The sequence below is a fragment of the Paenibacillus sp. MB22_1 genome, from assembly GCF_047200555.1.
In the GTDB taxonomy this organism is placed as follows: Bacteria; Bacillota; Bacilli; order Paenibacillales; family Paenibacillaceae; genus Fontibacillus; species Fontibacillus phoenicis.
Genome location: NZ_JBLADV010000002.1, coordinates 878,186 through 935,625, shown reverse-complemented (window position 1 = coordinate 935,625; position 57,440 = coordinate 878,186). Strand labels below are relative to the sequence as shown.

The 57,440-nt window shown below is 53.2% G+C and carries 55 protein-coding genes and 1 pseudogene (1 of these 56 cut by a window edge); 37 read left to right on the top strand and 19 right to left on the bottom strand.

Annotated features, from left to right (window positions below):
* Positions 1–403, bottom strand: partial view of a CidB/LrgB family autolysis modulator gene (locus tag ACL02P_RS16160; protein ID WP_412837711.1) — the 5' portion only. Its footprint begins 281 nt before the window's first position; only the first 403 of its 684 coding nucleotides appear in the window; its start codon is at positions 401–403; the stop codon falls past the left edge of the window.
* Positions 400–771: a CidA/LrgA family holin-like protein gene (locus ACL02P_RS16155; protein WP_036644313.1), complete on the bottom strand. Its 372-nt coding sequence runs from the start codon at positions 769–771 to the stop codon at positions 400–402. Before ACL02P_RS16155 ends, ACL02P_RS16160 begins: the two co-directional genes overlap by 4 nt.
* Positions 772–911: 140 nt before the next feature.
* On the opposite strand from ACL02P_RS16155, the gene cidR reads away from it, so the two are divergent.
* The 5 genes from cidR (at position 912) to ACL02P_RS16130 (ending at position 7,018) form a co-directional block, all read left to right on the top strand.
* A complete protein-coding gene (gene cidR / locus ACL02P_RS16150; RefSeq protein WP_009223661.1) occupies positions 912–1,805 on the top strand; it encodes a cidABC operon transcriptional activator CidR in 894 nt (297 codons plus the stop codon).
* 76 nt (positions 1,806–1,881) lie between these two features.
* Positions 1,882–2,718: a delta-lactam-biosynthetic de-N-acetylase gene (pdaA, locus tag ACL02P_RS16145; protein WP_412837710.1), complete on the top strand. Its 837-nt coding sequence runs from the start codon at positions 1,882–1,884 to the stop codon at positions 2,716–2,718.
* Between the two features lie 179 nt (positions 2,719–2,897).
* Entirely contained in the window at positions 2,898–3,368 is a 471-nt protein-coding gene (locus ACL02P_RS16140; protein WP_260070946.1) for a MarR family winged helix-turn-helix transcriptional regulator, read from the top strand.
* A gap of 30 nt (positions 3,369–3,398) precedes the next feature.
* A complete protein-coding gene (locus ACL02P_RS16135; RefSeq protein ID WP_009223664.1) occupies positions 3,399–5,126 on the top strand; it encodes an ABC transporter ATP-binding protein in 1,728 nt (575 codons plus the stop codon).
* Positions 5,123–7,018: an ABC transporter ATP-binding protein gene (locus tag ACL02P_RS16130; protein ID WP_412837709.1), complete on the top strand. Its 1,896-nt coding sequence runs from the start codon at positions 5,123–5,125 to the stop codon at positions 7,016–7,018. Before ACL02P_RS16135 ends, ACL02P_RS16130 begins: the two co-directional genes overlap by 4 nt.
* A gap of 354 nt (positions 7,019–7,372) precedes the next feature.
* Here the strand turns inward: ACL02P_RS16130 and ACL02P_RS16125 are convergent, their stop codons facing one another.
* A complete protein-coding gene (locus ACL02P_RS16125; protein ID WP_009223666.1) occupies positions 7,373–8,083 on the bottom strand; it encodes a Crp/Fnr family transcriptional regulator in 711 nt (236 codons plus the stop codon).
* A gap of 195 nt (positions 8,084–8,278) precedes the next feature.
* Here ACL02P_RS16125 and ACL02P_RS16120 point away from each other — a divergent pair, with 195 nt between their 5' ends.
* Entirely contained in the window at positions 8,279–8,731 is a 453-nt protein-coding gene (locus ACL02P_RS16120; protein WP_036644186.1) for a V4R domain-containing protein, read from the top strand.
* 16 nt (positions 8,732–8,747) lie between these two features.
* Here the strand turns inward: ACL02P_RS16120 and ACL02P_RS16115 are convergent, their stop codons facing one another.
* From ACL02P_RS16115 to ACL02P_RS16085, 7 genes are all read right to left on the bottom strand, one after another.
* Positions 8,748–9,095: an EamA family transporter gene (locus ACL02P_RS16115; RefSeq protein WP_036644188.1), complete on the bottom strand. Its 348-nt coding sequence runs from the start codon at positions 9,093–9,095 to the stop codon at positions 8,748–8,750.
* Entirely contained in the window at positions 9,079–9,432 is a 354-nt protein-coding gene (locus ACL02P_RS16110; RefSeq protein ID WP_009223669.1) for a DUF2304 domain-containing protein, read from the bottom strand. Before ACL02P_RS16110 ends, ACL02P_RS16115 begins: the two co-directional genes overlap by 17 nt.
* On the bottom strand, positions 9,433–10,158 hold the full coding sequence (locus tag ACL02P_RS16105; RefSeq protein WP_009223670.1) for a glycosyltransferase family 2 protein: 726 nt from the start codon (positions 10,156–10,158) through the stop codon (positions 9,433–9,435).
* A complete protein-coding gene (locus ACL02P_RS16100) occupies positions 10,155–11,453 on the bottom strand; it encodes an ArnT family glycosyltransferase (RefSeq protein WP_412837708.1) in 1,299 nt (432 codons plus the stop codon). The genes ACL02P_RS16105 and ACL02P_RS16100 overlap by 4 nt, the downstream gene beginning before the upstream one ends.
* Positions 11,454–11,549: 96 nt before the next feature.
* Positions 11,550–12,236 (bottom strand): DNA-3-methyladenine glycosylase family protein, encoded by a 687-nt coding sequence (locus ACL02P_RS16095; RefSeq protein ID WP_412837707.1) that lies wholly within the window; start codon positions 12,234–12,236, stop codon positions 11,550–11,552.
* A 15-nt stretch (positions 12,237–12,251) separates the two neighbouring features.
* Positions 12,252–12,581: a hypothetical protein gene (locus tag ACL02P_RS16090; protein ID WP_339300559.1), complete on the bottom strand. Its 330-nt coding sequence runs from the start codon at positions 12,579–12,581 to the stop codon at positions 12,252–12,254.
* 146 nt (positions 12,582–12,727) lie between these two features.
* Complete coding sequence (locus ACL02P_RS16085) at positions 12,728–12,925, bottom strand: RAxF-45 family protein (RefSeq protein WP_412837706.1); 198 nt, start codon at positions 12,923–12,925, stop codon at positions 12,728–12,730.
* Positions 12,926–13,086: 161 nt separating this feature from the next.
* On the opposite strand from ACL02P_RS16085, the gene ACL02P_RS16080 reads away from it, so the two are divergent.
* The 3 genes from ACL02P_RS16080 (at position 13,087) to ACL02P_RS16070 (ending at position 15,435) form a co-directional block, all read left to right on the top strand.
* Positions 13,087–13,932, top strand: a complete 846-nt coding sequence (locus ACL02P_RS16080; protein WP_009223674.1) for an amino acid ABC transporter substrate-binding protein — start codon at positions 13,087–13,089, stop codon at positions 13,930–13,932.
* Positions 13,933–13,995: 63 nt separating this feature from the next.
* Positions 13,996–14,664, top strand: coding sequence for an amino acid ABC transporter permease (locus ACL02P_RS16075; protein WP_009223675.1), 669 nt, complete (start codon positions 13,996–13,998; stop codon positions 14,662–14,664).
* Between the two features lie 15 nt (positions 14,665–14,679).
* Positions 14,680–15,435, top strand: coding sequence for an amino acid ABC transporter ATP-binding protein (locus ACL02P_RS16070; protein WP_009223676.1), 756 nt, complete (start codon positions 14,680–14,682; stop codon positions 15,433–15,435).
* Between the two features lie 49 nt (positions 15,436–15,484).
* Here the strand turns inward: ACL02P_RS16070 and ACL02P_RS16065 are convergent, their stop codons facing one another.
* From ACL02P_RS16065 to ACL02P_RS16050, 4 genes are all read right to left on the bottom strand, one after another.
* Positions 15,485–16,324, bottom strand: coding sequence for a DUF4097 family beta strand repeat-containing protein (locus ACL02P_RS16065; protein WP_009223677.1), 840 nt, complete (start codon positions 16,322–16,324; stop codon positions 15,485–15,487).
* Positions 16,321–16,725, bottom strand: coding sequence for a DUF1700 domain-containing protein (locus tag ACL02P_RS16060; protein ID WP_260070953.1), 405 nt, complete (start codon positions 16,723–16,725; stop codon positions 16,321–16,323). Before ACL02P_RS16060 ends, ACL02P_RS16065 begins: the two co-directional genes overlap by 4 nt.
* On the bottom strand, positions 16,722–17,048 hold the full coding sequence (locus ACL02P_RS16055) for a PadR family transcriptional regulator (RefSeq protein WP_009223679.1): 327 nt from the start codon (positions 17,046–17,048) through the stop codon (positions 16,722–16,724). Before ACL02P_RS16055 ends, ACL02P_RS16060 begins: the two co-directional genes overlap by 4 nt.
* A 240-nt stretch (positions 17,049–17,288) precedes the next feature.
* Positions 17,289–18,857, bottom strand: a complete 1,569-nt coding sequence (locus ACL02P_RS16050) for an FAD-dependent oxidoreductase (protein WP_412837705.1) — start codon at positions 18,855–18,857, stop codon at positions 17,289–17,291.
* A 188-nt stretch (positions 18,858–19,045) separates the two neighbouring features.
* On the opposite strand from ACL02P_RS16050, the gene ACL02P_RS16045 reads away from it, so the two are divergent.
* From ACL02P_RS16045 to ACL02P_RS16035, 3 genes are read left to right on the top strand one after another with little or no spacing between them, the layout of a single operon-like run.
* Positions 19,046–20,713 (top strand): spore germination protein, encoded by a 1,668-nt coding sequence (locus ACL02P_RS16045; RefSeq protein ID WP_412837704.1) that lies wholly within the window; start codon positions 19,046–19,048, stop codon positions 20,711–20,713.
* Positions 20,703–21,914: a Ger(x)C family spore germination protein gene (locus ACL02P_RS16040; protein WP_412837703.1), complete on the top strand. Its 1,212-nt coding sequence runs from the start codon at positions 20,703–20,705 to the stop codon at positions 21,912–21,914. The genes ACL02P_RS16045 and ACL02P_RS16040 overlap by 11 nt, the downstream gene beginning before the upstream one ends.
* Positions 21,915–21,928: 14 nt before the next feature.
* Positions 21,929–23,032 carry a GerAB/ArcD/ProY family transporter gene (locus ACL02P_RS16035; protein WP_260070956.1) on the top strand — a complete coding sequence of 368 codons (1,104 nt, stop codon included), beginning with the start codon at positions 21,929–21,931 and terminating at the stop codon, positions 23,030–23,032.
* Here the strand turns inward: ACL02P_RS16035 and ACL02P_RS16030 are convergent.
* The gene (locus ACL02P_RS16030; protein ID WP_009223684.1) at positions 22,949–23,347 is read right to left on the bottom strand and encodes a hypothetical protein; all 399 of its coding nucleotides are present in this window, start codon (positions 23,345–23,347) and stop codon (positions 22,949–22,951) included. The two genes, ACL02P_RS16035 and ACL02P_RS16030, sit on opposite strands and share 84 nt — an antisense overlap.
* A gap of 162 nt (positions 23,348–23,509) precedes the next feature.
* Between ACL02P_RS16030 and ACL02P_RS16025 the strand changes: the two genes are divergently transcribed.
* The 3 genes from ACL02P_RS16025 (at position 23,510) to ACL02P_RS16015 (ending at position 26,401) form a co-directional block, all read left to right on the top strand.
* Complete coding sequence (locus ACL02P_RS16025; protein ID WP_009223685.1) at positions 23,510–23,899, top strand: Fur family transcriptional regulator; 390 nt, start codon at positions 23,510–23,512, stop codon at positions 23,897–23,899.
* Entirely contained in the window at positions 23,881–24,696 is an 816-nt protein-coding gene (locus tag ACL02P_RS16020) for a response regulator transcription factor (RefSeq protein ID WP_232282228.1), read from the top strand. The genes ACL02P_RS16025 and ACL02P_RS16020 overlap by 19 nt, the downstream gene beginning before the upstream one ends.
* A 490-nt stretch (positions 24,697–25,186) precedes the next feature.
* Positions 25,187–26,401 (top strand): IS256 family transposase, encoded by a 1,215-nt coding sequence (locus ACL02P_RS16015; protein ID WP_174351738.1) that lies wholly within the window; start codon positions 25,187–25,189, stop codon positions 26,399–26,401.
* A 303-nt stretch (positions 26,402–26,704) separates the two neighbouring features.
* Here ACL02P_RS16015 and ACL02P_RS16010 read toward each other — a convergent pair whose 3' ends face one another.
* The gene (locus tag ACL02P_RS16010; RefSeq protein ID WP_412837702.1) at positions 26,705–27,604 is read right to left on the bottom strand and encodes a transposase; all 900 of its coding nucleotides are present in this window, start codon (positions 27,602–27,604) and stop codon (positions 26,705–26,707) included.
* 555 nt (positions 27,605–28,159) lie between these two features.
* Here ACL02P_RS16010 and ACL02P_RS16005 point away from each other — a divergent pair.
* The 20 genes and pseudogenes from ACL02P_RS16005 to ACL02P_RS15910 all read left to right on the top strand — a co-directional run bounded on the left by ACL02P_RS16005 (position 28,160) and on the right by ACL02P_RS15910 (position 52,126).
* Positions 28,160–29,413, top strand: a complete 1,254-nt coding sequence (locus ACL02P_RS16005; protein WP_412837701.1) for a methyl-accepting chemotaxis protein — start codon at positions 28,160–28,162, stop codon at positions 29,411–29,413.
* 123 nt (positions 29,414–29,536) lie between these two features.
* On the top strand, positions 29,537–31,060 hold the full coding sequence (locus ACL02P_RS16000) for a spore germination protein (protein WP_260071044.1): 1,524 nt from the start codon (positions 29,537–29,539) through the stop codon (positions 31,058–31,060).
* A gap of 6 nt (positions 31,061–31,066) precedes the next feature.
* Entirely contained in the window at positions 31,067–32,272 is a 1,206-nt protein-coding gene (locus tag ACL02P_RS15995; protein WP_260071043.1) for a Ger(x)C family spore germination protein, read from the top strand.
* On the top strand, positions 32,265–32,492 hold the full coding sequence (locus ACL02P_RS15990) for a hypothetical protein (RefSeq protein WP_009223691.1): 228 nt from the start codon (positions 32,265–32,267) through the stop codon (positions 32,490–32,492). The genes ACL02P_RS15995 and ACL02P_RS15990 overlap by 8 nt, the downstream gene beginning before the upstream one ends.
* A 33-nt stretch (positions 32,493–32,525) precedes the next feature.
* The gene (locus tag ACL02P_RS15985; RefSeq protein ID WP_260071042.1) at positions 32,526–33,602 is read left to right on the top strand and encodes a GerAB/ArcD/ProY family transporter; all 1,077 of its coding nucleotides are present in this window, start codon (positions 32,526–32,528) and stop codon (positions 33,600–33,602) included.
* An 87-nt stretch (positions 33,603–33,689) separates the two neighbouring features.
* On the top strand, positions 33,690–34,547 hold the full coding sequence (locus ACL02P_RS15980) for a uroporphyrinogen-III synthase (protein WP_009223693.1): 858 nt from the start codon (positions 33,690–33,692) through the stop codon (positions 34,545–34,547).
* A gap of 55 nt (positions 34,548–34,602) precedes the next feature.
* On the top strand, positions 34,603–34,911 hold the full coding sequence (locus tag ACL02P_RS15975; protein WP_009223694.1) for a phasin family protein: 309 nt from the start codon (positions 34,603–34,605) through the stop codon (positions 34,909–34,911).
* A 4-nt stretch (positions 34,912–34,915) separates the two neighbouring features.
* The gene (locus ACL02P_RS15970; protein WP_412837700.1) at positions 34,916–36,586 is read left to right on the top strand and encodes an ABC1 kinase family protein; all 1,671 of its coding nucleotides are present in this window, start codon (positions 34,916–34,918) and stop codon (positions 36,584–36,586) included.
* Between the two features lie 45 nt (positions 36,587–36,631).
* Positions 36,632–37,852, top strand: a pseudogene (locus tag ACL02P_RS15965) (DEAD/DEAH box helicase); the annotation flags it as partial.
* A gap of 128 nt (positions 37,853–37,980) precedes the next feature.
* Positions 37,981–38,877 carry a D-alanyl-D-alanine carboxypeptidase family protein gene (locus ACL02P_RS15960; RefSeq protein ID WP_009223697.1) on the top strand — a complete coding sequence of 299 codons (897 nt, stop codon included), beginning with the start codon at positions 37,981–37,983 and terminating at the stop codon, positions 38,875–38,877.
* Between the two features lie 239 nt (positions 38,878–39,116).
* Complete coding sequence (locus ACL02P_RS15955; protein ID WP_009223698.1) at positions 39,117–39,980, top strand: ABC transporter ATP-binding protein; 864 nt, start codon at positions 39,117–39,119, stop codon at positions 39,978–39,980.
* 14 nt (positions 39,981–39,994) lie between these two features.
* Entirely contained in the window at positions 39,995–40,798 is an 804-nt protein-coding gene (locus ACL02P_RS15950) for a hypothetical protein (protein ID WP_009223699.1), read from the top strand.
* Positions 40,799–41,233: 435 nt separating this feature from the next.
* Positions 41,234–42,595 (top strand): FAD-dependent oxidoreductase, encoded by a 1,362-nt coding sequence (locus tag ACL02P_RS15945; protein ID WP_009223700.1) that lies wholly within the window; start codon positions 41,234–41,236, stop codon positions 42,593–42,595.
* 9 nt (positions 42,596–42,604) lie between these two features.
* On the top strand, positions 42,605–42,796 hold the full coding sequence (locus tag ACL02P_RS15940) for a hypothetical protein (RefSeq protein ID WP_198136162.1): 192 nt from the start codon (positions 42,605–42,607) through the stop codon (positions 42,794–42,796).
* Positions 42,797–42,923: 127 nt separating this feature from the next.
* Positions 42,924–43,757 (top strand): formate/nitrite transporter family protein, encoded by an 834-nt coding sequence (locus ACL02P_RS15935; RefSeq protein WP_260071038.1) that lies wholly within the window; start codon positions 42,924–42,926, stop codon positions 43,755–43,757.
* A gap of 591 nt (positions 43,758–44,348) precedes the next feature.
* Complete coding sequence (locus tag ACL02P_RS15930; protein WP_260071037.1) at positions 44,349–46,418, top strand: molybdopterin-dependent oxidoreductase; 2,070 nt, start codon at positions 44,349–44,351, stop codon at positions 46,416–46,418.
* Positions 46,419–47,078: 660 nt separating this feature from the next.
* Positions 47,079–48,371 (top strand): group II intron reverse transcriptase/maturase, encoded by a 1,293-nt coding sequence (ltrA, locus tag ACL02P_RS15925; RefSeq protein ID WP_020815955.1) that lies wholly within the window; start codon positions 47,079–47,081, stop codon positions 48,369–48,371.
* A 133-nt stretch (positions 48,372–48,504) separates the two neighbouring features.
* On the top strand, positions 48,505–49,728 hold the full coding sequence (locus tag ACL02P_RS15920; RefSeq protein WP_260071036.1) for an MFS transporter: 1,224 nt from the start codon (positions 48,505–48,507) through the stop codon (positions 49,726–49,728).
* 21 nt (positions 49,729–49,749) lie between these two features.
* Positions 49,750–50,241, top strand: coding sequence for an N-acetyltransferase family protein (locus ACL02P_RS15915; protein WP_412837699.1), 492 nt, complete (start codon positions 49,750–49,752; stop codon positions 50,239–50,241).
* A 115-nt stretch (positions 50,242–50,356) separates the two neighbouring features.
* On the top strand, positions 50,357–52,126 hold the full coding sequence (locus ACL02P_RS15910; protein WP_412837698.1) for a glutamine--tRNA ligase/YqeY domain fusion protein: 1,770 nt from the start codon (positions 50,357–50,359) through the stop codon (positions 52,124–52,126).
* A gap of 72 nt (positions 52,127–52,198) precedes the next feature.
* Here the strand turns inward: ACL02P_RS15910 and ACL02P_RS15905 are convergent, their stop codons facing one another.
* Positions 52,199–53,176, bottom strand: coding sequence for a LacI family DNA-binding transcriptional regulator (locus tag ACL02P_RS15905; RefSeq protein WP_085278141.1), 978 nt, complete (start codon positions 53,174–53,176; stop codon positions 52,199–52,201).
* 202 nt (positions 53,177–53,378) lie between these two features.
* Positions 53,379–54,602 (bottom strand): MFS transporter, encoded by a 1,224-nt coding sequence (locus ACL02P_RS15900; RefSeq protein WP_009223707.1) that lies wholly within the window; start codon positions 54,600–54,602, stop codon positions 53,379–53,381.
* Positions 54,603–54,734: 132 nt separating this feature from the next.
* Here ACL02P_RS15900 and ACL02P_RS15895 point away from each other — a divergent pair, with 132 nt between their 5' ends.
* Positions 54,735–55,415 carry a molybdenum cofactor guanylyltransferase gene (locus ACL02P_RS15895; protein WP_412837697.1) on the top strand — a complete coding sequence of 227 codons (681 nt, stop codon included), beginning with the start codon at positions 54,735–54,737 and terminating at the stop codon, positions 55,413–55,415.
* Here ACL02P_RS15895 and moaA read toward each other — a convergent pair.
* Positions 55,412–56,419 carry a GTP 3',8-cyclase MoaA gene (moaA, locus tag ACL02P_RS15890; protein ID WP_009223708.1) on the bottom strand — a complete coding sequence of 336 codons (1,008 nt, stop codon included), beginning with the start codon at positions 56,417–56,419 and terminating at the stop codon, positions 55,412–55,414. The genes ACL02P_RS15895 and moaA overlap by 4 nt on opposite strands.
* Before the next feature lie 315 nt (positions 56,420–56,734).
* On the opposite strand from moaA, the gene ACL02P_RS15885 reads away from it, so the two are divergent.
* Positions 56,735–57,430: a molecular chaperone gene (locus ACL02P_RS15885; RefSeq protein WP_260071030.1), complete on the top strand. Its 696-nt coding sequence runs from the start codon at positions 56,735–56,737 to the stop codon at positions 57,428–57,430.
* The last annotated feature ends 10 nt before the right edge of the window (positions 57,431–57,440 follow it).

The window sequence follows — 57,440 nt, the reverse complement described above, 5'->3', positions numbered from 1 at the left end:
CATTCATCGCGATCGGTGTCGTAATCGAACGTGGAATCAAGCTGTTAATCAATTGGGCGTCCAGGTGCAGCCACTCTGCGAGAACGGCGGAGGAGAACATCGCGACCACCGAGCCGCAAAGTACGCTAATGAGAATTTCTACAGCGTGTTTTTTCAGGACGTTGTAGTATTTGTACAGTGGAACAGCAAACGCAATCGTTGCCGGTTGCAACAGGTTGCTAAGCCATTTTCCGCCGGAATGGTAAGTTTCATAAGGAATTTGCGCCGAGAGTAAGCCGATCACCAGAATCAACGGGGTAATCAGCAACGGGGACAGATACACTCTTGGCCGTATCCGATACAGCCGTTTAGATAAAGCATAGATAATGAGGGTAGAAGCTAAACATAGTGCGCCAATGATCATGAGGTTCGGCCCTCCTTTCGTTTTTCGATGCGTGTGGCCACAAGCCCGGAGCAAACCATAACGATGACGGTGCTCAGGATGACCACAATCAAGATCCGTACGCCTTCACTTTCGAGTAAAGGAATGTATTGCATGACGCCGACGGCAGCAGGAACGAAGAACAGCAGCAGCTCGGCCAGCAGCCAATTGGCGCCCCGTTCAATCCATTTCAGCTTGACGACGCCTGTTTTTAACAAGATAAACAGCACGGCAATGCCAATAATGGAACCCGGTATCGGTAAATGGAGCAGCTCCGCGACCTTATTCAAGGCCATCGCGGCGAAGAACAGGATGGCGACTTGAACAATCCCGATGCCGATCTCTTTCATCTTGTTCATTTCAGCAGCTCCCTTCTTGTTTTGGTTAGTAATGAAATTTTACATCGATTATTTTCATGAGTAAAATGAATATACAGAATAAATACCATTCCAATCTGTTATAGAAAATCGAGTTAAAGGGGAGCAGGCGGTTGGATATCCGACAAATGCAGGTTTTAATCGAAGTCGCACGGCTGCGCAGCTTCACGAAGGCGGCTGAGGCGCTGTATATCACGCAACCTACCATCAGCAAAACGATCAAGGCGTTGGAGGAGGAGCTTGGGGTGGTGCTGTTTGACCGCGTTGGCAAAAAGATCGAGCTGACCGATGCGGGACGGATTATCGCTACGCAAGCCCAACAGATCGTGACCTCCTTCCAGAATCTGATGGCAGAGCTTGACGACTTACGAAATTTAAAGAAGGGACATCTTCGCATCGGGCTGCCGCCGATGGTGGGGGCGAGCTTTTTTCCGAGGGTGATTGGGGAGTTTCATCAACGTTATCCCGACATTACGATCCAATTATTTGAGGACGGCGCCAAAAAAGTAGAGCAAGACGTTGCCAAGGGATCATTGGATGTGGGCGTGGCCGTACTGCCGACGGTGGAGGCGGAGCTGAGCTATTTTCCGTTCGTTGAGGAGAAGCTGAATTTGGTCGTCCATCCCTCGCACCGGCTGGCAGAACGGGAATGCGTGGAATTGGCCGAGCTGGCCCCGGACGGGTTCGTGTTGTTCCGTGAGGACTTTACGCTGCATGACCGCATTATCGGGGCGTGCGCGAAGGTCGGGTTTCATCCGCATATCATCTACGAGAGCTCCCAATGGGATCTGATCAGTGAAATGGTGGCCGTCGGCCTCGGCATCACTTTACTGCCGGAAACGATTTGCCGCGAAATCGACGACGAGGGCGTGCGGATTATCCCGCTCGTCAACCCGGTGATTCCGTGGAAGCTTGGCATCATTTGGCGTGACGATCGGTATTTGTCTTTTGCCACCCGCGAATGGATCCGGTTTGCACAGGAAGTACTGACGCCCCATCCGGAATAAATTTGAATGAGTATGTGGTGAGCTGTTGCTTGAAAAGGTGCATATTTCCCGGGAATTTGACAGATAGTAAGGGCGCATGTCGAATTTCGATTACCTTGAAAACCATGAAGGAGAGACAGCTGTGAAGTTTGCTTTAATCTGTTCATTGCTGGTCGGTTTGCTGTTCGGGACAGGGGTCCCTGTTGCGGATGCTCAAGCGGACGTCGCTCATCATTTCGGATTCAAAAAAAGCGTCGGCGGTCAGCTCCCCTCCATTAATGAGGAAGGGTTCAAAGATATCATCGATAAGCACGGCGCGATTTTCTTCGGAGATCCCTCGCGCAAAGAACTATTCCTGACGTTTGACAACGGATACGAGAACGGTTATACCGCCCTGATCCTGGATACGTTGAAAGCGAAGAAGGTGCCGGCGATATTTTTTGTCACTGGCCACTACATCAAGGATCAGCCGGAGCTGCTAAAGCGCATGGTCGCCGAAGGTCATCTGATCGGCAACCACTCCTGGAGCCACCCGGATATGGCGACGATCTCCGACGCCCAAATTCGGGAAGAACTGGAGAAGGTAAAACAAGCCACGGCACAGGTCACCGGGCAGGCTAAGATGGACTTCTTGCGCCCGCCTCGCGGGATATTCAGCGATCGGACGCTTCGTGTAACGAAGGAGTTGGGGTATACGAATGTTTTCTGGTCCGTGGCCTATAAGGACTGGGATGTGAACGATCAACGCGGAGCGGATTATGCTTACCAGAAGGTGGTATCGCAGCTGCATCCCGGCGCCGTGATCCTCCTGCACTCCGTCTCCAAGGACAATGCAGCGGCTCTGGGAGCCATCATCGATGAAGCCCGCCGGCAAGGCTACGAGTTCAAGAGTCTGTATGAGCTGAAACCGGGGCAATCGCGTCCTTCACTCTGATTCCCATTTTAGACCGTAACAATCGGGCGTTTCGTCCGGTTGTGCGGTCTTTTTTTGTATCTATGTCTGAAATTTGACGGCGCTTGACTTCACTTCGGCAGGTTATTATAATTAGGCTTGCGAATTAATAGTATACCTAATTATTAAGTTATGAAAATAAATCGACGGGAGGGATTGATTTGTTCACCGGTGACAACTCGCAGGCGCATCGACTGCTGAAGACGTTTCACCGCTTTCGGAGAATGGATCTTAGCAAACTAACGCCATCGGAGTTTAAACCAAGCGAAGTCCGATTGATGTTTTATATTTTGCATGGCATGGAGAAGGATGAGCGCGGAGTAACGGTCTCGGAGCTGAGCGCGATGCTAGAGGTCGCTTCCCCGACGGTCACGCCGCTGGTTCGCAGCTTGGAAGAGCGCGGGATGGTATTGCGTTATAACGACAAGGAGGATCGCCGGGCGGTTCGCGTCAAACTGACGGAGCAAGGAATCGCACAGGTCAAGGAGATTGCCAAGAAAAGGTCGGCCCAAATCCAGGGATTGGTTGAGTACCTAGGCGAGGAGAAGAGCCAGCAGTTAATTGAACTGTTGGAGCAGGTTTACACGTATATGGAAATGAGGGCCAACCCGAATAGAAGCCAAGAGCAATGATACGAATCGAACATGTGGAGATGATGGAAATTGATCAAGCTTTTCCGCAATTTGAAACCATACCGCTGGCTTGTGGTGGCGGTGCTTGTATTTGTCTTCTTTCAGACCTTATCCGAGCTGTATTTGCCGACGCTGATGTCCGACATCGTTGATAATGGGGTCGTGAATGGAGACACACCGTATATTTGGAAAATCGGCGGTCTGATGCTGCTGGTTGCGCTTGGAGGAATGGCCTGTTCCATCGCCGCCAGCTACTATTCCGCTAAAGCGTCAACGGGGTTCGGGAAGCTGCTCCGGGGCAAGGTGTTCAAGCATGTGTCGAACTTTTCACTGGAGGAGTTTGATCGCATCGGTACCGCCTCACTGATCACCCGTACGACCAACGATATTACCCAAGTTCAGCAAGTGCTGATTATGATGCTGCGGATGATGGTCATGGCGCCGATGATGTGTCTGGGCGGCATTATTATGGCCGTCTCGAAGGACGCCACGCTGTCGCTGGTGCTGGTGGTGATTCTGCCGGTCTTGGCCGGAGCGATCTTCCTGATCGCACGGAAAGGGCTGCCTTTATTTAAAGCGATCCAGAAAAAAATCGATAAGCTGAATCTCGTCATGCGCGAAAGCCTGACCGGGATTCGCGTCATCCGTTCGTTTAATCGGACGGACTATGAGAGCAAACGGTTCGACGCGGCGAACCTCGATTTGACCGATACGTCGATCAAGGTCAACAAAATCATGGCTTTTATGATGCCGGTCATGATGCTGGTCATGAACCTGTCTTCCGTAGCGATCATCTGGTTTGGCGGGCTGCGGATCAACTCCGAGCATATGCAAGTCGGCGATTTGATGGCGTTTCTGCAATACGCGATGCAAATCATGTTCTCGCTGGTGATGGTATCGATGATGTTCGTGATGATTCCGCGGGCGTCGGCTTCGGCCATCCGGATCAATGAAGTGCTGGATATGGTTCCGGTGATCAAGGATTCCGCGAAGGGCAAATCGGCGACAGAAGCCCAAGGGCTGGTCGAATTCCAAAACGTGACCTTCAGCTATCCAGGCGCGGAGCAACCGGCGGTGCAGGATATTACGTTTACCGCCAAGCCGGGTCAGGTCACGGCGATCATCGGCGGGACGGGCTCCGGGAAATCAACGTTGATCAGCTTGATCCCGCGGTTTTACGATGTGCAGAAGGGAAGTGTCCGGGTGGACGGTGTGGATGTCCGCGATATGACCCAGGAGGAGCTGCGCAGCAAAATCGGGTTTGTCCCGCAAAAAGCGGTGTTGTTCACCGGAACGATCAGCGAAAACATCCGTTATGGCAAAGAGGATGCAAGCGACGAAGAAGTGCGGCGCGCCGCGGATATTGCCCAGGCGACCGACTTTATTTCCAAGATGGAGCAAGGTTTTGAATCCCCAATCGCTCAAGGCGGCACTAACGTGTCCGGCGGACAAAAGCAACGGCTGTCGATTGCGCGCGCTTTGGTTCGTCCGGCGGAGATTTATATTTTTGACGACAGCTTCTCAGCGCTGGACTTCAAGACCGATGCGAAGCTGAGGGCTGCTTTGAAGGAAGAGACGAAGGATGCCACAGTCATTATCGTCGCGCAGCGGGTGAGCACTGTGCTTGACGCTGACCAAATCATCGTCATGAACGAAAGTCAAATCGCGGGCATCGGCACGCACCAAGAATTGATGCAAACTTGCGATGTCTATAAAGAAATCGTGTATTCGCAGCTTTCGGAGGAGGAGATCGCATGAGTCGGGAGCAATCATCTGGTAAACGCGGATTCGGCGGTCCTCGTCCCGGGCATGGTCCGGGTCCTGGCGGCCCCGGCATGGGGATGCCGGTGGAGAAAGCGAAGGATTTCAAAGGAACCCTAAGACGGTTGATCCGGTACTTAAGACCGCATAAATATCAATTAGTGGCCGTATTCGTGATGGCCATCCTGAGCACCCTGTTCAGCATCTTTAGCCCGAAGGTGATGGGGAAGGCGACGACCAAGCTGTTTGAAGGAATCGTCGCGAAGGTTCAAGGGGTTCCCGGCGCGGAGATCGACTTTCAATATATATGGCACATCATCATGGTTTTGATCGGACTGTATGTGCTGAGTGCGTTGTTTAGCTATTTCCAGCAGTATTTGATGGCTGGCGTAGCCCAGAAGACGGTGTATGACCTGCGGAAGGACGTGAATGCCAAGCTCAACAAGCTGCCGCTAAAATACTTTGACGCCCGGACGCACGGGGAAATTCTCAGCCGGGTCACCAATGACGTAGACAACATTGCCGGTACGTTGCAGCAAAGCTTAACACAGCTGATTACCTCGATCCTGACGATCATCGGTGTCATCGTGATGATGCTGTCGATCAGCCCGCTGATGACCTTGATTGCGGTGCTGACGCTGCCGCTAAGCATTGTGGCAATCACCTCGATTGCCAAGCGCTCGCAGAAGCAGTTTGTTCGCCAGCAAAAAGAACTTGGCCAGCTGAACGGCCATGTAGAAGAAATGTACACCGGCCACAAGGTGATTAAGGCGTTTGGCCGCGAAACGAAATCGCTGGAGCAGTTCGATACCATTAACGAACGGCTGTATGAAGCCGGTTGGAAGGCACAATTTATCTCCGGCGTGATCATGCCGATCATGAGCTTTATTGGCAACATCGGATATGTGCTGGTGTCGGTGGTCGGCGGGATCCTTGTGACCAAGAGATCGATTGAAATCGGTGACGTGCAGGCGTTTATCCAGTACGCCCGTCAATTCACGATGCCGATTACACAAACGGCGAACATCGCTAACATCATTCAATCGACCGTCGCTTCGGCGGAACGGGTGTTTGAAATCCTGGATGAAGAAGAGCAGGTGCCGGAAGTGGCGAACCCGGTGGTTTTGGAGAAGCCTCGCGGCGACGTGGCGTTCAATCACGTTCAGTTCGGTTACGATCCGGAACAATTGCTCATCGAAGACATGAACATCGACGTGAAACAGGGACAAAAGATCGCCATCGTCGGGCCAACCGGCGCCGGCAAAACGACGCTGATCAACCTGTTGATGCGTTTCTACGAAGTCAATGGCGGTTCGATCACCGTGGACGGAGTAAATATCGCCGAGATGAGACGCGGCGACCTGCGCAGCCTGTTCGGCATGGTCCTGCAGGATACGTGGCTGTTTAATGGCACGATCCGCGACAATATCGCCTACGGCCGGGAAGGAGCCACCGATGAGGAAGTGGTTCGCGCCGCCAAAACGGCGTACGCCGACCACTTTATCCGCACGCTGCCCGGCGGTTACAATACCGTGCTGAACGAGGAAGCATCGAACATTTCGCAAGGGCAGAAGCAGCTCTTGACGATCGCCCGGGCCATCCTGGCTGATCCGGCGATCCTCATTCTCGACGAAGCCACAAGCAGCGTTGATACCCGGACCGAGGTGCAAATCCAAAAAGCGATGAAAGAGCTGATGAAAGGCAGAACAAGCTTCGTCATCGCCCATCGGCTATCCACGATCCGCGACGCCGATCTCATCCTCGTGATGAACCACGGCACCGTGATCGAGAAAGGTACACACGACGAATTGCTGGCACTGGGCGGCTTCTATGCCGACCTGTACAACAGCCAATTCATCAAAGGCAGCTTCGAGCCAGAGGCCGTGTAAGCGGCGGAAGCGCCCGCGTTCGTATAGACTTACCATTGTAGGTACGCCCCTGTTTGTCAGGGGCGTTTTTCTTTTGATAGGGGGCGGGGAGGTATCTCTGAGGGAGCCCTTTACACGATTATCCCTTTCCTTCAGATGGTGAGGAATTGTGCGCAGACGCTCTTCTCTGCTTCTGTAATCTGAGTCAACGGGATACTAGCCTCTCCAGCCGTTATAATTTGAAAACTGAGCAAACGGGATAATGGTGTAAAAGAGCTGGTCAAAAGGGATAATCGTGCAAAGCGTCAGGACAGACAATCAAAAGCTCACCCTGGCTTGCAGCCAGGGCCAGACCAGGGCTGTTCCTATCGCCGCCTAGCCCTCGCCGGCCAGGTGGCACAGTGCTGCTTCATCGCGGATGAGCAACTGCCGACGCGTTACGGTTAACACGCCCTCGTCGCTAAGCTGACGCAGCTTGCGGCTGAGCGTCTCTGGTGTGGCGCCGATGAGGGAGGCGAGGTCTTTTTTGGACACGGGCAAGGTGAATTCCCGGGAGTTTGGCGCAGCTTTGCGGCGGAAGTATAAGAGCATCTTGGCGAGACGCCGATCGGCCTCAAGCAAGGTCAGTACGGCTGCCCAGGCGTCGGCCTCCTCCAGTTGGGCGCTAAGCGCGGTCATAAACCGGGCCGCCGTATCGGGATCGCGCCGCAAAATATCAAGAAAATCGCTGCGGTGAATCCGGCAGATGCCGGTCGTGTCCGCCGCGATGGCACTAGCGTAATGGGGTTTTTCCTGTAACAGAGAAAACTGGCCGAAGAAGTCCCCTGGAAACAGCAGCCGGATGAGATGCTCTTTGCCGTTATCCTCCAGCTTCGTCAGCTTAATGATTCCGCGGCTCACCACAAACAGCGAATCGGAACGATCTCCTTCGCGGAAAATGATCTCGCCTTTATGGAACTGCGAGGTACGCATGACGGAATGGAGCAGCTCTACCTCCGTTTGGCGCAGCTGCGCAAAAACCGGAACACGTGCCAGACAGGAAGGAGCCGTGGCTGTATCTCGAATGTGGCAAGCACAGGACTTCATCTGTGATCTCTCCTTTCTTGGAAAGATGTATTCATCTACTTCTAACTTAACCGTTGCTAGGTGTTTGACTAGTGATTATTATCACAATATATCTGTCGAATTCTTGATGAAGATCAAGGTTTTCCGGACCTGAATATGGGAAATTAAACCTATCAACGGATAGAGTTCAGTTCTATGGTTAGGAGAGGAAGACAGATGAAAGAATTCACGTTTGATGAATTGCGACAAATCGACCGTACTGAGCTGGGGGATCAGGTGCCGCTGGAGTTGTTCCGGGCGATTCGCCTGATTGGGATGCGGCAGGGGCTGCCTCTGGAGGGGAAAGGAACCACCGCCTCCATCGGCCGTAAAATCGGCGAAAGCTTGCCCGTCACCACGTTGGACGAGCTGCTCCATTTATTTACTGAGCTGCAGATCGGATTGCCACAGGTTGTGGAGCAAAGTGAGCGATTGCTGCGGATTGCGATAGAGGATTGTTTTTGCAAGGGCTTGCCGGTGATGGAGGAGAAGAAGGTGTGCGATCTGGAGGGCGCCATTCTGGAAGGGGCGCTAGGAAAGCTGCTCGGTCGAAAAGTGAGCGTACGAGAAACAAAATGTAATGTAAGTGGCGACGAACACTGTGAGTATGAAGTCCGAATCTATAATTAATTGATTCTACTTGTGTCTATGATTTCGCCAACAAAAAAACGCCGAGTAAAATGACGATCACGCCAAGCAGCTTGTTCCAAGTGATCGTTTCGTGGAACAGGAAATAGGCCGGAAGAAGCGCCAGGACGTACGCCAGCGCTTGGAGCGGATAAGCGACGCTCAGCGGGAGGCGGGACAACACGGCAAACCATAGCAGGGTAGCTATCCCATACAAAGCGATGCCGCCGATCACTGCGGGTGAGGACGCCAGCTTGCTCCAGTGAAGCCCGCCGGTGCGGGCCAGGCCGATTTTAAACAGAACTTGTCCTGTCACAAGAAGCAGGATATTGCCGAATAGCAGCAGGTAACTAATGGTTTTGTCCATTTTCACGGACCGCCTCCCGTTCTTTAAGGATGACGATTTCTTGGGTTAAGCGCAGCACCTGGGCGGTTAGGCGAGTAATGACGATCGTCAGGTGCAGAATTAATGCGAAGCAGAAGAGCAGACCAAACAGAAACAATACTGCAGGTGCATACTTGACGCCCAGCTGATCAGCGATCCATTCGATGAGCCCGATATGCGTGGAGCAGATCAGCAGAACGACACTGAACAAAATCCAGAGCAGGGAGTATTGTTCTCTTAGTTTTTGGCGGCGGACCAATTCCAGGACGAATAAGAGGAACACCGCGGCAACTAACACGGATAAAATGTAAATCGACATTTATTCTGTCACCGCCTTCTGGTGAAGCGGGCGCCGCAATGCGCTCATGAGCACGGATAATGTCACCTTCACCATATAGTAAACCGAACGCCAAGGGGTAATCGACGATCTTCCGGTGGTGCGGGCGCGCATTTGCACCGGGATTTCGACGATCCGGCAGCCATGGCGCTTCAAATACACGATCGATTCCACTTCGGGATAATCGGTTGGATAATACCGGGCGTACAGCTCGATGACCTTACGGCTGGCGGCGCGAAAGCCGCTGGTCGTGTCGGTGAAGCGTTCGCCGGTAACCCAAGAGACGAGCTTGGAGAAGAAGACGATTCCTGCCCGTCTCGCCGTGGACGACCGGAAGGAAGCGGTCCCTAGGAACCGGGAGCCGATTACAAGATCCTGGTCTGCGATTCCGGCGATCAGCTTATGCAATTCTTCTGCCGGATGCTGGCCGTCGGCGTCCATTTGTATGGCAATGTCATAGCCTTTTTGTTTGGCGTAGAGATAACCGGTCTGCATTCCCCCGCCGATCCCGACATTGTAAGGCAGCGTCAGCACCTTGGCTCCGGCTTCCCGGGCACAGTTCTCCGTCCGGTCGGAGGAACCGTCGTTAATGACGAGGATATCAGCCTCCGGCGCGTGCTTACGGATATCCCGAATGACCGAGCCGATGCTGGCTTCCTCGTTATAAGCCGGTATGATGATCAGTATACGCGGTGGTTTTGGCATCATGAGTCACAGGCCCCCTTTCGCGCGGACCGGTGATGGGAGCGGCGCAGAACTCGGGCGACCAGGTCGCCAATCAGATAAGACCCGAACAGGATCAGCAGCGTCATATTGGGATAACCGTATCGGTTAAACGCTACGAACGGAATATAAATCACCGTGAAATAAGCCAGCGCCAACAAGAGGGGGAGCAGGCGGTCCAGCTTCAGACGGTTCTTCGTTACGGCCCATAAAATGCCGGCCATATTGACGTACATTATCACGACTTGGATAATGTCCATTACCGGGCGGCTGATCGGCCAAAACGAGCGCGAATAAAACGGATGGAAATACAGCTCCACCCATCTTCCCAACGTATACCAATACAAATATTTCATCGGCTCATGCGTAAATCCGTACCGGAGGATATCCAGCCCCTTGCGGATCGCCGCGGAATCGGCGCCTTGGAATATCGTTTGCGGATCGTATTGAGGATAAGCCTCAAAGAAGCCAGCCGGCGGCAGTTGCCAACGGATGCGCGTGCCGAGCAAGAACGGACTTCCGCCAGAATTGGTGAACAGGATAAACTCATGAAACGTGACCCAGTTGCGGATCCACCAAGGGGTCAACAGCAGAGCATAAGTAACCCCTATGAGAAGGGTGTATTTCAACATCGTCCGCCAAGGAAGCTTCATGCGCAGCCAAATGATCAGAAAAACGGCGGGGTACAAGGAAGCATGTGGCTTTAAGTAAGCTGCCGCAGCCGTCAGGACGCCGATGAGGACGTATAAAGCGGATCCGCCTCGGTCCATGGCCAGGATGGTGCAACAGACGAGAAGCAGAAGCAACGTGCGAAAAGTCGTTTCTGAAAGAATGACTCCGGAGGAAAAGTAATCGGGCGGGTAGAAAGCGGACACGGTGCAGGCGATCAGCGCCGCCCGGGTGTTGAAAGTGCGTCGACCGATCCAAAAGATAAGATAAATGCACAACGCTTGCAGAAGGCACTGGAACAGGCGAAAGGCGACGATGCCGCCCTGTTCCTGGCCGAAAACCGCCATAAACCCGGACAGCATCAGCGGCAGCCCGGGCATGATGAAGGCGGAAGGTGCCTCCTTGGTATTATAGGCAAGTACGCCTTCATTCAGGAGAAGGCGTGCGGATTGAATATACTTCACGTCATCATTGTTCGGGTGAACCGGGTCGCCCAAGAGGAAATAATCGTTGTAGATCAGGACGATAAGACTCGATACAATGCCCACAAATGCGATCAGACCGAACAAATACCACTTGACCGGTCGACGGACTTCCGATAACGAGAACACAGTGATTCAACCCCACTTTTTTTATAATTTATCTCTAAAAACTAGAAAATATCACCTTCCATATTATAATATATCCAAAATATTCCTTCGACAAGCTTAATCTGTCTGAATGCCGAAACTGGTCAGCTGCTCGCTGAAGGTTTCTCCCGAATCCACATGTCCCCGGTTGATGGCTTCCCATAAATAAAGCGAGGCGATGGAGCCGTAGGATGGCCACTGCGCGGCTGCTTGCTGCAAATATTTGCGGTCCGGGCGCTCTTCCATGTCATACACCCATTTTGCCGCCCGCTGCAGACCGGCATCCCCATAGGAAACGACATGATCCCGGCCCAAGGCAAAGATGAGGAACATCTCGGCCGACCAACGGCCGATGCCTTTCACGGAAACCAGCTGCTTGATGACTTCCTCATCATCAAGCTCCTGCAGCCGGTCCAGGTCAAGCTGACCGGATTGGACTTTGTCGCTTAAATCTTTGAGGTAAGCGACTTTGGAAGCGGACAGCCCGGCGGCGCGCAGGTCGGCGTCGCTTTGGGCCAAGAGGGCGGCCGGGGACAGTTCCCCGGCCAACTCGATGACACGGCCGCGAATGGTGGAGGCGGCCTTGACCGAGATTTGCTGGCTGATGATTGAGCGAGCCAGCTCGGTGAACAAAGGGCCTTGCGGTTTGGTCGCAAGGCCTCCAATCAGGGCGATCAGCCGGCCCATCCGGGGATCGGCGCTGGCCAGCGCCTTGACCCGGGGGTCATCGGGGTGGAGCTCAAATACCGGTTTCCCATGGTTCATGGGGACAAACCTCCTTTAGTTTGGATGCTCCTCCAGCAGGGTGACATACTGCTGGAGGAGCTCGTCGGCGCGGAGCTGCAGGGCGTCACGCCGCTCCTGCAGCCGGACATATTGCTGAAGCAGCGAATCCAGCGCGTTGGAATCCTCAGCTTCCGCCATTTCCGCTTCCAAGTGACGCATCTCCGTTTCCAGACTCCGCACGTCGGCGAAGGTGCCCAGCAGGACGTCGTAAACCGTTTCTTCCCGGTTATAGTCAGGAATTTGCGCTAGACTGCCGATTCGGGCGCCTTTTGGAATAGACAGCAGTCCCTGGTCCGGACGCTCGATGCCGGCCAACAGCTTCATCAGGTGGTCTTGCCCGCGCCGTAATACTTCTGTATATTTTGGCCTTGGATCATCATGGTTTCGTTCTCCTTTAATCCCATGCCGATCCTACAAAAAAGAAGGCAGCAGGAAATCCTGCTGCCTTTAAAGCTCACGCGTAAGTGAGGTTAAGGTAGGAGCGGCATTTCGCAATTTGGTTTGGATATCGAGTTTCCAAAAATGGACAGACTTCTCCCGTTGTTGGCTGCTGCATGAATAATGCCAAACATTGCCACCGGCAGTTGGCCCACTCGATTCCACGCAAATTTGCGATCCACTCTACCCACCTCCTTCACAAAATAGTTACTAGCATTATATTCGTTCATTTATAGGAAATCAAGGTTCAATCAGTTGGACATACTAAGGGCAACAATCAGGCAACAAAAAACATTTGACGATTCATGGCGAAGTGTGTAATATTCAATTAAACCCAGTGGTTTTATAGGGAATTTAAATTAAAAACATGGATAGACGGGGGATGGATTCAATGAAAAAATGGAGTTTACTGCTGTTGACACTGGTGCTGACCGTGCTGGTTGCAGCTTGCGGTAATAACAATACGAAAAATCAAGCGGCAGGTGCGAACCAAGGCAGCGCAGGTAATGCGGCCAACGAGCAGCCGGCGGAGCAAAATTTGCTGGAAGCCGTGAAAGCCAGCGGTAAGCTGCGGATCGGTACGGAGGGAACTTATGCGCCTTTCACCTTCCATGACAAGGACGGCAAGCTGACCGGCTTCGACGTAGAGATCGCAGAAGAGGTTGCCAAACGTCTGGGCGTGGAAGCTGAATTTATCGAGACACCGTGGGACGGTATTTTTGCCGGACTGGATGCAAAACGGTTTGACGCGGTATTCAACGAAGTAACAATTCGTGATGACCGAAAGGAAAAATACGACTTTTCCGACCCGTACATCGTTTCCCGTGCCGTGCTGATCGTGCCGGAAGACAACGAGGACATCAAAACCTTCGCCGATTTGAAAGGGAAGAAGGCCGGACAATCGCTGACGAGTAACCTGACGGATATCGCCAGAGAGAACGGAGCGGAAATCGTTGCAACGGAAGGCTTTAACCAAGCGATCGACCTGTTGCTATCCAAACGGATCGACGCGACGGTCAACGACGGCTTGTCCTTCCTGGATCTGAAGAAGCAAAGACCGGACGTGAAGCTGAAAGTGGTTGACGAAATGCCGGAAGCGTCGGAGAGCGCAGCCTTGTTTAACAAGGGCAACGAGGAGCTGGTGCAAGCGGTGAACGAGGCACTGGCCGCGATGAAATCCGATGGAACCTACTTGAAAATCTCGGAGAAATACTTCGGAGAAGACGTTTCGAAATAAGCTATTTAAACAATTGGAGGCGGCCCGTGAGGGCCGCTTCCTTCGGAAAAGGATGCTTAAACGATGGATGAACGCATTTGGAATATTATCGTAGACTCTTTTTTTCCCCTGCTAAAAGCAGGGGTAGCCTTTACGGTTCCGCTAACGTTAATCACGTTTGCGCTGGGGCTGCTGGTAGCCGTCCTGACCGCGCTTGCGCGGTTATCGAGTTTCGGACCGCTGCGGCTGCTCGCCAGATTCTATGTTTGGATCATCCGCGGGACGCCGCTGCTGTTGCAGTTATTCATCATCTTTTACGGTCTTCCCTCCATCGGGATTGTTCTAGATCCGTTTCCGGCAGCGGTCATCGGCTTTACGCTTAGCGTCGGCGCGTACGGCTCGGAAATTGTACGGGCCGCGATCCTGTCGATTCACGAAGGCCAATGGGAAGCGGCTTATTCGCTGGGGATGACCCGGCTGCAGGCGCTGCGGCGGATCATCCTGCCGCAAGCTGCACGGGTTTCGGTGCCGCCGCTGGCCAACTCCTTTATCAGCTTGGTTAAGGATACGTCGTTGGCCGCTACCGTGACGTACACTGAGATGTTCCGTACCGCCCAACAAATCACGTCAACGACCTATGAACCGCTGGTTGTTTACTCGGAAGCGGGCTTGATCTATTTAATATTCAGCACCATCCTATCGGCGCTGCAAAATCGACTGGAGAAGCGGCTGGGCCGCTTCACCGCCCGGTAAGGAGGCCAACCATTCATGATTGAAATTCGCGATTTACACAAGTCGTTTGGTACCCAGGAAGTTCTCAAGGGAGTTAATCTCGAGGTCGAGCAGGGCAAGGTGCTGGTCATCATCGGGCCTTCCGGATCGGGGAAGACAACCTTGCTGCGTTGCCTGAACCTGCTGGAAACTCCAACGCGAGGAACGCTTCGAATCAGCGACGTTCAGCTGGAATTCGGCGCTGGCCGGAAACCGAAGACAAGCGAAGTGCTGGCGCTGCGCAAGAAGACCGGCATGGTGTTCCAAGCGTATTATTTGTTCCCGCATATGACGGCGCTCCAGAACGTGATGGAAGCCCAGGTTCAGGTGCTGAAAAAGAGCAAAGAGGAAGCCCGCCGGGTTGCCTTGGAGCTGCTAAATAAGGTAGGGCTCGGTGACCGAGCGGATTTCTATCCGCATCAGCTGTCAGGCGGGCAACAGCAGCGGGTGGGGATTGCGCGGGCGATGGCCATGAGCCCGGACGTGCTGCTCTTTGACGAGCCCACCTCGGCGCTAGATCCCGAGCTGGTTGGCGAGGTGCTGAAGGTCATGAAGGAGCTGGCCCTTGAGGGGCGGACGATGGTCGTCGTTACCCATGAGATGAAGTTCGCCGCCGAGGTCGCCGACCGGGTTGTACTGATGGACGAGGGGAACATTATCGAATCGGGGACGCCGGACCAAGTGCTGAATCATCCGTCCAGCGATCGAGCCCGTTCTTTCCTGAACCGAATTACGCAGCGGGAAATCGAATAAAGAAGAGAGGTCGGAGTTTGATATGAACTCTGGCCTCTCTTTTGTGTTTCTAGCGGATGCGAATATTACCGGAATTCGCCCGGACTTTAATCAGGTCCTGCGTCTGCCGTGGTGAATCCGGCGCGGTAGTGTTGCCGGAGCCGGATTGCAGGTCATAATAGCCTTTGAACTCGGCATCGGCGGACAGTGTTGCATTGCCTGAGCCTACGGAGATGTCCAAATTGTCTGAGCGTTGCTCCGACAACGTAATATTCCCCGAATTCGACTTAAAGCTGCCATCGCCTGTAAATCGATTAAACCGGATGTCCCCGGAGTTGGACGTAGCTTTGACGGTCCCTTTTACCTGGTTGGCGGTGATGTTGCCGGAGCTCGACTTCGCGGTCAGCGTACCTTCAAACTGATCGACACGAATATTCCCTGAGTCGATCGACAGATCGATATCATCGGCGCGAAGACCGCGGAACGTCCCGTTGCTGGAGTCCGACTTGAAGCCGATCCGATTCAATTCGCCCTTGTCGCCCAGCGCCACGGTAATTCGCTGCTTGGTGGACTGGAAGTTGATCGAGAAGAAGGTCCAGTCAAACTTATCTTTTAGATCCAGCTTTAGTGTCCCCTCTGAGATTTGAGCAGCTTTCACCGCATCGATTGTCTTCTGATTCATATTCCCGTTGATTTCCACGTAGTTCGTCCCGTCAAGGCTGTCGATAAACTCCAGCTCGACGTCATAATCACTGTCAATGAGCAGTGTCTGTAAGCCGCCCTGATCAAACGTCCACTTCTGCTGGTGGGACGGCAGTTCATCCCCAAATTCGAAATGCTGGTAAGCCATGCCGGCCAACCCGATCAAAATCAGCAACAACCCTATGAGTGACCATTTCTTCGTATTCATGCTTGGTGATCCCCTTTCGCGATCCGAACATTCCAACGCAGGTAAGCGATGCTGAGCCAGAGCATGCCTTTATAAGCGTATCGTGTGACAACGGCGAGCAGCATGCCCAACCCGACGTAAGCGACTGATGGCGTGGTGCTGACTGCTGCGCCCGGTGTGGCAGCGGGCTCTGCTCCGCCAAACCAGTACACATGCTCCTGGGGCACGTAGCGGTTGCCAATGGCCTCTTTGGCCAGCTCCGCCGGGTCTCCTAGCTCCAGCACGATCTCTTGCTCCGTCCGTCCGCTTTCCAAACCAAAAGCGAAGTGGGCCTCATAATCCTCCAGCAATTCGTTTTGTTCCTCCGGCGGGAGAACCGATAAATGCGCCCGAAGATTCGCCAAAAACTCGCTTTTATTCATAAACGGCTTCCTTTCTCAATTAAGGTTGAAACATTGTGTACGAACTGCTTCCACTCGACGACCAGTTTCTGGGTGTACGCTTCGCCCTCGGGAGTTAGTTTGTAGTATTTGCGCGGGGGACCGCCTGTGGATTCCTTAAGGTAGGTGGTGCAATAACCTTCATTGACCAGTCTGCGCAGCAGGGGGTACAAGGCCCCTTCGGCTACCTCGATATGCTTGGATACCGATTGGGCGAGCTCGTAACCGTACCGGTCGCGGCCTTGGATCAATACCAGCACGCATAACTCCAAGGCGCCTTTCTTAAATTGGATGCTGATATCCAAACCTGCTTCGCCTCGTTTCTTCTAAATTGGGTGTACGTTACGTGTTGAAATTTCATCAGTACTGAACATTGATTAGTATCGCCGAAAAGTATAATATCACACAGTACTGATTAAAGCAAGGTAGTGAATGAAAAAAGGCATCTGTTCCTTTTTGCCCTTTGTTTTCAAAGGAATAGGACGAACAGATGCGCTTTGATTTGTGCTATTCCCCTAAGTCAGATTGCGGAGTGTCGGGGGAACTCAGCTTTTGGCTTGCTCAGGTTGGCGGTGAAGGCGAGGGAGCGCCTCTGTTGCCGGCCCTTCGATCACTTCGCCTTTGTAATCGAACCTGGAGCCGTGGCAAGGGCAGTCCCAGGATCGTTCCGCCTCATTCCATTTGACCTCGCAGCCCATATGGGTGCAGGTCGTATCCACAAGATAGAGCAGGCCGTCTTGGTCGCGGTAGGCTCCGGCACGCTTACCATGGTGCTTGACGACGCCGCCTTGGCCCGGAACGAGATCCTCTGGCTTTAGGTGGACGAGTTCGATTTTGCCGGTGACGAACTCTTTGGCTACGTCCGCATTTTGGGTGATGAAATGCTTGATCGAGGGGTCGGCCTTGAACCGAGAAGGCGTAAACAGCTCGGCATAGCGGTTCTCCTTCTCCAGAATGAGGTCGCGGATTAGCATTGCGGACAGCGTGCTGGTGGTCATTCCCCATTTGTAGAAGCCGGTGGCGACGTAGATATTCGGATGGTTTGATGTAATCCGCCCGATGTAGGGGACGCCATCGAGAGTCACCAGATCCTGCGCCGACCAGCGGAAGGGGATCGACTTGATCCCGAGCGTCTGCCGTCCGAATTTCTCCAGGGTTTCGTAGGACTGAATCGTGCAGTCGTTTTTGCCAGTCTTATGCGACTCGCCGCCGACCAGAACCACCTGCTTCCCGTTCAGCTCTGCGGATCGGAGCGAGCGCGTAGGGGAGCCGCAATTAATGTACATGCCGCCAGGGTAGGCTTTCTCCGGTTCGATGGCCACGACATAGGAACGCACGGCATGCAGCCGGGTGAAGTACCAGCCTTTTCCGTCAAAGAACGGATAATGGGAGGCCGATACCGCATGGCGGCAAACGATGTGATGGCCGTTTTCCGTGGTCAGGCGAAGCCGTCCATCCGACTGCGGTTCGGCGACATCCTCCAGCGTTGTATTTTCATACACCACACCTCCATGGGAGGTGACATACGCCAGCAATTCGTTTAAGTATTGAAGCGGATGGAATTGGGCCTGATTTTTCATCACGACGGCCCCTCTGGCTTGCAGCGGCAACTCGATCGTATCCCGCCATTCACCAGGCAGACCTAAGCGTTCATAAGCCCGCCATTCCGATTCCAGCTTGTGGAGCTGCTCGTCCGAATCCGCATACAAATAAGCATCCTCCTGGCGGAACTTACACTCTATCTTCCGCTCCTTCACGGTTTCGCCGATCCAACGCAGCGCCTCCTCATTCGCTTCAAAATACAGCCGTGCGCCTTCCTCACCAAAATGGTTGATCAGCTTGTCGTAAATAAGGCCGTGCTGCGCCGTGATTTTTGCGGTTGTATACCCGGTTGTGCCGTCCAGGACCTTACCGGCCTCCAGGATGGTGACCTTTACACCGGCTTGAACCAGCAAATAAGCAGTGGTGATTCCAGTAATCCCGGCGCCAACCACGGCAACGTCGGTATCGATGTCCTCGGTCAGCTTGCTAAAGTCCGGCAACGGAGTTGTTTTGCGCCACAGCGATTCAGGGAATCGCGGAAGTCCGCCGGACATAAATGGGGTGTCCTCCATTGAGGCTTCCTCCTGTCATATGGTTTTTCCTTAAAAATGGGAGCCGTTTCGGATACATTATTTCCCGCTTAGGGACAGAAAAACCGCTTGAGATTCTCGGAAGGCCCTGTCGATCTCTGTCGCATGAAAAAGGAATGAAAAGCAAATAATGGAGAGAAGAGATGCAGACAGAATAGGAGTTGCTAATCATGCTGCGCCACTTATCCCGCGGCCGCTCCGGCCAGCAGAACAAAAGCAACAGACAACCTCGAATTACCGGGGATTTGCAGCAAATGCTGGACCGCATCATGGAGGAATCCGGAAACAGCCCGGATATTGTCATCCGTCATCTCAAGCTTGGCGGTCCAGTTCAGGCACCCGCGAAGGCGGCGATCGTCTATTTGAACGCCCTCAGCGACCAGCAAGCGATCAATAATTTCGTGATCAAGCCTTTAATGGAGCTGGATCCCGAGAAAGTTAACGTTTATCCCGCCGACCGACTCATCCAATACATTCTCGAGGATGCCTTGTCCTTGGGAGAGACCAAGGTAGTGAAGGAATGGAACGACATCATGCTGGCCGTTCTATCCGGTGACACCTTGCTGCTGGTGGACGGTAGTGATCAGGGAATCATTTCCGGCACGGCGGGCGGGGAATGGAGAGCGGTTAATGAGCCTTCCTCGCAGCTGGTTGTGCGCGGGCCCAAGGACAGCTTCGTGGAATCGATTGCGACCAACATCTCCTTGATCCGGCGGCGCATTAAGTCACCGGATCTATGGCTGGAGTCGTTGAAAATCGGCTCCGTGACCCACACCCACGTGGCGATGATGTATATGAAAAGCAGTGCCGACCCGAATGTAGTAGCCGAGATTCGCCGGCGGCTCCAGCAAATTCGCATCGATGGCATCCTGGAATCCGCTTATATCGAGGAGTTTATCCAGGATAAGACCATTACCGCGTTTCCGACGGTTTATAATACGGAACGCCCGGATGTCGCCGCAGGCAACTTGCTTGAAGGACGGGTGGTTATTCTCGTCGACGGTACGCCGTTTACGCTGATCCTGCCTACTGTCTTTGCCCAGTTCATGCAATCGCCGGAGGATTACGCTCAACGCTTTGACATCAGCATTCTGATGCGTGTCATCCGCTACATATGCTTTGTGATTTTGCTGCTAGGTCCGGCGGTTTATATTGCCTTGACGACCTTCCATTATGAGATGATTCCTACACTGCTGCTGGTCAGCTTAATGGCTCAGCGCGAGGGAGTGCCGTTTCCGGCTTTCGTAGAGGCCATCATCATGGAGGTCGTTTTTGAGATTTTACGTGAGGCAGGGGTACGGATGCCGCGGGCGATTGGGCAAACGGTGTCGATCGTAGGTGCGTTGATCCTGGGGCAGGCCGTCGTTGAGGCGGGGATCATCACGCCGATCATGGTTATTGTCGTAGCGCTGACGGGGATCGCGAGCTTCGCATTGCCCTCCTATAACCTATCTATTGCGGGCAGGCTGTTCCGGTTTTATTTTCTTGTGCTGGCCGGCTTTTTTGGGTTTTACGGGATCACGCTGGGGCTGATTATGCTGATCGCCCATATGAACAGCATCCGGTCGTTTGGCGTTCCTTATCTGACGCCGTTCAGCCCGTTTGTACCACAGGCTCAGAAGGATGCGATCCTGCGGCTGCCGATTTGGATGCACGGGTGGGAACCATTAATGACCTCAAGCCAGCAAGATATGAAGAAGATAGGGGAAATCAAACCGCTGTCTCCCGACAACTCCAGCGGGTCGGCGAATTCTGGAGAGGAGGCGAGTCAGGGCGGTCCGCAGCAAGGCGGACAAGAAACGGAATCAAGGAAGCAGGAGGACCAAAATGAGAATTAGAGCGATGTGGTTACTTGTGATCCTGTGCGTCATGCTGCCCCTGTCCGGTTGCTGGGATGCAGAAGAGTTAAACCGGCGGGCGGTGGTGTCCGGGATTGGTATCGATCGCGGCCCCGGAAATAAGAATTATCTGGTGTCCTTTCAAGTGATTATCGCCGACGAAATTTCCGGAAAAATCGGCAGAGGCGGTACCCCAACGACGGTTTATACCGCCGAAGGACGATCCATTATGGAGGCCGTTCGCAAGGCTTCTCTTCAGGTACCACGGCTGATGTCGACCGCTCATGTTCGTATCGTGGTCATCTCGGAGGAGCTGGCCCGGCAGGGAATATCGGATATCCTCGATTTTCTCGACCGGGATTCAGATATTCGCCTAACCGCAAAAATTTTTATAGCGAAAAAAGGCATCCGAGCGCTCGACGTTATTGCCGGGCTGTCCCCCATGGGGAAAATCACCGCGTATACGCTTGCTCAAAAAGCCGAAATGACCTCCCGAGAGTACGGTGCCAATTATCCCGTTGAGGTTGATGATCTGATACGCGAGGTCCTCGTGCCCAATTCGGGGCCAGTAATCAACGGCGTTGATATTGTAGGGAGTGTCCGAGAAGTACGAAAGAAAAACAATCTGGAGGAAACAGATAACCTCGGGCTTCTGGTCATGTCCAATTTGGCGGTGTTTAAAGGAGATCAGTTGAAGGGATGGCTTAATGAGAATGAAAGCCGGGGATTAATCTGGCTTAGAGATAAGCTGCACAACACTTCGATTGTGATCACGCCGGACGACCAGGGGACTATCACGCTGGATGTTCGCAGAAGTAAAACTTCGATTCGGGCGATTCTTAAGGATGGGGAGGACCCTATCTTCGTTGTGAAGGTGATGGCCCAGCTGTCGGTTCGGGAAATGGACAGCCCCATCGATTTCCGTGACCTGGCAACTCTGGATGCATTGGAAAAGGATGTGAATCAGGAAATATTAAAGGACATCAAGGCTGCCGTTCAAACGGCACAATCCCTGAACAGCGATGTTTTATGCTTCGGACGGACGCTCGAGCTCCAGCATCCAAAGGTCTGGAAGCAATTGAAGGGACAATGGTCCGACATCTTTCCTAAGGTCGCGGTCGAATATCATATTGATTCGATCGTCCGCAATTCCCAAATGAGAGATCGTTCCTTCCAATATAATTTGAAAAAGAAAGAATAGGAGGCGGGATACGCTTGGAAGACACGAAGCTAAGTCCTATGCAACTTTTCGCCCTGCTTGTCTTGTTTCAACTCGGGACGGCCCTGGTTGTGAATTTGGGCATGGCAGCCCGCGAGGATGCCTGGATCGCCGTATTGTGCGGCATGTTGGTCGGGTGTCTGCTCTTTCTGGGGTATGCATTTCTGTACACCGCTTTTCCTGATAAACTGCCCACCCAATATATGCGATTGCTGCTAGGCAAATACTTGGGCGGGCTAATCGGTTTTGCCTATATACTGTTTTATATGAACAAAGCTAGCCGCGATTTGATGGACGGCGGGTTATTGGTTTTCGCCTCCACGTTGAAAGAGACTCCGCTGTTCATTATCAATACGGTGATGATGCTAACGATCATTTATGTACTGCACAAGGGCATTGAGGTGCTGGCCCGCACGGCGTTTATTTTGCTTTGGGTTGTGTTTGTGATCGGGATCATCATTTTGTTTCTGCTGCTGTTCTCGGGAATTATAGATTTCACCCGGATTCTTCCGGTGCTAAGCGATGGGTTTGGGCCGGTGCTGGAGTCCGTTTATCGCCAAAATTACCAGTTCCCGTTTGGTGAGATTATTTGTTTCACCATGGTTTTGCCGTATTTGAACAATGTAAAAGCAGGGGTCCGGGCAGGATTGATGTCCGTGCTGCTATCAGGGATGATTTTGTCGGGGACGGTGGTGATTACGATCTCCATACTTGGCGTGGACATTGCTGAGCGATCGATATTCCCGCTTCTAACGATGGTTGGTAAAGCCTCCATTGCCGACTTTATTCAACGTCTGGATATTTTAGTGGTGATGGTGTTGATCATTGGCGACTTCTTCAAAATCGCTGTCTATTTCTATGCGGCCGTTATCGGAGCTTCCGACTTGTTCAAGATTCCCTATCGGAAGGTCCTCTATCCGCTGGCCCTGATTGTGTTGTTCACTTCGATAACGATCGCTCGAACGTATAGTGAGCACGTCAAGAAAGGCGGCGATGTCCTCTATATCATGGATCCATTATTTTATGTTATTGTGCCCGCCGCTCTGATTGTAGCCGCCTTGATTTACCGATTCCGGTTCCGGCGGCATTCCGGAACGTAAATCCTCCGATGGGTTGGAAGAGTCTTTGTTCGCCGAGGTGGACGAAGACTCTTCGTTTTGCTGCGAGCTAGTCGCATGGCCTGAGGTTTGTCCGCCTCCATTCCGTTTGCGGCTTACGAAATGATAGATGTCCGGGATGATCAGGAACAGGAACAGCATATAGGCACAAATCCGTTCGGCAGGATCGGTTAGCGAGTAGCTCCAGTTGATTAAGAAGTTATTCCATGGAAGTCCAATCAGTATGTCCGTCCAAATGATATAGCCCATTGAAAAAGCCGCTATGAGGAGAGTAGTCAGGTATTTTCGAATCAACATAAGGTGCAGCTCCTCTCGGTAAAATGGTTAATGTAGTCTAGCTTTCATCCTATAGTATTAGGAAAAGCGCGTTGGAACATGCAGGAAATGGGGAAAGGAATTGACGTTTCATAAAATAAGACTTATACTAAATCTAAAAACAACTACAGGGATTGATGATAAATGAAAGCCTTAAATTTAACGACCCAACGCCAAGCGGTATATGATGTCGTTCGCAACGCCAAGGACCATCCGACGGCCGCGGAAGTCATGAACCGTCTGGTTGAGCAAGGATATAATTTTGCATATGGTACGGTTTACAACTCACTGCGGTATTTAACCGAGAAGGAATTGATTCGCGAATTGAAGCTGGGCGAAGCAGCTAGCCGGTATGATGCGAAGCTGGACGATCATCAGCATATCTTGTGCGAGGTTTGCGGCCGCGTGGATGAAGTGATGTCTCATGTGCCGGAGGAATGGAACCGTACGGTGGCTGAGGAAACGGGATATGATGTTCATCATGCACATGTCGTATTTGGGGGGGTGTGTCCGAATTGTCAGCAGAAGAAGTGATGCAAAACGGAATTTCGGGTAATACGGTCCCCTTCCGCCGCCCTTCCGGTGTTGAAGTTGCCGAGCCGGAGGGCTTGGAACTAGGCAGAGTGGCGTGCCCGGTTACACAGCGCGTCATTTTGATTAGTCCATTTCCGAGCGAGGTTCATGAACTGGTGCGCGAGTTGTCGGAGAGCTGCTTTGATGTCCTTGTATTCCATCATTTGGAGCAAGGCATTCGTAACGCTTTGGCGGCCGACCTGCTGATCTTTGATCTGACCTCCTATCAAGAGAACATAGACACAGCAGTGATCCGTTCGCTGGTGGGACAGGAAACCGGCGGCACCCCCTCGCTGTTGCTCGTTAGAGAGTCGATGCTCGGATACCTTGACCCGGCCTTAAGGAACCAAGAGCTTCTGGTTTGGCCAGCCCGCCCGGTCGAAATCGTGTACCATGCCCAGCGGATTATTCGCAATAGCGGCCCGCGGCCGTTGTCGTCGCGGCTGCTTACCGGCACGTCCCCGGCGATCTTCAAGGATTTGTGGATCGATCGCAAGAAAATGACAGTGTACCGGGGCGGCATCAAAATTGAGCTGACCAAGACGGAGTTCGAACTGCTGATCAAGCTGCTGGAACATGAAGGTACAGTGCTGTCCCGAGAAGAGCTGCTGTCGGAGGTATGGGGAACAACATTTCTTGGCGGCAGCAACGTCGTCGACGTGCATATCAAGAGTCTGCGCAAGAAGCTCGGCGACAATGCCTCGCGTCCGACCTACATTACCACCGTCCGCGGCGTGGGTTATCGGCTGGCGGATTAAAGCACACTCAATTCAGAAGAAAACCGTTTGTCGTCGGACAGACGGTTTTTCTAGTCCCCGTTTCTCTTGGTTAATAGGGAGATAGGGGGAGCTAGTCTCTCCGCCGCCTTCTTTTGACGATTATCCCGTTGCATCAGGCAGTGGAGAAAGATAAAGTTGCAACATGCGAAGGAGCAGTAAGATGCTGCAAGAAAGTAGAAGTAAGATATTGCAAGAAAGTAGCAGTAAGATTTTACAAGAAAATCGATAGTTGCTGATAGTTTCGACAGGGGGAAGCTAGTCTCTTTGCCACCCTCTTTTGATGATTATCCCGTTGAGTCAGCTGGTGGAGTGAAGAAAGAGAAGGAAGTAGACATGTCAGTACTTCTATTAGTGCCATTAGTAACTCACTAGTATCTCATAAGTAGGGACTGTAAAATATTTTGTGTAAACTCTCAAACCTAAATCTATTACAATCGAGAGAGAACGAAAGGTTGAGGGAGAACACATCATGAAACTACTACCAAAAGATCAACTTCGTCAGTTCATCAAAGAGAACAACTTGAAGACCGTCGAAGATGTTCAGAAAACGCTAAAAGAACTGTTTGCTGAGACTCTTCAAGAAATGCTGGAAGCCGAACTGGAAACGGAACTCGGCTACGCCAAGCATGATGTAAAGAATAAGAAGACGAGTAACAGCCGTAACGGGCATAGTTCTAAAACCGTAACATCGGAATACGGCGAAATCGAAATCGAGGTCCCGCGGGATCGGCTTGGCGAGTTTGAACCGATGATCGTCAAGAAGCACCAGACGCAGGTCACCGGCATCGAGGATCAGATCATATCGATGTATGCCAAAGGCATGAGCACGCGAGACATTCAGGATCATTTGAATCAGTTGTACGGCATTGACGTATCGCCGACCCTCATTTCGAACGTAACGGCGAAAATCATGCCACTGATCAAGGAATGGCAGCATCGCCCTCTGCAGCCGGTCTACTCTGTCATTTTCATGGACGCGATTCATTTCAAAGTCAAGCAGGACGGGCAAATTATCAATAAAGCCGCTTACATGGTCATCGGGATTGACCTGGAAGGCTATAAAGATGTACTCGGCATTTGGATTGGCGAGAATGAATCTGCAAAGTTCTGGTTGGGTGTTTTGACCGATTTGAGAAACCGCGGCGTCCAGGATATTCTGATCATCTGCGTGGATAATCTGAAAGGATTTAGCGATGCCATTGCGGCATGCTACCCGAAGACGGAGATTCAAAAGTGCATTATTCATCAAATACGCAATTCGATCAAATACGTATCCTACAAGGACCTAAAGAAGGTTACCGCCGCATTACGCCCGATTTACACCGCTCCAACGGAGGAAGCCGCTCTGCAGGAGCTGGATCAATTCGAGGCCGTATGGGGCAAGCAGTATCCGCTGATCGTACGTTCATGGCGGAACAATTGGGAAGAGCTCGCCACGTTTTTCAAATACTCGCCAGAACTACGCAAACTGATTTACACGACGAATATGATTGAAAGCTACCATCGCCAGCTCCGCAAAGTCACGAAGGGAAAAAGCATCTTCCCGAATGACGAAGCGTTGCTCAAAATGCTGTATCTTGCGACAATGGATGTGCTTCGAAAGTGGACAGGACGCGTTCAAAACTGGGGACAAATCCTGCTGCAACTCACGGTGCACTTCCCAGATCGTATACAAGTTCTCTAAAGGACTTGACATGGAGGGGGCGGGCATGATAGGCTGGCTAGCCTCGCGATGCCTTCTTTCCAGCATCGCCCAATCGCGAGAAGTCATGCCCGCCAGAGGCTCCATGTCAAGTCCAGCACCAAACTTTGTATAACCGAGTTTACACAAAATTCTTGACAGACTCCATAAGTATCTCATTAGCACCCTTAGCACCACATTAGCTACAGTACACATTAGCACCTCGCTAGCACCTCGCTAGCACCTCACTAGTATCTCATTAGTACCTCATTATTATCTCACTAGTATCTCGATAGCACTTTAATTTTAAGCCGCTGCTGCATAGAATGGCTTCTGATGGCGTGTGATTAATTGGCGGTAAGGGATCGCTGGAATGGATACGCACATCTGTAGCATATTATGACGCATTTCTTCCTCGGAAGGGGACATGCGCAGATGGCGGCGGACGGTGTATTCATTCAAATACGCCTGCAAATGTGTTAGCCCCAAGGCAATATATGTGCGCTTAAGCGAGTTCCATGTGGCTCTTACTTCTTTCCGCAAGGGCAAATACAGCCGATAAGCCAAATGGAACGACTGAACGGTGGAGGTATGGACGTCAATATGATCATGGATGAACGCGGCGAGATCATGCCGGTCGGCACGTTGTCCTCTTTTATGCGAAATCAGCTGGATCTTCACCCGCTCCGGCTCGCCATATTCCGTGACCGTGCAGCCGGCTACAACCGCGGTGGCATAAGGCTGAGCAGCCGGATGATAACGCGACGAATCATACGCATACTGATCGCAGTTTACCTTCACGTCTCCAGAGAGCAGTTCCCGGGCATCGCATTCGCCGAGGGTATGACGGATTTTGTGCAGCATGAGCCAAGCGGTCTTGTAGGTAACTTCAATGACCTGACTCAACCGCAGCGCCGAGATGCCGTCGGGAAGCAGGAACAATTCGAGGGCTCGAAACCACTTCACAAGGGGCAGATGGGTTCTTTCAAAAATCGTGCCGACCAAAGGCGATGCCTGATAGCCGCATCGTCCGCACTCAAACAAAGGAAGGCGTCGGGAGGACAGGCGGGTGCACTCGCTATAAGCGCAGCGCGGGCAAATAAATCCGTTTGGCCACTTCATAGCGATGATTGCCTCAATGCAGTCCGCCTCACTTTGAAAACGGCTGCTAATAGGTTGAAGATCCGTATTCATCCCTAATTCCATGTCCGATTCCTCCAATTCAAATCCTCTAACTCAATAAACACGAACGTATGTTCTTTTTTCTTCTATTATACCAAACACATGTTCTTTTTGTAAGCAAAAAATTCCAGATGGGCCATCTTATTTTCGTAAAAATAGGAATGATCAGCTACCGGGTAACCTCGTCTCATCCCGATCATAGAGTCCTCTATTCTGAACAAAAGGGATAATGGTACAAAGAGGTAGCAAGAAGATCCTCTTCCTAGCTCCACCAATTCTGAGCAAAAGGGATAATCATGCAAAGAGGTGCAGCGAGAGGACCCCTTTCTCGATCCCCATTCTGATTGAAAGGGATAATGGTGCAAAGGGGAGGCTAGAAGAGCCCCTTCCTAAACCTCCCTATTTCTGAACGAAAGGGATAATCATCAAAAGAGGCGCGCGAAAGACCATACGGGGCAGGAGAGTACCACCAACCAGGGGGGGGATTGATCTTTTTTTGCATCTATATTCAAGACTTGGAGCAACGAGTATAATCTAGTATAAAAGCTTATTCATTATGTAAGAGAAGGAAGGTCGTCAATGCAAAAACGCGTTAGGTTAGCTCTATTATTGATCCCCATTCTTTTGGCGGTGGTTCCCTGTATTCTAGCGTTGGTCGTAAACGGCGGGGTTGAACCAACCTGGTACCTGATTACGGGCATATCTGTTGTGCTGGCGGTCTTGGCAGCTATCGTATTGATTCGAATGATTGCTGTCCCGCTGGAACGTTTGACGGAAACAGCCAAGCGGATTAGTGAAGGGGATTTGACCCGGCGCTTGGACTATTTGAACCGGACAGATGAGATCGGCGCCATGGCAAACCAATATCAACGGATGGTAGACCATCTTCGGGGGATCATCACCAGCATTCGGGATACGACGAACCAGGTCGTTACCACGTCCGAACGGCTGTCAGCGGGTGCGAAGCAAACGGTGGACACGATCGGGCAAGTCAATGGTGCCCTCCAGGAGATTGCAGCTGGTAGCGAACGGCAGTTGTCGGAACTGGAAGGCGGAGCCCAAGGCATGGGAGAGATGTCCCGTCAGGCGAGCCAAATGTCGGAGCAAATCGTTAACCTTACCGAGACGATGGAGAAGACGACTGCAGCTGCAGAGGAAGGGAACTCATCCGTGCTAAGCGTAGTTGAGAAAATGGAACGAATTCAGCAAACCGTTGATGAGCTGGGAGAAGTCATCCAGACGTTAGGCGAGCATACGGCCAATATCGGCGGGATTATCGAAGTGATTACAGGTATTGCTCAGCAGACGAACTTGCTGGCGCTAAACGCATCGATCGAAGCGGCGCGAGCCGGTGAGGAAGGCCGGGGATTCGCCGTAGTTGCTTCGGAGGTGCGCAAGCTGGCGGAAGGGTCCGAGCAATCGGCCAAGCAAATTGCGGAGCTGATCGGCAGCGTGCAGGCGGAAGTCGAACGCGCGGTCGTCTCCATGGAGGAGGCCAAGCAGGGGGTTCACGAAGGGATTCTTGCCGTTGATACCTCCGGCCGCTCGTTCTCGCGGATTCGCAAAGCGGTTCGCAGCGCTGCGGACAAGATGGAAGGCCTCGTTGCGAGTGTCAAAGAGATGGCCATCGGCACGGAAGTGGCAAAAGATACCATTCAAGGGAATCGTCAGATATCCGAGGAACTCGCCAGCAAAACCCAGACGATTTCCGCCGCTGCGGAGGAACAGCTTGCTTCCGTTGAGGAAATTGCCTCCTCTGCCGCCCAACTGGCTCAAATTGCTGAACAATTAAAAGTAAAAGTGGACAAGTTCCAGATGGATCGGAAATCCTGATTCATCCACTGCATTGCTCTCCGGTTTACCGCCGGAGGGCTTTTTTTGTCTACATAGATTTTCCAAAATGGTACATTCTACATCATATCACCATGAATCGGCGGACCGGCAAGGAGTGTTCCCATGAAGACCAAGGAACGAAAACAAGAGAACAAAATCAGCCGAGATTTGGCGGAAAATATCAAGCAAGTGAAAAACGTATTCCAGGACTGTTCCGACGTCATCTACCGCGAGATTCAGCTCACCGAGGATATCCGCGGTTTGCTGGTATACATTGAAGGGATAGCTAAAGTTGAGGACGTTCAGCAGCATATGCTGCGTCCGTTGATCGAGGGATTGGCCAAGCACCCGCACGCAAACGGGGACATCTATCCGTTATCGTTCACGAGAATCTCGTTAAGCCAAACGCAGGCTGCTACCGACTGGCCGACGGTGATAAACGGAGTATTGACGGCAAACGTTGCTATTTTTGTTGAAGGCATGGACGAGGTGCTGCTGTTCAGCGTCAAGGGCGGTTCGCGCCGGAGCGTTCAGGAGCCGCAGACGGAAGCGGTGATCCGCGGTCCGCGTGAAGGCTTCACGGAGTCGCTAAGGATCAATACCGCCTTAATCCGGTTCAAAATCAAATCGGAAAAGCTGAAATTAATCGATATGGTGATCGGTTCGATGACAAAGACGGACGTCGCGATCGCCTATATCGAAGGTGTGGCCGAGGAATCGCTGATTGCTGATGTAAAGGACCGGCTCGAGAGCATCGATATCGATGGGATTCTGGAATCCGGATACATCGAGGAATGGATTGAGGATAATCCTTCCTCGCCGTTTCCGCAGATGCAATATTCCGAACGGCCAGACTCCGTTGCTGCGCAGCTGCTGGAGGGGAGGATCGCCATTTTTGTGGACGGCACGCCGTTTGTGCTGATTGCTCCTGTGACGTTATGGCAGCTTCTGCAGGCCAGCGAGGATTATTACGAACGCTTTTTCATCAGCAATATGATTCGCTGGATTCGCATCTTTTTCTTGTTTCTTGCCCTGTTTCTGCCCAGCTTGTATATCGCGGTCACGACCTTCCATCAGGATATGCTGCCTTCGACTTTAATCTTAAGCATCGCTGCTTCCCGGGAAGCGATTCCTTTCCCCGCGTTGGTGGAGGCCTTTATTATGGAAATCTCCTTTGAAGCGCTGCGGGAGGCCGGCATCCGTCTGCCCAAAACGGTTGGGCAAGCGGTCAGCATCCTGGGGGCGCTGGTGATTGGGCAAGCTGCAGTCCAGGCCGGCATCGTGTCCGCACCGATGGTTATCGTCGTCTCGCTGACCGGGATCGCTTCCTTCACGATTCCCCGTTTTAGTCTTGCGGTGACGGTTCGGATGCTGCGTTTTCCGATCATGCTGCTGGCCAGCGCCTTCGGATTATTTGGCATCGTGATCGGTGCGATTTGGATCGTCGTCCATCTAACGCAGTTAAAGTCGTTTGGCGTGCCTTACATGAAGGGGGTAGCCCCGTATGAGGCAAGAGATATGAAGGATATTTTCAGCAGGGTGCCGATCTGGAAGATGAAGGAGCGGCCTTCGGACGCAACCCGAGGGAACGTTCGTCGAATCGGAAAATCCCGTCCATTGGGGAGTGATTCCAATGAAGGATGGTGAACGTTCGTGAAAGCAAGCTTTGCCCGGGTTCGGGCGATTAGCGTGTTCGTCCTGCTTCCCTGCCTGCTGACGGGCTGCTGGGATCGCGTCGAAGTGAACGATGTTGCCTTTGTTCTGGCGACTTCAACGGATTTGGATGAAGGCCAAATTCGTTCGACCGCGCAAATCGCCTTGCCCAGTTCGCTCGGGGGTGCTGGCACCCAAGGGGGCGGGGGCGGAACGACCGGCAGCAAAACCTACCTGATGGTTTCCCAAACGGCGCCAACGCCATTCCAGGCGAATGAAAAGTTGCAAGACAGTTTATCGCGGGTGATCAACTTCTCTCACCGGAGGGTGACGATTATTGGAGAGGAGTTCGCCAAATCGGGAATTGCCGGGTCTATCGACGTCTTGGCTCGGTTTCCGCAAAATCGGCTAACGACCTACGTTGTGCTTAGCCGCGGGCCAGGATATAAATTGCTGGACGTTGAGGCCCCGATCGAGCAATCCCCTTCGGAAATGATCCGCGAGCTGGCCAAGTCGGCCATGCAGGACCCGATCTCTATCCAAAGCATGGCCAATGCGCTGCTAACCGAAGGAAGAGATTTCGCAATTCCGGTCATGGTGACGACGCCCAGTGTTCCCGAGAAGGTCGGGAATGGCCAAAGCCTGGTCAGGCTGGATGGATTAGGCGTATTTCACGACGACAGGCTGTCGGGTTATTTAACTGATAAGCAAGCGCCTATGGCGCTGATCGCGATGGGGCAGGCGCTGAATCCCAAATTCACGGTCGTGATGGGTGAACATCATCCGCAAGAATCGGCGACGATCGTATTAAATCAAATCCACAGGAAAATCCATCCTCATCTGGAGGATGGGAGCATCTCGTTTGACTTGGAGATCGAGGCGACCGGGTTGATCTTGGAAAATGTGACCCGGCAAAGTTTCGAACACACGATGATGTTATCGCTGGAGAAGCATGCCAATACGTTTCTGGATCAGGAGATCCAGTCGGTCATTAAAGAAACGTTTCAAAAGCATCGATCGGATATTTATGGATTTAGCACCGCCCTGAACAGCAAGTACCCTGCCGAATGGAACAAAATGAAACACCGCTGGCATGACCTGCTGCCGGAAGTCGAGGTCCGTGTCCGGACAAAGGTTCATCTGGAGAATAGCGGCGAATTAATCGACTCGCTGGGAATAAAGGAGGAGCTTCTCAAGAATGACTAGTTCCTACATTGGATTGTTGTTGTTGATTGCTTTCAACTGCTGGCGGGACCGGGAGGCACTCCGGGAAGGAGGGGCGCTGAGCCGCTGGGCGTTTTATTCGGTGATGGCCGCTTCCTTCGGGATCCTGATCTATGTGACATGGTCCTCCCAAGTCTTCTATCCCACAGAGTGGCTGGGACGGGTGTTACAGCCGCTGGTACCGTTTGATCATCATCATTGATAACCCTACCGAACATGGAGGAGTGTGCCTGTCATGAAAATTACCAAACGGCAAATCACTCTGCTTGGGGTCCTGTACATCGGATCGATATCGTATCTGCATACGTACACTTTAGCGACTCAAGCGGCTCACCAGCACGCCGTCATCAGCTATATAATGAGCGGGCTGATTTGCCTTGTGTCGTTGTGGTTGGTCTCCACGACGCTGAAGCGATTCTCTGATCGCAATTTGTTGCAGGCGATGGCCGGCAGGTTTCCTGTTTTCGGCAGGGCCCTGCTGGTCATCTACCTCTTGTTTCTGCTGTTTATATGTGCAAGAGACATCCGAATTATCTCGGATTTCACCAATACCGTGCTGCTCAATCGGACGCCGGTCCCGATTCTCGGATTGATGGTGACCGCAACGGCGGTTTACATCTGTCAGGGAGGCATTCGGGCCTTTTTGGGACTCAGCGAAATTTACATACCGATTTTTATCGCCTCCATGTTTATTGGTGTTTTGGTATTGATGCGTGATCTAAACTTCACATACTTAGTACCTTATTTCTCACCGGATTGGTCTGGGATTATGGAGGGAACCTGGTATGTCTTCCCCTATCAGGCTGAAATTCTGGTGCTTCCGCTCGTGATTTCCGGTAAATACTACAAGGCAATTGCAGGCTACGTCAGCTTGGTCATAGGCACCGTCTTGATGGTGGTACTGTTGCTGATAACGCAGATGGTTTTGGGGATCCCTTTGGTCGAAAGATTGATTCACCCCAGTTACGAGATGATCCGTCAAATTCAGATCACCGATTTTATCGACCGCTTCGATTTGCTGCTTTTGGGTTTCTGGTATCCGACGGCCTTGAGTAAGATCGCATTCGATCTCTATGTGCTGTGTTACACCTTGCAAATCGTCGTCCCCAAGCTGTCCGGCCGGCTGATGACAGCTCCCGCCGGCGCGCTGGCCTTTGCCTGCTCCGTCTGGTTCTTTAAAAATGCGCTGCAGCTCTTTCACTTTAACTTCGTGCTTCCGTTGATCGGCTTCATCTTTTACCTTGTCTTTCCGATCCTGTTCTTTGCGGTGCTGCGACCACGCCGAAATAAACCGGAACCGAAGGCAGGCTAACGGCCGATCGCCGAAATGGCAATTTACTTCGCTTTCTCCGTCGTATAAGCTGAAGGTAGTTAATAGGATAAACCTGGGAGGTATACGATGGCACGGAGACTGGAAGGGAAAAGAGTTGCGTTGACCGGGCCCCGTCGGGCAGAGGAACTAGGCAAGCTGGTTGAGAACATGGGAGGTATCCCGCTGTACCGTCCGGCACAGGGAACCGTGTTGCTCGACGATCAGGCGTTGCGAAGCGGTATTGTCGATTGGGTGGAGCATCCGCCGGATTGGTCGATTTTTACGACGGGGATGGGGTTGGATGCGCTGTTCGATATGGCCCAGGATATGGGCGTCGCCGATCAATTGTTGGAGCGCCTTCGAGAGGAGAACATTGCCGCTCGGGGCTACAAGACGGTTAACGCTCTGAAAAAACGGGGGCTAACCCCGATCGTCCGCGACGATGACGGCAGTACGGAAGGCCTCATTCGCGGGTTAGCGCAACATGAATTGCGCGGAGCGAGCGTGTTGTTGCAGCTGCACGGTGATCCGGCGCCCCGCCTGGTCGCTTGGTTAGAGGAGCAAGGGGCGAGCTGCCGCCAGTTGCTGCCCTACAAGCATATTGCGCCTCCCGAAGCGGAGTTAGAGAAGTTGTTGAGCGATATTTTGGCCGGGGAAATTGATGCTGTGACGTTTACAAGCGGACCGCAGGTGCGCTTTCTGATGGAGCACGCGGAGCGTCAAGGGCAACTTGACGCTTTGCTGGAGGTGCTGAAAGGCCCGGTATTAGCGGTGGCTGTGGGCAAAGTGACGGCAGCCGGTCTATACGAAGCCGGGGTGCCCCGGGTGCTGGCTCCCAAGGAAGAACGGATGGGCAGCATGATGGTTGAGTTGGCCCGTTATTATGCGGGTGAAGCCGAACCGCTCTTTGCAGCCCCAAGCGGCGGAGATGAACAACGAGCCTAAATTGGGTAATGATAGGTATAGGTACTACAAACCTCAAATGAAAGGATGATGGGCAATGAGCGATTTACTGAAAAAAGCGATTTCGCTGGGTTGGGGTTTGACGATCATGAGCAAGGAGAAGATCGAAAGCATCGTCGATGATTTGGTAAAACGCGGAGAGCTGGCCCCTTCCGAATCAAAACAGCTGGTGGAGAAGCTGATTGAACGCGGCAGCGAAGAGCAAAGCAAGTTCAAAGAGCTGGTGAATGAGCAGGTTCGGTCCGCGTTGCAGAACATGGGCTTGGCCACGGCAAAAGAGGTAGAGGAGTTGACACGGCGGGTAGCGGAGCTGGAAATTCAGCTCGCCGAGCTGCAGCAGCCTTAAAGCAATGAGCAGCTTCGTTCGACATACCGGCCGTTATCGTGAAATCGCCATGGCGCTTGGGCGCCATGGCTTTGGCTATTTGGCCGAGGAGATCGGCTTGGCCCGGCTGATCCGGTTGCCTTCGCGGCCGCAGCACACCGGCGAGCGCGGTTCGCGGACCTTGGCCGAGCGAATTCGGCTCGTGCTGGAGGAGCTGGGCCCGACTTTCGTGAAGGTCGGCCAATTGGCCAGCACGCGCTCGGATTTGCTGCCGGAGGCGATCATCCAAGAGCTCGTCAAGCTGCAGGACCAGGTGCCGCCGTTTCCGGCGGAGGAGGCTCGCGCCATTTTGGAAGCGGAGCTGGAACAGACGCTGGCAGGGCTGTTCCAGAGCTTCGACGAGACGCCGCTCGCGGCAGCTTCGATTGGCCAGGTGCATCGGGCCCGCCTCATAACAGGAGAGCCGGTCGCAATCAAAATCCAGCGGCCCGGCATCGCCCCGGTGATCGAGATGGATCTCGACATCCTGCAGCATCTGACGACGCTGGCGAACAAACGCTGGTCCTGGGTATCCCGGTATCAAATTCCCCAAATGGTCGAAGAGTTCGCCCGCTCGATCCGCGCGGAGCTGGATTACGGCTTCGAGGGCCGGAACATGGAGCGGATTCGCCGGCAATTCAAGGCGGATGAAGGAATATATATCCCGGCGGTCCATTGGCCACTCACGACCTCCCGCGTGTTAACGATGGAATTCGTGGAGGGGCAGCATCTCAACCGTCTGCTGGCGATTGATGCGCTGGGGTACGACCGTAGGGATCTGGCGGAGCGGCTGGTGAATGCGCTGCTTAGGCAAATCTTTGAGGGGGGCTTTTTCCATGCGGACCCCCATCCCGGCAACCTGCTGGTGACCAGCAAAGGGGAGCTCGCCTTCATCGACTTCGGTATGGTGGGGCGGCTTAGCGAGGAGATGAAGGATCATCTGTCCTCGCTGGTGATCGCCTTGATGCGGCGCAGCACGGAGGGGATGGTGCGGGCGATTCTGCGCATGGGCCTTGTCGGAGACGATGCCGATACGGCCGGACTGCGCATGGACCTGGATCGGCTTCGTGAGCGCTACTATGATATCCCGTTCGCAGAGATCCAGATCGGTCAGGCGTTACAGGATCTGTTTGCAACGGCCCAGAAGCATCACGTCGTGCTGCCCGCTGACCTCTTGCTGCTGGGCAAAGCGCTGCTCACCGTCGAAGGGGTGGCGTTGGCGCTCGACCCGGACCTTCGCATTCTGGATTTAGCGGAGCCTTTCGGGCGCAAGCTGATGCGTGAGAAATATGCCGCGCGCCGGCTTGGCAAGAAGCTGTTTGACGAAGCTTACGAGCTGGCGGATTCGCTTGTGGATCTTCCGCAGCAGATCCGCAATCTGTCGAGCGCACTAGCTCGCGGCAAGCTGAAGATGGATATGAACGTACCGGAGATGGAGCAGCTGCTCCGTAAGCTGGACCAGATCAGCAATCGCTTGTCGTTTAGCATCGTATTGCTGGCCTTCAGCATCATTATGGTTGGCCTCATCATCGGCTCTTCCCTTTCGCGGATGCCGACTTTGCTTTGGAACATTCCGGCAATCGAAATCGGCTTTGTGGTCGCGACGCTGATGTTCTTGTGGCTGCTTTACTCGATCTTCCGGTCGGGAAGGTTCTAAGGATGTGTTACAATAGGGAAGCTGAAGAAGATGAGGTGAAACCTGTTGACAACTTTTGAGAGTTTAAATGTATCGCCCCTCCTGGTTCGCAAGCTGCAGGGACAAGGCATCGTGAACCCGACGCCGGTGCAGGCGGCAGCGATCCCTGTGCTGCAGTCGGGCGAGGACGCGATCGTGCAGGCGCAGACCGGCACGGGCAAGACGCTGGCGTTTCTGCTGCCTATTTTGGAGAAGATCCGCCCGGAGCGCCCTGAGGCGCAGGCGCTGATCATTACCCCGACGCGGGAGCTGGCGATTCAAATTACTGCGGAGGCCCGCAAGCTGGCGGAGGCGATGGAAGGCCTCTCCGTCCTGGCTGCCTACGGCGGTCAGGACGTGGAGCGGCAGCTGCGCAAGCTGAAAAATGGTGCACAGCTGGTCATCGGCACGCCGGGCCGGCTGCTGGATCATTTGCGGCGGGGCTCGCTGACGCTGGGCGCCGTTCGCTACTTGGTGCTCGATGAAGCGGATCAGATGCTGCATATGGGCTTTTTGGCTGAGGTGGAGGAGATTCTGTCACTCGTTCCGCGCAGCCGCCAAACGATGTTGTTCTCGGCAACGATGCCGGGCAATGTGAAGCGCTTGGCAAAAACATATATGGACAAGCCGCGCGACATCCAGATCGCCGAAACCTCGCGCGTGACGCTGGACAGCATCCGGCAGATCCTGGTGGAATGCACGGACCGCACCAAGCAGAGCGCGCTGATCGAGTCGATCCGCAGCCAGCGTCCCTATCTGGCCGTGATCTTCTGCCGCACGAAGCGCCGGGCCAGCACGCTGAATGAAGCGCTGCAGGTCGCGGGCTTCCAGTCGGACGAACTGCACGGCGACTTATCGCAGGCGAAGCGCGAGCAGGTGATGCGCGCGTTCCGCAGCGCGAAGCTGGAGCTGCTGGTCGCGACGGACGTCGCGGCGCGCGGGATCGACGTGGAAGGGGTCACCCACGTCTTCAACTACGACATTCCGCACGATGTGGACAGCTACATCCACCGCATCGGGCGGACGGGCCGCGCCGGGGAGAAGGGCGTGGCCGTGACGTTCGCCGCGCCGAAGGATATGGAGGCGCTGCGCCTGATCGAGCGGGGCATCGGCCGCAAGCTGGAGCGGCAGCGATATGAGAAGAGCGGCGCCGCCGGGGGCGCCTCGCGCGCGCCAGGGCCGGGCCGCCGTGGGCCGGGCCGCCGCGGGCAGAGCGGCCGCGGCGGAGGGCGAGGGCGCCGGGGGCGGTAGCCGGCGCCCTCGAATTTCCATGTAACTTCTTACGCACTCCATCCGTTAACGTTAAAAGGATAGTAGAATACACAACAGGTGCCTGAGAAACGTCAATCCAGGCACCGCCACAGGGAGGAACCAGGATGAACAGCAAGAAAGGCGTGGTGACTGCGGCGATGGCGCTGTTGTTAACAGCGGTATTAATCGCAGGCTGCGGCAAACAAGCGGCCGACGCTCCGCAGACACCGGCACAGAACAGCACGAACACGGCCGCCGGCGCAAATAACGGTGCGGGGGACAATGCCGCCAACGACACCGACACCATGGACGACCAAGCTACGGAAGGCAATAACGCAGCAAACGGCGGCATTACCGGGAACGGGGATTCCAGCGATTCGGCACAGGCCCCTGACGGTTCCAGCGACAGCAGCGGAGGGGACCGCGCAGCGATGGGGGATCCGTACAGCGTGGCGGTGCTGATCAACAAGCAATTTGCTTTACCGGAGGATTACGAGCCGAAGGATCTGGTCTATCCCGACGTCCGGTTTACATTCAAAGAAAAAATCGAAAAACGCATGATGCGCAAAGAGGCGGCAAAGGCGCTCGAGGAGCTGTTCGCTGGAGCCGAGAAAGACGGTATCTATCTGGCCGGCGTGTCGGCGTACCGTTCACATAAGACCCAAACGGCGCTGTTTAACCGTTACGTGGAGAAGGACGGCGAGGAAGTCGCGAAGACGTACAGCGCGGTTCCGGGCCACAGCGAGCATGAGACGGGTCTGGCGATCGACGTATCAGGCAGCGATGGCAAATGCGCAGCGGAAAGCTGCTTCGGTGACACGAAGGAAGCGGCCTGGCTGGCGGATCATGCCACCGAATACGGCTTTATCATTCGTTATCCGAAAGGGAAGGAAGACATTACCGGCTACAAATATGAGCCATGGCACCTGCGTTATGTAGGGAAAGAAATCGCGGCCGACATCGGCAAACGCGGCATTACGTTGGAAGAATACTATGATGCCGTCCCGGTTTCGGGCCAGTGATTTCATGGGATTTTTCGAGATCATGAGCTCATCCAGGAAAGACGCCTGCGGGCGTCTTTTTTAGATTTTCCATCCAGCGAAGGAACCTAATAAAATTAACAGTTGACACCTGATAATGATTATCAGTATCTTTAAGAAGATGAAGTTTTTATGAATCTAAGATGAAGTCGTGATATAGACTCTTTTTACAATGATACATTGGTGGGTTTATTCAGTTGGACACGGAAAGGATGAGTGCCATGGTTTCCTTAAAAACTTCGCATCTAGACATTGCCTATGAGGATCGTCTGATTGTCGAAGACTTAAACATTTCGATTCCTGAGGGGAAAATCACGGCGTTGGTTGGCGCGAACGGCTCCGGTAAATCAACGGTCCTGAAAACGATGGCTCGGATCCTTCAGCCGAAGTCCGGCAGCGTGCTGCTGAACGGCAAATCGATCCATAAGCAGTCGACGCGGGAAGTAGCCAAGCAGCTGGCGATTCTTCCGCAAAACCCAACCGCCCCGGAAGGATTAACGGTCTATGAGCTTGTATCGTACGGGCGTTTTCCGCATCAGAAGGGGTTTGGAGGTCTGAAGGCCGAGGACCGGAAAATTGTGGAGTGGGCGATCGAAGCCACCCGCATGACCGAGTTCAGTGACCGGGCCTTAGAGCATCTGTCCGGCGGTCAACGGCAGCGGGCCTGGATCGCCATGGCGCTGGCGCAGGAGACGGATATCCTGTTCCTCGACGAACCTACGACGTTCCTGGATATGGCCCATCAGTTGGAAGTGCTTCAACTGCTTGAAGAGCTGAATGCCACATCCAACCGGACGATTGTAATGGTTGTCCATGATTTGAATCATGCCGCTCGTTACGCGCATTACATGATTGCGATCAAGCAAGGCCAGGCCGTCGCTTCCGGTACACCGGAAGAGGTTGTGACCTCCAAAGTGCTGCGCGACGTGTTTGGCATCGAGGCGGATATCGTGACCGATCCGCGGAGTGGCGTACCGCTGTGCCTCCCTTATGAGCTGTACCGGGCTGCAGCCGAAGGCAAAGTACGCAAGGGCAAAAATGATGGACCGGAAGAGGTTTCGCCCAAAGTCGTCTCGTTCCTGTAGTGGGGGAACCAAAGATGAACATCAATTATCAGCTGCTGGAGCAGCAATTGGCGATTGTAACAGAGCAGCGGACGGATGCCTTTTTCACGATGCCCGCTGAGATGCTGTTGGATCGCGGGCAGCTGGTGGCTTTTTTGGAAATCTACCAGGAGAAAATTAAGGGGCTTGATCTTCAAGTATCCGCAACCTATTTCGCTACGAGCTGGCGGGTGGTGTGTGCAGCGCTGCACTACATGGGGTCGGTGGCCTCGGGCAAGCTGCATTTTTCGCTCGAAAATCTCACCCTGCAACTCGTGATGGTCAACGGATTCCCTTGGGTTTATTTTGTGCTGAACGATAAGGCTGAACAGCCTTGGCCGACCGGTGACCGTCTGTCCTGGCAGACCCGCGAGCTGACCCGTTTTTATGGCGAAGTGCTGCGACCAGTCATGGAAAATATTGCTGCAGTCTCGAAGCTGCCGGTTGCGCAGCTGTGGGGGCAGCTGCCGTTAGGCGTGCAATATTACGTCCATGCCATCGCCGGGCGTCTGGAGGAGGAAACCTTGCGTTCTCGGCTTCTGGAGGAGTACGAGTTCGTGAAGGAGCTGCCAGCCGAGGTATTTGGCCTAAAGCGCAATCCGTATCGGATCAAGGAAGTGTTGCTGGATGATCCTTATCGGCCAGGCGAGAAATCGCCGATGAAACCAACTTGTTGCTTAGCCTATCGGACGGACACCGGCCATGGCTACTGTTACGGATGTCCCAAGCTCACCAAGCCGGAGCGGGAGGCCAAATACGCCGAGATCCGTCAGCAGCTTGCTGCGGCTCAAGCGCAATAAAGAGACGGCTATCGCAGGGGTAAGGATGCGCGCGGTTGTTGGTTTCTACATACGCAATATGAATAACGAGCACTTGGCGATCCTGAAGAGGCTTCAGGAGTTGTCTAAGTGCTTTTCTTTTTTTCGATCCCTCAACCTTCCAGCTTAATATCCCAAATCGAAGGGAAGTCTGATAAGGGTTCCCCAATTCTGAACCAAAGGGATAATCGTGCAAAGAGGCGCGCGAGAAGGAGCCATAGGGGCCTTTCGGATATTTTAAATTGAGAAATTTTACTTTCTTTTCCCTCTTGCAATGTGAAAAAAGTCACACTATAATAAGAACCATGAAGTGAAATATTTCACAACAACTCGAGTTTTATAAGTGACGATTTTCACAAGTTAAGAAATTAGCTATACACAATCAAACAGGTATTGATTATGGAGGAGGAAGAAATCATGAAAGTAGCAGTTATCGGATGTACCCATGCAGGCACGGCGGCGATCGTTAATACGGCCAAACTTTACCCGGATGCGGAAATTACCGTATATGAACGGAACGACAATATCTCGTTCTTGTCGTGCGGCATCGCTCTTTATGTCGGAGGGATGGTTAAGGATCCTCAGGGGCTGTTCTATTCCTCGCCGCAGCAATTGGCTGAGCTGGGTGTAAATACAAAGATGCGGCACGAAGTCGTATCGGTAGATACGGATGCGAAAGTCCTTCAAGCCCGGAACCTGGAGACGGGCGAAGTGTTTGAAGATCGCTTCGACAAGCTGATTGTCACGACGGGGTCGTGGCCGATCGTACCGAAATTTGAGGGCAGTGATCTGGAGAATATTTTGCTTTCGAAGAACTATAACCACTCCAACACCATCATCGAAAAAGCGCAGCAAGCCAAACATATCGTTGTTGTCGGCGCAGGCTACATCGGCGTGGAGCTGGTTGAAGCGTTCCAGCTTAATGGGAAGCAAGTTACGTTGATCGATGCGGAGGACCGTATTTTGAGCAAATACCTCGATCCGGAGTACACGGACAAGATCGAACAATCGCTCCGCGAACACGGCATCGAGCTGGCTTTAGGCCAAAAGGTCACGCGCTTTGAAGGCGAGAACGGCAAAGTAACGAAAGTCATCACCGATAAAGGCACATACGCTGCAGACCTGGTGATCATGTGCATCGGGTTCCGTCCTAACACGGAGCTGTTAAAAGGTCAGGTCGACATGCTGGACAACGGCGCGATCATTGTGGACGAATATATGCGCACCTCGAAGCCGGATGTGTATGCGGCAGGCGACAGCTGCGCCGTCTTCTATAACCCGACAGGCAAGCATGCCTATATCCCGCTGGCAACCAACGCCGTTCGCATGGGGACGTTGGTAGCGCGAAATTTGGTTGCGCCAACCGTGAAGTATATGGGTACCCAAGGCACTTCGGGGATTAAAATTTACGAGGATAACATCGCCGGGACCGGTTTAACTTTAGCAGCGGCCAAGGACGCCGGTTTGGATGCAGAGGCGGTACTCATCACCGACAACTACCGACCGGAATTTATGCCAACCCATGAGCCGGTCATGCTGAAGGTGGTCTATGAGAAAAATACTCGCCGGATCCTGGGTGCACAAATCATGTCGAAGGTGGATCTGACTCAGTCGATCAACACGATTTCGGTATGCATCCAAAACGGAATGAAAATGGAAGAGCTCGCTTTCGTTGATTTCTTCTTCCAACCTCATTACAACAAGCCGTGGAATTTCTTGAACAGCGCAGGCTTAGAGGTGCTGCCGGAAGTTCCGAAGCGGGAAACTGTTCACGCCTAAGAAAAAAATATCAGCGAGTTCATTCGTGCGGGAGAATTCAAAGCGCTGGAGCCGAAGGAAGCCGCAAGAGCCATCTTTCTGGCGTTCCTGCACTTTCATCATCCTGCGCACTTCCGCCAATGGACGAATGAACGGATTGATGCAGATTTCGATGCCGTATGGCAGTTAATATTGGACGGGATCGCCGCACCATCCAAGTAAATGCACGGTTAACGTGATCTATGTTATTTTTTCGAGGTAGACTCGCACGCTACAATAAACACGTCTTAATAACGACGAATGACCTGTGAAGTGTCGTTTAGAAGTGACATATAAAGGAGACAGGATCATGGCTTATTCAAAACCTGCGCAAATTGCCGAAGTATCCGTGGAATATGGCGTCAAAAAAGCACATTATCCGCTGCTTACCGTATTGATTCTTGGTTTTTTGGGCGGGGCGTTTATCGCGCTTGGCTTCCTTCTTGATATTCGCGTGATCAGCAGCGCTCCGGCGGAATGGGGCAGTATCGCCAATTTCATTGGGGCTGCGGTTTTCCCGATCGGGCTGATCCTCGTGCTGCTGGCGGGCGGTGAGCTGTTGACCGGCAATATGATGGCTGTGCCGTTAGCACGGATGGCGGGGCGGATTTCCACTGGTGACGTGTGCAAAAATCTCGTCCTCATCACTTTGAGCAATTTCGTTGGCGCTTTGTTCGTTGCTTATTTTTTCGGGCATGTGGTTGGCTTAACAGCCAGCGGACCTTATCTTGAGAAGCTGGTCGATATGGCCGGTCATAAGCTGGACGACAGCTTCCTGCAAGCGTTTGTGTCCGGGATCGGCTGCAACTGGCTGGTTGCTTTGGCGGTTTGGCTGTCTTATGGTGCAGACAATATGAGCGGTAAAATCTTGGGCATCTGGTTCCCAACGATGGCCTTTGTCGCGATCGGCTTCCAGCACGTTGTTGCGAATATGTTCCTGATTCCCGCAGCGATCTTTGAAGGGTATTACTCCTGGGGCGAATACTTGGGTAACTTTGTGCCGGTATGGCTGGGGAATTTGACCGGCGGGGCCATCTTCGTGGCTTCGGCGTATTGGACTGCTTTTCTGAAGGATAAAGGGTCCAAAGACGCACAGGTTACTGAGTTGACTACGTCATCTGTAGCGGCGAGAGAACACGGATAAACCGGTTTGGTTGGGCTGGGCTGGGTTTGCTGTCTGTCGGAGCGCTTTTTACACCATTATCCCGATGAATCAGAAAGAATTTGTAAGGATAAAAGTGAGCCTCGACTAGCAGCAAACCAGCTAACCAGCAAACCAGCCGATCAGCTATGGGCTAGAAAGTTACCCTCATCATCCTTCATATCTTTATTAACCTCATTAACTCTCATCAACCGCCCCTTCCTTCGAATCTCTACCTCCCGAAAAGATACCTGAAGAAAGCGGATACCTGATCAAAATGGATACCGACCTAAGATGGATATCTAATCAAATACGGATATCTGAACGAAAGGGATACTTGTAAAGATGGATTATTAATCAAAGTTATACACCTGAACGAAGGGGATAATCGTGTAAAGAGGTGTGCGGAACACCCCCACACTCCGGCATCGGCCCCCGGCCCTGCCAACCTGCCATCCGGCCATCCGTCATCTTGACCATCCTACCACCTCGCCATTTCGCATTACACCATCCCGCCATAAGGAAATTCCCGTCTTGGGGTTTACGGCGGGGACGTTTATTCTTACAATAGGCTACAGACAGGAGGGGTGGAACATGATCCATGAACCTAACGGGGTGTTTCCTGCGGTTTGTCCGCTGGATTGTCCCGATACGTGCAGCTTGCTGCTTCATAAAGAGAATGGAAAAATCGTCAAGGTGACCGGCAACCCCGATCACCCGATTACGCAAGGCGCGATCTGCAACAAGGTCCGCAATATGGCGGAGCGGGTCTACCATCCCGAACGGGTGCTGTATCCCCTGAAACGCGTTGGACGCAAGGGGGAAGGGAAGTTTGAACGCATCACCTGGGATGAAGCGATCCAAGAGATCGCGGATCGTTATAAGGGATTGATCCGGGAGTATGGGTCGGAGTCGATCCTGCCGTACAGTTTTTACGGCAATATGGGGATCTTGAGCGTCGATGGGATGGACCGGCGGTTCTTCAACCGTTTGGGCGCGACGCAGCTGCAACAAGGCATATGCAATTCCGCGGGCACTGCGGGATGGAGATATACGATGGGATTCGGCGGCGGGACGAGCCCGGAAGAGACGGTCAAGGCCAAGCTGATCATCGTGTGGGGCGGCAACCTCGTTAGCACCAACATGCACCAGATTGCCCTGATCGAAAAAGCCCGCAAACAGGGAGCACAGCTCGTCGTCATCGACGTGCACCGCAACCGGACAGGACAGCGGGCCGACTGGTTTATCCCGCTTTATCCGGGCACGGACGCAGCGTTGGCGCTTGGGATGATGCACGTGCTGTTCGAACGTGGCCTGGTGAACGAAGCGTTCTTGGAACGCTATACGGTTGGCCATGCCGAGCTGCGTGAGCACGTGAAGCAGTACACGCCGGAGCGTGTGGCGGCGATCACCGGCGTACCGGCCGAGTCGATCGTGAAGCTGGCCGTTCTGTATGGCGAAACTTCGCCCGCCTACATTCATATCGGCAACGGCCTGCAGCATCACGACAATGGCGGGATGACGGTCCGCACGATCAGCTGCCTGCCGGCATTAACCGGCCAGTGGCTCGTGCCGGGGGGCGGCGCCTACAAATCCAACGGCGCTTACAGCAAGATGAATGCGACCGCGCTCGAGCGCCCCGATCTGCGGCCCAACCCGGGCGCGCGTACGGTCAGCATGAACCAGCTGGGTGACGTCTTGTTGACGCTTGATCCGCCGATCCGCGCCTTGTATGTCTACTGCGCCAATCCGGCGGTTGTAGCCCCGGATACAGGGAAGGTGGAGCAAGGTCTTCTACGGGAGGACCTGTTCACCGTGGTGCATGATCTCTTTTTGACGGACACGACCAAATACGCGGATATTGTGTTGCCGGCGACGTCCTCTTTTGAAAATACGGACTTGTACGGTTCTTACTGGCATCATTATATCCAGCTTCAAGAGCCGGTGATCGCTCCCCGGGGCGAAAGCAAAAGCAACGTCGAAACGTTTAAGCTGTTGGCGGCCGTGATGGGGTTTGACGACGATGCGTTCCGCGACACGGAAGAGGATATGATCCGGCAGGCTTTGGATTTCAAGCATAATCCGTATCTGGAAGGCGTGACGCTGGAGAAGCTGAAGGAGCAGCGGTTCGTGAAGCTGAACATGGAACCGCAGCGAACCTGGCTCGACCATCTGCCGACCCCGTCGCGGAAGATCGAGCTGTATTCCGCCACGCTGGAGCGAGCAGGACTACCGCCGTTACCAACGTATGTGCCGCTGGTGGAAGGCTATGACGGTGAGCGCCGTCCCGGCAAGGACACGCCGTATCCGCTGATGTTTATCTCCCCGCCAAACCACAGCTTCCTCAACTCAACGTTTGGGAATGTGGAGAAGTTAAAGGCGCTGGAGAAAGGTCCGGTGCTGCAAATTCATCCGGACGATGCCGCTGCGCGCGGGATTGCGGATGGGGACGAAGTGACGGTGTGGAATGACCGCGGCAGCTACGACGTTACGGCGTCCGTCACCGACAAGATGCTGCCGGGCACGGTGGTCAGCCAAGGGTTATGGTGGCAGCAGGAGGACGGGAAGCGTACGCGCGCGAACGCCTTAACCCCAGACCGGTTGGCTGATATGGGCGGCGGAGCGGTATTCTTTTCCACCGTGGTGGATGTTAAGCGCCGATAGATATGTACTTGCCTGAGTTGCGTTTTTAGGCGATACTATTATAATCTGGGCGTTGTACAAGCAAAATTTGCCGAACCATCTGATTTGATCGTGGGGGGCCCTGGTGGCCCTCCTTTTTTGTATAGCGTGCCCAGCTAAGCACGCATCTTCTAACCGGTGAAAGTCCGGTCGCGGGAGGGGCCAAGCCCCCGCGTAGCTAGGATACCTGCGTATGGCGAAATCTGTGCGTAGAAGCGTATCGACGAAAGTATCTGTCAGAGACAGGGCGAGCGACATATCAGGCCGTAACATGAAGTGAATCCTGCCGCATCGTCAAAAAGGCCTCGCAAGAGGGAAAAGAGGAAGCCGAGTCTCGTGTATATGGACGAAGGCCATGGAAGCTGTTCAGAACTTGGAGCGACAGCGAAGAATCCTCCGGTGTAAAGGGAACGGCATGGTATGAAAGAGGATGCAGTGAACTGGGGAGACCCTCCCCTGCACGGTAATTTTTTTTTTTTTTGAAAACCGTAAAGAGTCGCTCTATAAACCCGAAAGGTGAAGTGAGCGTGCTGCAGGAAGGGAGTCCGAGGGGCTCATACTACCAAGGAACCGCAGGACAACACAACCTACGGGAGGGAAGGAGCCCTGCTTTGTTCAAGTTTCTGAAGGAGGTACGAGTCAGTGAATGCCAAACGGCTAACCACACCAAAGGAAAACGTTCAACAACTCCAAGAGAAACTAGGTCATGCGGCCAAGGAAAGCAAGAAGCGAAGGTTTCACGCGCTGTACGACAAGGTCTACCGGCTAGACATCCTTTGGGAGGCATGGCAAAGAGTGCGAGCCAATAAGGGGTCGGCAGGAATTGACGGAGAGACGCTGGCAGACATCGAGAAACAGGGAGAAGTACTGTTTGTGCACGAATGTCAACGTCTTCTAAAGGAAGGTAACTACCATCCGCAACCTGTAAGACGCCACTACATTCCGAAGAAAGATGGCAAACAGCGACCGCTGGGTATTCCCACGGTGAGAGACCGCGTCATTCAGATGGCAACTAAACTAGTCATTGAACCCATCTTCGAGGCAGACTTTCAAGAAACGTCATTCGGGTTTAGGCCAAAGAGAAGTGCGAAGCAAGCGCTAGATCGCATCCGGAAAGCATGCAACCGTAAAGGGAATTGGGTGGTCGACGTCGACATCCAAGGCTACTTCGACAACATCAATCAGGAGAAGCTTATGAAGCTGGTCGAAATGCGAATCAGTGACAGGCGAATCCTGAAACTGGTGAGGAAGTGGTTAGGCGCGGGAGTAATGGAGGAAGGAAAGATCAGACGTTCAGATTTAGGAACACCGCAAGGTGGGGTCATTTCACCGCTCTTGGCGAACATCTACCTGAATTACTTCGATCTCTTGTGGGAACGGCATGGCAGTAAGGTTGGGGAACTCACACGTTACGCGGACGATCTAGTGGTCATCTGCAAAACAAAGAAGGATGCGGACCGGGCGTATGAACTCATAAGAGCGATTATGGAACGCCTTGAACTAACCCTTCATCCAACGAAAACGCGCATTGTCGGACTATGGACAGGAGAAGATGGCTTCGACTTCTTAGGTATGCACCATCGAAAGACCAAAGCCGAAACTTCCAAGGGCCAAGTGTACTACACAACACAACAATGGTTGTGTCGCAAGGCCGAGGAGCGGATACGGGAAGTCGTGAAGGAGCGGTTAGCCCCACCGAGCATGCGCCACAAAACATTCCAGGAACACCTAGAATACCTGAACCCAAAAATACAAGGGTGGCGTAACTATTACTTCACAGCCTACAGCCAAAAGAAGATGGCAAAATTAGATTGGTACATCCTACAGCGGTTCGCAAAGTGGTATGCCAAGAAGCATCAACGTGCTCGTTGGTTGAGTTCACTACGCGAAGTGAAATCATTATCCATACAATATGGACTCAAGACGCTTTTGTAATCTGTACGCACATGAATGACGAACATCGGAAAGCCGTATGAGGGAAAACCTCACGTACGGTTTGATGAGGAGGGGCAGAAATATTCTGCCCTTTACTCTAGTATGTAACTGTTGCAGCAGAGGGGGAATAACGATGAGATGGCTGCAGTCTTATCCGCGGGAAGTCAAGGTGTTTTTAATCGCAAGCTTGATCAGCTCGGCCGGCGGTTCGTTGATGTGGCCTTTGGTCACGATGTTCGTGTTTAAAGTGCTGGGGCGGACAGTGACAGATGCCGGTCTGGTTATCCTCGTCATGTCCGTCGGCGGGATTGCAGGTCAGCTGCTGGGCGGAGCGCTGTACCATCGTTTAGGCGTCAAGCGCTTGATCGTTGGCGGTCTTGCTTTGACGGCACTATTCCTGATGCTGCTGCCCTACGGAAGCGGGAATTGGCATTTGTTTATGCTGCTGATGCTGCTGGTTGGTTTTTTTAATGCCACGACGATGCCGGCCATCCAAGCGTTTATCGGCTTTCGTTTTGCCGAGCAGCGCGGGGAACTGTTTAATGTCATTTACGTTGCCAACAATATTGGTGTGGCTTTGGGGACGGCGATCAGCGGTTTTTTGGCACAGATATCGTATGACCTCAGTTTTATTTTGAATGGACTCACATCGGCGGGGTTTGCCTTGTTTTTTTGGTTTTATTTGAACAAAGTTCAAAAAACTCAAGGCGAGCTGCAAGTGCAGAAGCGCAAAAAAACGGTGGAAGGACAAAGCGTCTGGACGCTGATACGCTGGTATCCTGTTTACCTGTTTATGGGCGTGGGGTCGTTTTTTCTCTGGCTCGGGAACTGTATTTGGAACAACGGCGTATCGCCGTATATCATCTCCCAAGGCATGCCGGAGTGGAATTATAGTATTCTCTGGACGCTGAACGGTTTATTGATTTTTGTGGGGCAACCTTTTACTTTATGGATAAAACGGACCTTTGCCGGCTCCCCGCAAGCCCAAATGACGGCGAGTGCCATATTCTACATGCTGGGTTACGCTACAATCTTAAGCTTTCATACGTACCCGAGCATGGTTGCGGCAATGGTGCTCACCACCTTCGGCGAAATGCTGATCTCTCCGGCGATTCCGTCGTTTATCTCTGACCGGACAGGGAAGGCGGCGCCGTTTTACCTCGGTTTGGTTGGCGGGATGGGAGCGGCTGGCCGCGTTGCTGGACCTTATGCGATGGGCATGCTGTTTGACTGGAACGGACTTACGCCGGTCGCTTGGCTGGCAGTGGGCATTGCGGCGCTATCGGTGGTATCCTTCTTGGTGCATGCCGCTGTGAACCGGGAGAGTGGCCCGCAGCTGTCGGGTTTGGCTGAGTGAGTAGTAGAAAGGATGAAGTTCATGAATCACCGTGAAATCTGGACGCGTTTATCGGAAATGCGTGATGCGGCCGCTTTAATAGAAATTGACAAGATCACCTGGGATTATAACAACACGCCAGCGGAAAAAATGGAATGGGAGTCGAGGGAGCAGTATTTGCAGAGCTGCCCGCCGGGAAGCCAGATCGTGGCTGGGATTGGCGAGGAGATCTGCGGCTATATCGGTTTTAAGCCGCCGACCCCGCTGCCCAGCAACCAACATGTGCTTGAGCTGAACATCGCGATCCATCCGAAGTACCAGCGGCAGGGCGTTGGGCGGGTGCTGATGGATGCCTTAGTGAAGTTGGCGGCCGAGCGGGGCGTGCGTAAGTTGTCGCTGCGCGTGCTCGCCAGCAATCCAGGGGCCATCGCTTTTTACAAAAACTGCGGGTTTGTGGAACAGGGCCGGCTTGTTGAAGAATTTTTGATTAACGGAACGTATGTTGACGATATATTAATGTGGAGAAAGGTTTAGCCGATGAAGTCCCGATTCAAGCGCGGCGCGTGAAGCGTCCGTTAGTACTTAAGGCATTGAACTCTTCGGAAGATATCGGTATATTTAGAAGAAGAAAATTCGGGGAAGAACTCGAATGGAAAGGTTGATACCCGTGGAAAACAACTTCACCCCTCCCAATTTTATTAAAAATATCATTTCGGAAGATTTGAAATCCGGCAAGGTGAAAACCGTAGTTACGCGGTTCCCGCCGGAACCAAACGGTTACCTACATATCGGACACGCCAAAGCGATCTGGATCAACTTCGCGTTGGCGGACGAGTTCGGCGGACGGACACACCTGCGGTTTGACGACACCAACCCGGTTAAAGAAGATGTAGAGTACGTCAACTCGATTAAGGAAGACGTGAAATGGCTGGGCTTCGAGTGGGAAGAGCTGCATTTTGCGTCGGATTATTTTGAAGAGATGTATAATCGTGCCGTGCTGCTGATCAAGAAAGGCAAAGCTTACGTTGATGATCTCAGTGCGGACCAAATTCGCGAGATGCGCGGAACGCTCACCGAGCCGGGGAAAAACAGCCCATATCGCGACCGATCGGTTGAGGAAAACCTTGACCTGTTCGAACGGATGCGGAACGGTGAGTTTAAGGATGGGGAAAAGGTGCTGCGTGCGAAAATCGATATGGCGTCGCCGAACATCAACCTGCGTGACCCTGTCATTTACCGGATCGTGCATGCAACCCATCATAACACCGGCGACAAATGGTGTATTTATCCGATGTACACGTTTGCTCATCCGTTGGAGGATGCGATCGAAGGCGTAACGCATTCCTTATGCTCGACCGAGTTTGAGGATCAACGCCCGTTCTATGATTGGACGATCGCCGAAACGGAAATGCCGCACGTGTCCCGTCAATACGAATTTGGCCGGTTGAATTTGACGCAAACGGTGACCAGCAAGCGGAAGCTGAAAAAGCTGGTGGATGAAGGCATCGTTGACGGTTGGGACGATCCGCGGATGCCGACGATTTCCGGTCTGCGCCGCCGCGGCTATACACCGGAAGCGATCAAAGCGTTCGTCTACGAAACCGGGATTTCCAAAAATTTCGGGAACGTGGATCCGAAAATGCTGGAGCATTTTATCCGCGAGGATTTGAAATTGAAAGCTCCGCGGACGATGGCGGTGCTGGACCCGCTGAAGGTCGTAATCACCAACTATCCGGAAGGACAAATCGAATGGCTGGATGCGGAGAACAATCCTGAAAATCCGGACATGGGCAGCCGTAAAATTCCGTTCTCGCGGGAGATATACATCGAACGGGACGACTTCATGGAGAATCCGCCGAGCAAATATTTCCGTTTGTTCCCGGGCAACGAAGTCCGTCTGAAAAATGCCTATTTCGTGAAATGCAACGATGTGATCAAGGATGCGGACGGCAATGTGGTGGAGATCCACTGCACGTATGATCCGGAAACGAAGAGCGGCACCGGCTTTACCGGCCGTAAAGTGAAAGGCACCATCCACTGGGTGGAGGCTACTCAAGCGGTACCTGCCGAATTCCGGTTGTATGAGCCGCTGATCCTGGAAGAGGAAGCGGAGAAGACGGCAGACGTGGCGTTGGAGGAAACGGTGGAGGGCCTGGTTGATGAGGAACTGCGCGATGCTGCGGAACCGGCCGCTGAAGCTGCCGAGGAGAAATCGTTCCTCGATCTCATCAACCCGAACTCGCTGACGATTGCTCACGGATTCGTAGAGCCTAACATGAAGGATGCCAAGCCGCAGGATAAATTCCAATTCTTCCGGCACGGGTATTTTAACGTGGATACGAAATATTCGAAGCCGGGTCAACCGGTGTTTAACCGTATCGTGTCGCTGAAAAGCTCGTTCCAATTGCCGAAGGCCTAAGCCATTAACGGCGGCAGAACCTTGCGTACAAAAAGGAGCCTTGCAGATCTCTGCTGGCTCCTTTTTTCTGTTTCACACCGAGCTTCGCTCGATAAACTGAAAGCTAAGCTCCTCCGAGACGGGGTGGCCTTCGCCGCCAGAAATTTGCGCGTGGACGATGGAAAACGCCCGTTCTCCGATCTCCGACAACCGGTTATCAATCGTCGTAATCCCAAGCAAGCTGGAGATCGGCTGGTTATCGAAGCCGATGACGGCGAAATCGCCCGGCACCTCGATCCCGTGAAGGCGTGCGGAGAGGATAAACCCCGCGGCGACTTGGTCACCGGTGATGAGCAAGGCGTCCGGACGCTCGTTCATCGCGAGCAGCCGGTCCACCAGCGCCGCGCCATCCTCCCAATCGAGGTAGCCGTCCAGCACCCAATCCTCCCGGGCTTGCCCGCCCAAGGCCGCCAGGGTATCAGTGTAAGCCTTCAGACGGCTGCGGCTGCTGGGGCTGTTACGGCGGTAGATTGTAAACGCGATGCGGCGTTTCCCTTTTTCCCAGAGATAACGGATCGCGGTTTGAAAGCTGGCATAGTGATCGATATACACCGAGGAGAGGTTGCGGCCGCTCACCCGCTCGCATAACGCGATCGGACCGTAGTCGGCAAAGACTTCGATATCGCGGAGGGACAGCGCTCGTGAACAGATGATCAACCCGTCCATCTGCTTGTTGCGAAGCATCTCCAGCACCTTGCGTTCCTCGTTCGGGCGGTAGCCGGTCTGGCACAGCATCAGCTGGTAGTTGTTTTTCAACGCCTGTTTGGCGACGCCTTCCATGATCCTGGCAAAATAGTAATGGTTGATGTTCGGCAGGATCACGCCGATGGTTTGCGTCATACCTTTAATCAAATGGACGGCGTTCATGTTCCGCGAATAGTTGAGCCGGCGAATGGCTTCTTCAACCGCCTCCCGCTTGGCTGAACTGACGTAGGGGTGGCCGTTCAGTACCCGGGACACGGTTGTGACCGAGACGCCGGCGGCTTCTGCGATCTGTTTGATGTTCGGCATGGCAAACCGCTCCTTCCCTGTATGAAATCAAAAAGGATGTTGCTATGGAATGCATTTCATATTTTACAATGGAGATGCAATAAAGAAAACAATGCCCTCAACCGGCGTCACCTCGTTTGGGAGCGAGGGCGTTACGGTATCCGGCATTGTTTTCTTTCGTATTTCGTAAGATCGGCAGGCAGCGCATATAGCTGGCCGGTTGTTATGGTTCATCATGTAGATCGTCCATTGCCGGCGAATAGCCGTGATGGCGGATTTGATACCACATCGCGGCGAACCCAAGCGCACCGATTAGTGTTAACGCGACGCCGGACCGGTACATCACCACCGGACCGAAATTTTGAAATATCCAGCCGCCCCAGAAGCCCGCAATCACGCAGGCAAGGCCGCTGGCAGCAAAGGTATAGACCGCTTGTCCCGCTGATCTCAGCGGCCGCGGCAACAGCAGAGCGATCAGCTTGGTGCCGACGTAGAAGAATCCGCCAAACGTTACGGAGTGCAGCAGTTGAATGAGCAAGATGTGCACCGGGAGTGTCGCTTCAGACATCAAATCCCAGCGAATCGCAAACAACAGGCTGACGACGGTGATGCAAGCGAGCAAATAGGATAATTTTCGCTTTATCAAGCGGTCCAGCAGGATCAATGCGAGAAATTCAAAAACGGTCGATAAGAACACGGCACCGCCGACCGCCAACCGCGTTCCGCCGAGATCGATCATAAACAGCGGCATAAAGATGGTGTTGATTGCATTAGGGATTGCTACCAGCATGCTAAAGAGGACGAACACCAGCAGGTACTTGTTCTTTAGCGCCAGACGCAGCTCCCCTCCCTTCAGCCAAGGGGTTTGAGACGATTGGCGAATGGTGGGCAGCAACAGGGTAGCACCGATCGCCAGCATCAACGTTACGCTAAACAGCAGCGAGCTTCCCTCGTGGCCGACGGCATCGATGATGGGTCCGGCGGCCAGCGCGATGAACGTCCACCCGAGCGAGCCCCAAATGCGGTACGTTCTGAATTGCTTCGGCGTTTCTGCGATATAGCCGAGAGTCAAGGTATTGCTTTGCGAGAGCAGCGGGCTTAGGAAAAAATATAGCAAAATCATCGTCACGTACAACATCGAAAAGGTGTTGACCGTAAACACGAGATGTCCCATGATAAGTAAGCCCAGCAGCATGGCTAGCAGGATGGCACGTGGATTCTGCCTTTGGTCGCCCAGGAATTTCCAGAACGGGTGGGCCACCAAAGAAATGAAGGGACCGATGGCCATCAGGCTGCCAATCTCCAGCTTGTCCATCCCGATGTCCTGTAAATATAATTGAAAAAAGGCAGTGAAAATGACCAAGGTTCCGTAAATAAAAAAGTTAAGCAGACCTAACGGCAACAACGAAAAGGACGAATATCGTCTTTTTTCCTGCAAACGAGCCATTCCTTTCTATCCGGGTCCATATGGTCACAGGCGGGAAGCTTGTGACTATGATCCCAATGTAACACACAGGTGAAAGGGGATACAAACCAAGTTTTTTGGTTTTACCATAATTTATGCATTGGGGGAAAACTGATGAACACAACCGCCATCATTTTAGCCGGTGGAAGATCCAGCCGGATGGGCAGTGATAAGGCGCTGCTTGAGCTTGGCGGCTTAACGGTGTTGGAACGGTTGATTCGAGAGCTGGAGACAGTGGCTTCAAGAATCGTGATCGCAGGGGGGACGAAGGCGGTTTATGAACGGTTCGGCAAAGAAGTCGTGACCGACCGTTATCCGGGGGCCGGGCCGCTGGCTGGGTTGCATGCCGGGTTGGAGAGCTCGACGACCCGCTGGAACCTCGCGGTCGCTTGCGATACGCCGTTCGCGAATCGCGGCCTGTTCCGCGCTTTGCTGGAGCGGGCGGAGGCGGCGGAGGAAACGGCGGCCCGGGTTGACCGGGCAAGCGACCTCGCGGCAGGCGCCTCGGGCGGCTTCGCACCGACCGAGGCGATTTTGGCCCGCACGCCGGAGCGGGCCCATCCGCTGCTGGCGGCCTATCGGCGCAGCGTGCTTCCAGGCTTGGAAGCGCGGTTGCGGGAAGGCCGCCTCAAGATGACGGCTTGGACCGAGACGCTGTGCACCGAATATATCGAAGGGGAGGCCCTCGCCAATGCTTCGGGCCTCCCCTTGGAGTGGTGCACGTTTAATATGAACAAGCCGGAGGACTATGAGCTGGCCCGATCTTGGTTAGAATCGGGCCGCTCAGAGGGTTAACCGCCGATTTGTGACATTCGGCGGGCGGTTGGCGTATGGCTTTGTTGCTTGCGCTCCAAAGCCAGCGCCATTTCATGGTTCTTCGGCTTGGCTCCCAGCGCCTTCAGGAACAGGGAGCGGATGCCTTCATGGTCGCCGGCTGCGGCATAGGGGCGCACGTGCAGCTCATCCGACCAATACAGGCAGGCCTTGATATGTCCGTCAGCGGTCAAGCGCAGCCGGTTGCAGCTGTCGCAGAAATGCTCGCTGACCGGATGAATTAGCCCAAACGTTCCGGCGGCACCCGCAACGCGGCGGCTTTCGGCAGGACCGTTACCGCGCGGACCTTCGACGCCTTCCACTTCCCAGCCCGCTTCCCGGCAGACGTCTTCCACGGCCGTCAGAGGCAGGTAGGTTTTACGCCAGGTGTCGCTGGCACTGCCAATCGGCATATATTCGATAAAGCGAACATGCAGCGGCTGATCTAACGTTAACGCGATAAAATCGCGGATTTCATCCTCATTGATTCCTTTCATCAGGACCACGTTGAGCTTAATCGGCTCAAAACCGACCTCGACGGCGGCCTGAATGCCTTCCAGCACCTTCTCCACCTCACCGCCGCGGGTAATCATCGCGAAGCGGTCCTGACGCAGTGAATCCAGACTGATGTTCACCCGTTTTAATCCCGCTTGCTTCAGCAGCTCCGCTTTTTTCGCAAGAAACATGCCGTTCGTCGTTAGTGCAATATCTTCAATGCCCGGAATGCTGGAGAGCATGGCAACAAGTTGTTCTAAATCTTTGCGCACCAGCGGTTCGCCGCCGGTAAGCCGAATTTTGCGGAGGCCCATCGGAGTAAGCGCCGATACTGTCTCGGCAATTTCCTCGTAGCTCATGATTTCCTCATGCGGTTGAAACACCATTCCTTCGGCGGGCATGCAATAGACGCAGCGCAAATTGCATCGGTCAGTGACGGAGATGCGCAGGTAATCATGTTTTCGCCCAAAGGGGTCAAGCAGCTGCTCCATGTGTACGCCTCCTTCTCTCTTCAGGTGTTTCAAATTTAATATATATTCATCTAGGGGTCAATGCGTTGACACACACTGTTCAAGTATATTCTGTGTCGGACAACGATACAATGGAAGTAAAGTGTAATAAAGATCACATTAAAGCGCTTACAATTAGAGGTATAATACAAGTGAGCGATACGTGATCCCCCTTAATCATGTGTCGGTATATGCTTTCGAGATGATTTCCCGCATGATGAAGGGAGTCATCTTTTTTTTCATATCATGGCATGGCAAGTTTGATTTACGATGTCGTTTTGAGGGAGATGAATTTGGATGGCAATGCTGTTCAAACCTTTGGTCTATACGCAGGAGCAGGTTGAGTGGTTGGAAACTCGCGGGATGGTATATCAACTATTAATGGATTTTCTGAGCCGCCCGCCGCGGATGTCCTTGATTGCTCAGTGGCGCCGTAAGGTAGCGCAGTACCCGAAGGCAGGGACCAGCAAGGGGGGGCGTAGACTGATTGCCTATCTGGAGAGCATTCCCGAAGCAATGTTTCGCAGTGTCTGCCATCAAGAAGCGAAGGAGTACGAGCGCTTGTTTTCGGGGCGGGAGGCGATCGTTCCGTCCTGTGAAAGCTTGTTCCGCAGTCGCCATGAAGGTGGAGGCGCTTTGGCTTGTATCGCCCAAGTCCGCAAATTATATATGGATAATGCGATCGTATTCAATAAATTAAACGGGGAGCGCGACGACCATATCGCACTGGAGCTGGAATTTATGGCCGTGCTCGCGGAAGGCATGCTGGCGAAAGCCAATCTGCAGCAAAGCTGCCTGGCGCTGGCGGATGTGCAGATCCACTTCCTGGAGGAGCATTTGCTGAAGTGGGCGCAGCCGTTTGCCCAAGAGCTGATGCAAGCCACGCAAAGTCCGCTCTTTATCGGATTGGCTGAATTGCTGGATGAATTCCTGGTTCAAGATTTGTCGCAGCTTCGAGCCTGGCGGGAAAGTCAGCATCCGGTGATGGGATAGAAAAAGGACC

Excerpts from the sequence above, each read along its gene's own strand:
- ACL02P_RS16155 (WP_036644313.1), bottom strand. The coding sequence starts at position 771 with ATGAAAGAGATCGGCATCGGGATTGTTCAAGTCGCCATCCTGTTCTTC.
- pdaA (WP_412837710.1), top strand. The coding sequence starts at position 1,882 with ATGTCGAATTTCGATTACCTTGAAAACCATGAAGGAGAGACAGCTGTG.
- ACL02P_RS16130 (WP_412837709.1), top strand. The coding sequence starts at position 5,123 with ATGAGTCGGGAGCAATCATCTGGTAAACGCGGATTCGGCGGTCCTCGT.
- ACL02P_RS16125 (WP_009223666.1), bottom strand. The coding sequence starts at position 8,083 with ATGAAGTCCTGTGCTTGCCACATTCGAGATACAGCCACGGCTCCTTCC.
- ACL02P_RS16120 (WP_036644186.1), top strand. The coding sequence starts at position 8,279 with ATGAAAGAATTCACGTTTGATGAATTGCGACAAATCGACCGTACTGAG.
- ACL02P_RS16115 (WP_036644188.1), bottom strand. The coding sequence starts at position 9,095 with ATGGACAAAACCATTAGTTACCTGCTGCTATTCGGCAATATCCTGCTT.
- ACL02P_RS16110 (WP_009223669.1), bottom strand. The coding sequence starts at position 9,432 with ATGTCGATTTACATTTTATCCGTGTTAGTTGCCGCGGTGTTCCTCTTA.
- ACL02P_RS16105 (WP_009223670.1), bottom strand. The coding sequence starts at position 10,158 with ATGATGCCAAAACCACCGCGTATACTGATCATCATACCGGCTTATAAC.
- ACL02P_RS16095 (WP_412837707.1), bottom strand. The coding sequence starts at position 12,236 with ATGAACCATGGGAAACCGGTATTTGAGCTCCACCCCGATGACCCCCGG.
- ACL02P_RS16090 (WP_339300559.1), bottom strand. The coding sequence starts at position 12,581 with ATGAAGCTGTTGGCCGGCATCGAGCGTCCGGACCAGGGACTGCTGTCT.
- ACL02P_RS16085 (WP_412837706.1), bottom strand. The coding sequence starts at position 12,925 with ATGAACGAATATAATGCTAGTAACTATTTTGTGAAGGAGGTGGGTAGA.
- ACL02P_RS16080 (WP_009223674.1), top strand. The coding sequence starts at position 13,087 with ATGAAAAAATGGAGTTTACTGCTGTTGACACTGGTGCTGACCGTGCTG.
- ACL02P_RS16075 (WP_009223675.1), top strand. The coding sequence starts at position 13,996 with ATGGATGAACGCATTTGGAATATTATCGTAGACTCTTTTTTTCCCCTG.
- ACL02P_RS16070 (WP_009223676.1), top strand. The coding sequence starts at position 14,680 with ATGATTGAAATTCGCGATTTACACAAGTCGTTTGGTACCCAGGAAGTT.
- ACL02P_RS16065 (WP_009223677.1), bottom strand. The coding sequence starts at position 16,324 with ATGAATACGAAGAAATGGTCACTCATAGGGTTGTTGCTGATTTTGATC.
- ACL02P_RS16060 (WP_260070953.1), bottom strand. The coding sequence starts at position 16,725 with ATGAATAAAAGCGAGTTTTTGGCGAATCTTCGGGCGCATTTATCGGTT.
- ACL02P_RS16050 (WP_412837705.1), bottom strand. The coding sequence starts at position 18,857 with ATGGAGGACACCCCATTTATGTCCGGCGGACTTCCGCGATTCCCTGAA.
- ACL02P_RS16045 (WP_412837704.1), top strand. The coding sequence starts at position 19,046 with ATGCTGCGCCACTTATCCCGCGGCCGCTCCGGCCAGCAGAACAAAAGC.
- ACL02P_RS16040 (WP_412837703.1), top strand. The coding sequence starts at position 20,703 with ATGAGAATTAGAGCGATGTGGTTACTTGTGATCCTGTGCGTCATGCTG.
- ACL02P_RS16030 (WP_009223684.1), bottom strand. The coding sequence starts at position 23,347 with ATGTTGATTCGAAAATACCTGACTACTCTCCTCATAGCGGCTTTTTCA.
- ACL02P_RS16025 (WP_009223685.1), top strand. The coding sequence starts at position 23,510 with ATGAAAGCCTTAAATTTAACGACCCAACGCCAAGCGGTATATGATGTC.
- ACL02P_RS16015 (WP_174351738.1), top strand. The coding sequence starts at position 25,187 with ATGAAACTACTACCAAAAGATCAACTTCGTCAGTTCATCAAAGAGAAC.
- ACL02P_RS16010 (WP_412837702.1), bottom strand. The coding sequence starts at position 27,604 with ATGGAATTAGGGATGAATACGGATCTTCAACCTATTAGCAGCCGTTTT.
- ACL02P_RS16005 (WP_412837701.1), top strand. The coding sequence starts at position 28,160 with ATGCAAAAACGCGTTAGGTTAGCTCTATTATTGATCCCCATTCTTTTG.
- ACL02P_RS16000 (WP_260071044.1), top strand. The coding sequence starts at position 29,537 with ATGAAGACCAAGGAACGAAAACAAGAGAACAAAATCAGCCGAGATTTG.
- ACL02P_RS15990 (WP_009223691.1), top strand. The coding sequence starts at position 32,265 with ATGACTAGTTCCTACATTGGATTGTTGTTGTTGATTGCTTTCAACTGC.
- ACL02P_RS15985 (WP_260071042.1), top strand. The coding sequence starts at position 32,526 with ATGAAAATTACCAAACGGCAAATCACTCTGCTTGGGGTCCTGTACATC.
- ACL02P_RS15980 (WP_009223693.1), top strand. The coding sequence starts at position 33,690 with ATGGCACGGAGACTGGAAGGGAAAAGAGTTGCGTTGACCGGGCCCCGT.
- ACL02P_RS15975 (WP_009223694.1), top strand. The coding sequence starts at position 34,603 with ATGAGCGATTTACTGAAAAAAGCGATTTCGCTGGGTTGGGGTTTGACG.
- ACL02P_RS15970 (WP_412837700.1), top strand. The coding sequence starts at position 34,916 with ATGAGCAGCTTCGTTCGACATACCGGCCGTTATCGTGAAATCGCCATG.
- ACL02P_RS15960 (WP_009223697.1), top strand. The coding sequence starts at position 37,981 with ATGAACAGCAAGAAAGGCGTGGTGACTGCGGCGATGGCGCTGTTGTTA.
- ACL02P_RS15955 (WP_009223698.1), top strand. The coding sequence starts at position 39,117 with ATGGTTTCCTTAAAAACTTCGCATCTAGACATTGCCTATGAGGATCGT.
- ACL02P_RS15950 (WP_009223699.1), top strand. The coding sequence starts at position 39,995 with ATGAACATCAATTATCAGCTGCTGGAGCAGCAATTGGCGATTGTAACA.
- ACL02P_RS15945 (WP_009223700.1), top strand. The coding sequence starts at position 41,234 with ATGAAAGTAGCAGTTATCGGATGTACCCATGCAGGCACGGCGGCGATC.
- ACL02P_RS15935 (WP_260071038.1), top strand. The coding sequence starts at position 42,924 with ATGGCTTATTCAAAACCTGCGCAAATTGCCGAAGTATCCGTGGAATAT.
- ACL02P_RS15930 (WP_260071037.1), top strand. The coding sequence starts at position 44,349 with ATGATCCATGAACCTAACGGGGTGTTTCCTGCGGTTTGTCCGCTGGAT.
- ACL02P_RS15920 (WP_260071036.1), top strand. The coding sequence starts at position 48,505 with ATGAGATGGCTGCAGTCTTATCCGCGGGAAGTCAAGGTGTTTTTAATC.
- ACL02P_RS15915 (WP_412837699.1), top strand. The coding sequence starts at position 49,750 with ATGAATCACCGTGAAATCTGGACGCGTTTATCGGAAATGCGTGATGCG.
- ACL02P_RS15910 (WP_412837698.1), top strand. The coding sequence starts at position 50,357 with ATGGAAAGGTTGATACCCGTGGAAAACAACTTCACCCCTCCCAATTTT.
- ACL02P_RS15905 (WP_085278141.1), bottom strand. The coding sequence starts at position 53,176 with ATGCCGAACATCAAACAGATCGCAGAAGCCGCCGGCGTCTCGGTCACA.
- ACL02P_RS15900 (WP_009223707.1), bottom strand. The coding sequence starts at position 54,602 with ATGGCTCGTTTGCAGGAAAAAAGACGATATTCGTCCTTTTCGTTGTTG.
- ACL02P_RS15895 (WP_412837697.1), top strand. The coding sequence starts at position 54,735 with ATGAACACAACCGCCATCATTTTAGCCGGTGGAAGATCCAGCCGGATG.
- moaA (WP_009223708.1), bottom strand. The coding sequence starts at position 56,419 with ATGGAGCAGCTGCTTGACCCCTTTGGGCGAAAACATGATTACCTGCGC.
- ACL02P_RS15885 (WP_260071030.1), top strand. The coding sequence starts at position 56,735 with ATGGCAATGCTGTTCAAACCTTTGGTCTATACGCAGGAGCAGGTTGAG.